The following is a 48,569-nucleotide window of genomic DNA, read 5'->3' on the forward strand; positions in this document are numbered from 1 at the left end:
TCCCGCCTGGCCTCGACTACCAGACGCGTCGCCCGCTCCCGCAACTCGTCGGGGTACTTCCGTGGTGCCGCCATAACCGTGAATCCTCCGGGTGTTCGATGTCTCCATCAAACCCGGGGCGGGACAGCTGCTGGCTTTCGCCCTCACCTGGCTGGCCGTCGCGGTCGGGCTGGCGGCGAAGAACGCCGAAGGCGCGAACCTGTTCATCCTGTTCGTGCAGGTACTGCCGTTCCTCAGCAGCGCGTTCGTGCCCACGGACATGATGTCCGGGGCCGTGCGCTGGTTCGCTCGCAACGAGCCGTTCACGCCGATCATCGACACGCTCCGCGGGCTGATGCTCGGCGCCTCCGTCAGCGGGAGCGCGTGGATCGCCGTGGCCTGGTGCACCGGTTTCGCCCTGGCCGGCTACGTCTGGGCGCGGGCGTTGTTCAGGCGCGATCCCGCGGCCTGAGCGCGAGTGCCGCGATGGCCGCGGCTCGAAGCTCGTCGCGGCCGAGGCCGGCGTACTCCGACTGCGCGTCGGTGTACGCCGGCTCATCAGCCTGTTCGGCCACACCGCGGATGCGGGCCGAGGACATCGTCGGGTGGAAGCCCCGCACGTACCGGAAACGCTCGGCGAGGGCGATCATGCGCACCGCCGCGGAGCGCTCGCCGGGCGTCTCCGCACGATCGAGGTCGGTCAGGGCGAGCGCCAGCAGCAGGGCTCCGCAGACCGGGACCGACGTCCCCGGGTCTTCGAGCAGACTGGGTAGCGCGCGAGGGAGGTCGTCGGTGATCTCGGTGACGAGGTCGAGGCGCTCGTGGTGGGCGTGGGCGACCACGGTGACGGCTTGGGTCTCCCGCGCCCAGCCGTCCGCGCCGGGACCTGTGTCCTTTGTGGACCGAAGCCGTTCGGCGGCCTGCCGCCACAGGCGCAGGCCCGTGTCGGTGTCGCCACGGGCAAGGAGTATCTCCGCACGAGCGCCGACGTCCACCATGGACGCTCCGGCGACCTCACTGCCACCGGTCAGCATGGCTTGTTCGAGCCAGTGTTCCGCTTCGTCGATCGCGCCGGTCTGCAGGTTGGCCAGGACCAGTGCACCTCGGATGCGGGCGGCGCCGGGCCAGGTGTCGGTCTCGTCGAGCACCGTGAGCACGGTGCTGATCGCTCGCCGTGCATCTTCACCGCGCTCGAGTTCCAGGCACAGTTCGCCGACCCGGGCGTGGGCGACGGCGCGCAGCCACGGCGACTCCCGGTCGTCGAACACGGCGACCATGCGCTCGGCCGCGGCCAGAGCACGCTCAGGATCGTCGAGCGCCGACCACGCGTAGCTGGCGACACCCTCGGCCAGCCCGGCGACGAGCGGATCGTCGTCGCCGCACAACGCGAACAACGGGGCGAAGTCCGCCGCAGCCACGGCGCGGATCACCGTTTCGGCGGCGTGCACCAGGGTGCCGGGTGCGGCGGGTGGGAGGCGGCGGAGGGCGACCAGCGAGCGGGTGGGCCGGGGGCCCTGCAACAGGAAGCTGTTCACCGCGCTCAGCACCAGAGCCGCGCGGGTCCCGGCCACGAGACGGGGCTCGGGCCGGAAGTGCGAGAGGAGCCAGGTGGTGTCCTGGACGAGCGCGGCCATCCGGCCGAAGTTCGACTCGAAGGTCCACAGGCCGGCCAGGACCGCGGCGGTCGCCGCCACGACCGCTCCGTCTTGGTGGTCGATGCCGAGCCGCAGGGCGTGCACCAGGTTGTCCTGCTCGGCACCGACCCGGCGCATGGCCGGGACGAGGTCGGCCCCGAAGAGGGATTCGTGGTGGGCCAGGGCGAAGTCCACGGCCCAGGTCAGGAAGCCGGTCGTGGACTTCTCGGTCTCACCGGCTTCCTCGCGGCGAGCGGCGCTGAACTCGCGGACCGTCTCCAGCATCCGGAACCGCGTGCCCGCCGGCGCGTCCTGGACCTTGAGCAGCGAGTGGCCGGCGAGCTGGTCGAGCAGGTCGACCGCGTCGTCGCCGAGCAGGTGCCGGGCGGCGTCGGCGGTGAAGCCGCCGGGAAAGACCGACAGGGCGCGCATGGCGGCCTGTCCCCGCTCGTCGAGGAGGTTCCAGCTCCAGTCGATGACGGCGTGGAGCGTGCGGTGGCGGGCCGGTGCGTCGCGGGCGCCGCCGCGCAACAGGGCGAACCGGTCGTCGAGGTGACGAGCGATCTCGGGGGCCGACATGACCCGGGTGCGTGCCGCCGCCAGCTCGATCGCGAGCGGTAGGCCTTCGAGGTGCGTGCACAGCTCACCGACGGCCTCGTCGGGGAGGTCGACGTCCGGGCGGACGGCGCGGGCTCGCTGCCGGAACAGCTCGGCGGCGGTCACCGGGCTCAGCTCCGGCAGCGCATGGACCGCTTCCGAGGAAAGCGCGAGCGGAGTGCGGCTGGTGGTGAGCACCCGGAGGTCGGCGCTGAGCGCGACGAGCGCACGGACCAGGTCGGCCACACCGCGCACGACGTGTTCGCAGTTGTCGAGCACCAGCAGCGCCGGGCCGGGGGCGAGCGCGTCGAGGATGCTGGTCACGGCGTCGCGTGAGGCGGGTGGGCGGCTGCCCGGCGGCCCTCCCGTGTCGGTACCACCGACCGCCGAGGCGACTTCGGCGGCGACCTCTTCGTCACGGGTGATCCCGGCGAGTGGCACGAAGTGCGCGATCCGCTGCTCGGCCCGGCGGCTGACGGCGTGGGCGAGCCGGGTCTTGCCCAGGCCGCCCGCGCCGACGATCGAGGTGACCCGGGACGTCCGCAGCAGCCCGGCGACGGCGGCGAGGTCGGTGTCCCTGCCGAGCAGCGGGTTCGGCTCGTGGGCGACGCCGTGGCGGACCGCGGGTGCTTCGCCCTGCAGAAGCTGCTGGTGCAGCTCGCGCAACGCGGGGCCCGGGTCGCTGCCGAGCTCGTCGCGCACCTTGCGCCGGTAGTCCTCGTACCGGGCCAGTGCGGCGGCAGGCCCGGCCGTCGCCGCTTCGCTGCGCAGCAGTTCTCCTAGGAGTTCCTCGTCGCGCGGTCGTTCGGATATCAGCTCGGCGAGCTCGTCGACCGCCTCGGCGGCTCGGCCCAGCCGCGATCGGGACAGTGCGCGGGCTCGGACCAGCCACCGGCTGGTCGACGCGCGGGCCGTCCGCAGCGCGCTGAGCGGATCGGCGCTGCCCGGGTCGTCGTGCGCCGTCCAGAGCGCCAGGCCCGTCTCGGCTTGGGCGAGCGCGGCTTCGTGGTCGCCGTCGCGGGACAATCGGGCGCAGGCAGTCGCACTGAGCACGAGTGCGCCGGTGTCCACCTGGTTCTCGGCCAGGGTGAGCCGGTAGCCGGACGGCGTGGCTTCGATGACGTCGTGGCCGAGCTGGGCTCGGGTGCGGGACACGAGCACCTGCAGCGCCTTGGCGGGGTGTTCCGGTCGCTCGTCCGGCCAGAGCCCTTCGATCAGGCGGGCGGTGCTCGCGCCGGTGCGGAGGTCCTCGGCGAGCAGGGCGAGCAGGCCGCCGAGGCGGGGGCTGGTGATTTCCCGGCCGCGGTAGGCCACCCGCGGCAGCAGGACCAGCTCGATCGTCACCGCCTCAGGCTAGTGGGGGTTCGTCGGAGTGGACGCGCATCGGCGGGCACGGTCGTGTGCGCGCGTCGCGTAGGCTGATCCCGGCGCGCCGGGAAGTCTGGTCGGCATCCGGATCTCGGATCGGAAGGACCGGCTGATGCGCGGGGTGGAAACCGTACTGTTCCTCGTGGTCGTGGCGACCGTGGTGGCCACGTTCGCCCGGCGGTGGCGTGTTCCGGCGCCCTCGCTGCTGGTCGTCGTCGGCGTCGTCGTGGGGCTGCTGCCCGGCGTCCCGGCCGTGCAGGTGACGCCCGAGGTGATCAGCCTCGTCGTGCTCCCGCCCCTGCTGTTCGCCGCGGGGGAGGAGCTGCCCTGGCGCGACCTGCGCGCCGTCGCGCGGCCGGTCGCGGTCCTGTCGGTCGGGCTGGTGCTGCTGTCGGCCGCGGCGGTGATCGGGATCGCGGTCGCGGTGACGCCCTTGCCGGTAGGGATGGCGTTCGTGCTGGGCGCGATCCTGGCGAGCACCGACCCGGTCGCGGTGACGGCGCTGGCGCGGCGGCTGGCGCTGCCGCCGCGGGTGCAGGCGCTGATCCAGGCCGAGAGCCTGTTCAACGACGCGACCAGCCTGCTGCTGTTCCGGGTGGCGTTGTTCCTGGCCGTCGCCGGCGGGGCCGCGTCGTGGGGCCGCACGCTGACCGAGTTCGGGGTACTCGCCGGGGGCGGCGTGGCGGTCGGCGTGCTGACCGCGCTCGGGGCGTTCCTCATCCGGCGGCGCACCGAGGACCCGGTCCTGGAGACGGTGATCTCGCTGGTCACGCCGTACGCGGGATACGTCGTTGCGGAGTCGGTCGGCGGGTCGGGAGTGACCGCGGTCGTGGTGGCGAGCGTGATCCTCGGGACCCAGGCCGAGCGGCTGACGACGGCACGGATCCGGCTGCAGGTCGGCGCGGTGTACCAAACCGTGGTGTTCCTGCTGGAAAGCGTCGTGTTCGGCCTGATCGGCCTGCAGCTGCCCGCACTGGTGCGCCGCGTGGCCGGCGACGGCGCATGGTGGCTGCTGCAGGCCCTGGCCATCGCCGCGGCGCTGATGCTGGCGCGGCTGCTGCTGGTGTTCGTACTCTCGGCACTGCGGCAACGGCGGGTGGACGGCCGAATCTCGTGGCAGGTACCCGCGGTCGTTTCCTGGGCAGGCGCGCGCGGGGTGGTGCCGCTGGCCGCGGCGCTGTCGCTGCCGGTGGCCACTTTGGACGGTTCCGAACTGCCCGCGCGTGATCTCGTCCTGGTGCTGACGACGGCGGTGATCGTGCTGACGCTCGTGGTCCAGGGCTTCACACTGGCACCGCTGGTCCGCCGAGCGGGGATGCCCTCGACCCCGCCGACCTGCGCACCGAATACGGCACTGCACGCCGGAAGCTCGCCGAAGCCGGCTTGTCCCACCTGGACCACCTGGCCGAGACCGAGTCCGCGCCGGCGTTCGTGGTCGACCAGCTGCGGGCGGGCTGGCAGGCGCGGCTCGAGCACATCCGCGGCGACACCGGCGAGGAGGCGGCGGACTGGGTGCGCGGAATCGACTACCGCGCCCTACGGCGCGAGCTGATCGACGTCGAAGCGGCCGAGCTGACGCGGCTGTTCGAGGCGGGCGAGATCACCGACGGCACCCGGCGGCGCATCCAGCGGCTGCTGGACCTGGAATACGCGGGGCTCGAGGACTGAGCGGAGTCACCGGGGATCGTCGTCGTGGGTTTCGAGGCACGTGCCGGTGAGCCGCAGGAGGATGGCCACCAGCACGAAGCTGCCGATCAGCGTCAACGCCCACCACAGATCACCCATGGAACAAAGGATGGATCTAGCCTGTCGGCCGGGCGAGCCCGCCGACGTAACCTTGACGCCGTCTTGACCACGGATCTCGCCCGGGTGGACTCTGGTGCCGGGAAGGTGGTGGTCATGGCCGATACCGACGACGACGGCAAGCGGCCGGTCGAGCCGCCCCAGGGCCGCGCGGCCGGGTTGCCCTATGACTGGCGCTCGCCCACCGCCGAGCGGATCCGGGCCCGGGTGTGGAACTCCGGCGATCCGCGGTTGTGGACGCCGAAGACTTTCGGCTGGGGATACACCTTGAACTTCTACTGGGTCGTTCATCCGATCCGGTACGTTCGGGCCCGTCGGCGCTAAAGTTTCGTTAATACGCGTAAAGCTCCCCTCGATCCCGCCGCGATGGGCGGCGTTCGGCCACAGTGGACCGGTAGGGTCGCGCCTCGATGCGCCAGGCGTTTCGGTTGCCTGGCAGGAGGAGGGGCACGTGAGCCAGGAAACGACGACGGCGGCGAGCACGCCATCGCCCGCGCGCGACGTGGTGCGGCTGGGGCTCGTGATCGGCGCGCTCGGCGTGGTCTTCGGCGACATCGGCACCAGCCCCATCTACACCCTGCAGACGGTGTTCAACCCAGCCGACCCGCACCCGGTGCCGGTGAGCACAGCCAACGTCTTCGGCGTGGTGTCGCTGATCTTCTGGTCAGTGATGATCATCGTGACCGTCACCTACGTGCTGCTGGCGATGCGCGCCGACAACGACGGCGAAGGCGGCATCATGGCCCTGATCACCCTGCTGCGCCGCTGGGGCGCGCAACGAGGCCGGCGCGCCGCCGTCGTCCTGGCCGGCCTGGGCATCTTCGGAGCCGCGCTGTTCTTCGGCGACAGCATGATCACCCCGGCGATCTCCGTGCTGTCCGCGGTCGAAGGGCTCAAGGTCGTCTCCGACGGCCTCGACGACTGGATCGTCCCGATCACCGCAGTGATCATCATCGGGCTCTTCCTCGTGCAGCGGCGGGGAACCGCCGCTGTCGGCCGGGTGTTCGGGCCGGTGATGATCGCCTGGTTCGTGACGGTCGGCGGGTTCGGCGTGGCCGGGATCGCCGGGCACCCGGACATCCTCAAGGCGCTCTCGCCGACGTACGCGATCGGTTTCATGGCCGGTCACTTCGACATCGCGTTCTTCGCGCTCGCGGCGGTGGTGCTGTCGGTGACGGGTGCCGAAGCGCTGTACGCCGACATGGGCCACTTCGGCCGGCGGGCGATCACCCGCGGCTGGCTGTTCCTCGTCCTGCCTGCCTGCGTGCTCAGCTACCTCGGGCAGGGCGCGCTGATCCTCGAGAACCCGGCGAACATCAGCAGCCCGTTCTTCCTGCTCGTGCCGTCGTGGGCGCGGCTGCCGCTGGTGGTGCTGGCGACGGCGGCGACGGTGATCGCGTCCCAGGCGGTGATCACGGGCGCGTATTCGGTCGCGGCTCAGGCCGCCCAGCTCGGGTACCTGCCGCGGCTGCGGATCGCGCACACGTCGGAGACCGAGCGGGGCCAGATTTACGTCCCGTGGATCAACTGGCTGCTCATGGTTTCGGTGCTGACACTGGTGTTCGCCTTCCGCAGCTCCGCGGCGCTGGCGTTCGCGTTCGGCATGGCGGTCACCGGCACGATCACGATCACGACGCTGCTGTTCTTCTACATCGCCCGGTCGAGGTGGGGGACACCGGCCTGGCTGATCGGCCTCGGCGCGAGTGTGCTGCTGGTCGTGGACCTGCTGTTCGTCGCGGCCAACCTGACCAAACTGGTGCACGGGGCCTGGTTGCCGCTGCTGATCGGCCTCACGGCGTTCACGATCATGACGACGTGGCAGCGCGGCCGCCGGATCGTCACCGCCGAGCGCGAACGCCGCGAAGGCTCGCTCCCGGAGTTCATCGCGGGACTCCGCGAAACACCGGTGCAGCAAGTCCCCGGCACGGCCGTCTTCCTGAACCGTGGCGGGAAGACCGCGCCGCTGGCGCTGCGGGCCAACGCCGAGCACAACCACGTCCGCCACGAACAGGTCGTCATCCTGTCGCTGGAGACCGAGCCGGTGCCGCGGGTGCCGGTCGAGCAACGGGTGACCGTCGAAGACCTGGGGTCCACCGACGACGGGATCGTCTTCGTCACCGCCCGCCACGGCTACATGGAAACCCCGGACGTCCCGGCTGCGCTCGCGCGGCTCGACCCGGCGCAGACCGAAGGACGGCTGCAGCTGGGCGAAGCGTCCTACTTCCTGTCGAAGATCGAGCTGCAGCGTGGCCCGGAGCCGACGATGGCGGGCTGGCGCAAGCGGCTGTTCATCGCCACCTCCTACATCACCGCGGACGCCGCGGAGTACTTCGGCCTGCCCCGCGACCGCACGGTCATCATGGGCTCCCACATCGACGTCTGACGGCCGGCGCATCTGCTCCTGTCGATCGCCATGAGCAGCACCGCTTGATCGGCGAGACCGAGCTTCTGTGCATTTATCCGCATTCCGCGGAACGGAATGCCGAACTCATTACGTTTTCCTTGCGGTGTCACCACTTGTCGAAGTGCCCGATCGTCGATGAGAGTGGACGCGTCGAAGACAACGATCCTGATAGAGGTGACGATCCACATGGCGGTGAGCCCGTCGATGCTGCCTTCCCACGAAGAGGTTCCTGCTCGGTTCCCCGTGGACGACGCAGTGGCACATGCGAGCGATTCTGTGTTGCAGACCGACTCGAACCGCTTCGCGCGTATCCGCGGGACCGATCTGCTGAACCGTGACGCGCCCATGCTGCGGTGGCAGCAGGAGCGCGCCGGGCACGGCGTGTGGCCGTATTTCCGCAGCTTTTGTACCCCATTGACGACACGCGCCGTCGCGGTCGGCGAAGACGGCCGGAGGACCGAGGGTCTCAACTTCGGCTGCCAGGACTACCTGTCGTTGAGCACGCATCCGCGCGTCCACGATGCGGCCGCAAAGGCCCTGCGTGACTACGGTCCCATCGCGGCGGGGGCGCTGGGCCTCAACGGCGGCAACCCGCTGAGCACCGAGCTGAGCGATGGCCTGGCGGACATGCTCGGCTTCGAGCACGGTCTGCTGTTCCCGACCGGCTGGGCTGCCGGATACGGCACCATCCAATCCCTGATCGGCAAGTATGACCACGTGGTGCTGGACAAGCTCGCCCACAATTCGCTGCGGCACGGCGCCGACGCGGGCACTCGGAATGTCACCTATTTCGAGCATCTCGACAACTCTTCGCTCCGAACGCACCTCCAGGCTATCCGGAGCATCGATACGAAGAATGCGATTCTCGTGGTGACCGAGGGCATTTTCTCGATGGACTCCGACGCCGCGGACTTGCGGGAGCTGATCAGGACCTGCCGCGAGTTCGACGCGGTGGTCATGGTCGACGTCGCGCACGACTTCGGCGCGACCGGGCCGGACGGTCTCGGGCAGCTGGGCGCGCAGGGGGTGCTTGACGAGGTCGACCTGGTGGTCGGTGCCTTTTCGAAGTCCTTCGCCACGACCGGCGGGTTCCTGGTGACCCGATCCGCGACGGTCCGTGAGCACGTCCGGCTCTACGGCGGCCCGCAGACCTTCTCGAGCGCGCTGACCCCGGTCCAGCTTGGGGTCGCGCTCGAGGCGTTGCGCATCATCCGTTCCGCCGAAGGCGCACAGCGGAGGGCTTCGGTGCGTCAGGTGGCCGAACGCATCCGTCTGGGGCTCGCCGATCGGGGGCTGCATTGCATGGGCAATGTCGTGTGCCCGGTGATCCCGGTGCTGATCGGCTCGACCCGCACGGCGCGGCTGGCCTGGCGGTTGGTCGGCGAGCACGGCCTGATCACCAACCTCGCCGAGCCGCCCGCGGTCGCGTCCAACCTCGCGCGGTTCCGGCTGCAGGCCATGGCCGATCACACGGCCGAAGACGCCGACAGTGTGGTCGACATCCTCGATACGGCGATCCGGTCCGCCGAAGACGCCTTCAGTCGCGTTCAGTGACCCGAGAGACTCGGTAGTCAGCCCCTTGTCCACCGCGTCGTGCTGGAACAGCAGCCACACCTGACGTGGCTTCTGAGGATGGAGCGTTTCTCCTGAAGGGCGCATCGTGGGGGCGTTGCTGATCATGGGGTCCGACATCGAGGTCTAGCTACTCGGGGTGTTCAGTACCTTGTCGGCGAATGTCTCGATGATGCCGGCGAGGAGTTTCGGCGCTTTCAGATCCGCGCCGTGGTCGCGGTTGTGCATCACGACCCTTTCGGCCTGAGGCATCACGTGCTCGATGGCGTCGAGCCGTTCGGTGAGATGCGCTGGGCTGCGATCGCCGCCGAGCAGCAGGGTGGGAACGGCGACCTGAGCGTAGGTGTCGAGGCGAACACCGAGCCGGTCCAGGGCTTCGAGGTCGTCGATCTGGGCGGGTACGAGTTCGCGGTAGTGCGGAACGAGTGCGCTGAGCGCGCCGGCCAACCGAGCCTGCCACGCTGGCAGGCCGACGGTGTCCCGCATGAAAATCGTGAGGGCGGTGCCGGGTTTGCCGGCGGCGATCGCGGCGCGCGCTCGGGCGGTGACCTCGCCGTTCTCACCGCCCAGCGGCCGGCTGGTCACCGCGGCGGGCTCGAAGATCACCGCGCCGGCGAACGAGCGCGCGGATGCCGCGAGGGCTTCGAGTGCGACTACGCCGCCGGAGGAGTGGCCGTAGACGATCAGCGGCTCGCCGACCGCTGCGGCGACCGCGAGAACGTCGTCGACCTCGTCGGCGATCGAGCACGATCCCCTGGCCTTGAGGTCCATCCGGTACTGCCGGCGATGCAGGCGTACGACCCGGAACCGGGTGGCGAGGAGGCCGGCGAGGTTCTTGGTTCTGGTCCCGTCGTCCAGCCCGGGACCGATGAACAGCACGGCCGGGCCTCGCCCTTCGTCGTACACGTGGACATCGGTGCCGTCGGCCGAGGTGATGGTGTCCATGTCGTCTCCCGTCCACGCTGCCTTAGCTGTGCTAAGGATGACTTTAGCGCTGCTAAGGTGTCAACCGATGTGCGCGACCAAGCGGCCCGGCGTGACCCGGCACACGATGATCGAGACAGCGTTGCGGCTGCTGGACGATGTCGGGCTGGACGGATTGACGGTGCGCCGGCTCGCCGCCGAACTCGGTGTCCAGTCTCCCGCGCTGTACTGGCACATCCGCAGCAAGCAGCAGCTGCTCGACGGCATGGCCGAGGCGATCATCGTGGCCGCCGGGATGGGCCCACCCCGCGACGGCGAACCGTGGCAGGACTGGCTCGCCCGCCGGGCCCGCGCCTACCGCCGGTCCCTGCTCGCCCACCGCGACGGCGCCCGCATCGTCGCCGGCGCCGCCTGGCTCAGCCCGGCGACCATCCAGATGTTCAACGACGAGCTGTCCGCCCTGGTCGACCGCGGCTTCACTCCGGTCCTCGCGTTGCGCACCATCGCCACCATCTCGCAGTACGTCAACGGATTCGTCCTGCTGGAACAGGCCAAGCCCCGCGAACCCGCCGAGAACCCGGCGGACCCGTTTGCCACGCTGGCCGGCCTGCTCGACGGGGACGCGTCGGCCCCGCTGCTGGTAGCGATCCGCGAAGGTGGCACCACCACCGGCGATGACGCCTTCGAACACGGCCTCCGCACGCTCATCGAGGGCACAACTGCGACGCTCAACCCGCAACGGATGCCGGAGTAGCCAAGACGAAGGCTTTGACCTTGTCACGGGGGTGGTGCGCCGTGCCAGGCGCAAATCGGGCATTGTTGGCGACTGCGAGTGCAGCATGCCGTCGATCGGGGAGTCGTAGCTTGAGCACCACACCACCTGAGTTCGCGGTTCCGGACGTCGTCGACAGCCCCGTGACGTCGAAGCCACCGTCCGGGCGGGCGGTGCGGTGGCTGTTGGAACACCGGGTGTCCCCGCCGGGGCCGGAAGCGGCCGAGGACCACGCCAAGCCGCAGGCCTGGTGGAAGGTCATGTGCCTGACCGGCGTCGACTACTTCTCGACACTGTCCTACCTGCCGGGGATCGCCGCGCTCGCCGCAGGCGCCCTGTCACCCTTGGCGACGCTGCTGATCGTCGCGCTGACCCTGCTGGGGATGCTGCCGATGTACCGGCGGGTCGCCCGGGAAAGCCCCCACGGCCAGGGCTCGGTGGCGATGCTGGAAGACCTGCTGCCGTTCTGGCGCGGCAAGCTCTTCGTCCTCGTGCTGCTGGGGTTCGTGGCGACGTCGTGGATCATCACCATCACCTTGTCCTCGGCGGACGCGTCCGTGCACCTGCTGGAGAACCCGCTCATGCCCGGGTTCCTGCACGGGCAGGCGGTGCTGATCACGGTGGTGCTGCTGCTGATCCTCGGCGGCGTCTTCCTCCTGGGCTTCAGCGAGGCGGTCGGTGTGGCCATCCCGCTCGTGGCCGTCTTCCTGCTGCTCAACGCCGCGGTCGTCGTCGTGGCCGGCGCCGACCTGTTCTCCGACACCGCGGCGTTGTCCCGCTGGACGGACGCGCTCACCTCGGGCGGCGGCGGGTTCACCGGCATCGTCGGGCCGGCCGTGATCGCGTTCCCGCTGCTCGTGCTCGGGATGTCCGGGTTCGAAACCGGGGTCAGCATGATGCCGCTGGTCGCGGCCGAGGGGAAGACCGACGAGCAGCGGCTCGAGTCGCGGATCCGCAACACCCGCAAGCTGCTGACCCTCGCGGCGCTGATCATGTCGGTGTACCTGATCGCCACCAGCTTCATCACCACCGTCCTGATCCCCGCCGAGAAGTTCCGGGAAGGCGGCGAGGCGAACGGACGCGCCATGGCCTACCTCGCGCACCAGGAACTCGGCGAAGTCTTCGGGACGGTCTACGACATCAGCAGCGTGCTGATCCTCTGGTTCGCCGGGGCGTCGGCGATGGCCGGTCTGATCAACATCGTGCCGCGGTACCTGCCTTCCTACGGGATGGCGCCGGAATGGGGCCGCGCGGTCCGGCCTGTCGTGCTGGTCTACACCGTGATCAGTGTCCTGATCACGGTCGCGTTCGGCGCCGACGTCAACGCCCAAGCCGGCGCCTACGCGACCGGAATCCTCGCCATGATGGTCTCCGGCGCGGTCGCGGTCACCATCTCGGCGGTGCGCCACAAGCAGCACGCCGCCACGGCCGGCTTCACGGTGCTGTCGCTCGTGCTGCTCTACGCCCTGGTCGAGAACGTCATCGAGAAGCCCGACGGCATCGCGATCTCGGCGTTGTTCATCCTCGGGATCATTGTGGTGTCGCTGGTTTCGCGGGTGTCCCGGACGACGGAGCTGCGCGCGGAGCGGATCGAGTTCGACGAGCCGGCCCGCCGGTTCGTGACCGACTCGCTCGCCAACGACGGGGCGCTGCACATCATCGCCAACCGGCGGCAAGGCGGGGATCTCGCGGAGTACTCGGCGAAGGAGGCCGAGCAGCGCGGCATGAACCCGCTGCCCGGCACGGCGGATGTGCTCTTCCTGGAGATCGACGTGGTCGATCCGTCGGAGTTCAGCAACGTGCTGAAGGTGCGCGGGGTGGAGGTCGACGGGTACCGGATCCTGCGGACGGACAGCCCGGCGGCGCCGAACGCGATCGCCGCCGTGCTCCTGGCGCTGCGCGACGCGACGGGAGTGCTGCCGCAGTGTCACTTCGAGTGGTCGGAAGGCAACCCGCTCGGGCACTTGTTCCGCTACCTCATCCTCGGCCGCGGCGACACCGCCCCGGTCGTCCGCGAGATCCTGCGGACCAGCGAGGACAACCCCGCCCGCCGTCCCGGCATCCACGTCGGCGGCTAGTGCCGCATCTCGGAACGTTGACCCGGTAATCGGCTCGGTCTGCTGACGGTCCAGGCTGGTCCTCCCATGTCGAGCGGGGCGAGTGCGGTGCTGACGATCGCTCCAATGCGCGTCGTACATCTTCTGCGCGTCGACGAACTCGCAGCTCTTGGGCCCTGATTGCACGCCATGGGGCTGTAACCTGCACAAATGATCAATCCGTCCGGGGTGAGTCTCGGCGCCAAGGCCGCACGCCTGCTGGCCCGGCTCGGACGCGCCGAGATCCGCCCAGGGTTGACGGAGCAGGAGTTGACCGGTATCGAAGCGCGGTTCGGGTTCGCGTTCGCCGACGACCACCGCGCTTTTCTCGCGGCGGGGCTGCCCACGGGAGGGGCATGGCCCGACTGGCGCCACGGCAACGCCGCACAGCTTCGTTCCTGGCTCGACAGACCGGTCGAGGACGTGGTATTCGCGGTGGCGGAGGCGGACTTCTGGCATCCGAGCTGGGGCACGCGCCCTGCCCGGCAGACCGACGCCGTAGCCGGCGCGAGGGCGCACTTGGCGTCAGTGCCGCAGCTGGTTCCGGTCTACTCCCATCGCTACCTGCCCGCGGGCCAGGCGACATTCGCTCACCCGGTGTTGTCGATCCGCGGCGCCGACATCATCCCCTACGGGTACGACCTCATCGACTACGTGCACCAGGAGTTCGGCGGCCCGCAGGGCAGAGCCGACGAGGAGCGGCACGTCGTTGCCGCCACAGCAGCGTTCTGGTCGGATTTCCTGTCCTGGTCGAACCGGGAAGGGTAGGGGGACCACGCACCGCTCGGCACGGATGAGCCATGAGCACCGCGCCGACCGGGTCCGCCCCACGGTTGGGCTCTGCGGGATGGGAAGCCCTCGCAGAAACCTCCGTCAACGCGCCTCAGCCTGAGCTGAAAGACCCAGCTAGTGCTGCGTCACGCAACCTTGATCAGAAGCCGCTCGAGGAAGCCGACGGCTTCGAGCCGGTCGCAGAGCCGGCTCGTCAGCGGCGGGGTGGATCCGAGCACCGCCGCGACATGTTCTTGCCGACGGGCATGGACACGGCTCAGGTGCGCGCGGCCGCGGTCACTCAGTCGCAGGGACACCTCGGAGCGGCTGTGCTGGCTGGCGGTGCGTTCGAGGAAGCCGACGGCCTGTAGGCGGTTGCAGAGGCGGCTGGCCAGCGGCGGGGGTCGTCCCGAGCAGCTCGGCGAGGGCGCTGAGATCGATGCCTTCGTGGCGATCCAGCACCGTCAGGACCCGAACCTGCGACGCCGACAACGGGTCGTGTGGCACCCGGCGGGCGTAGATCCCCAGAACCTCGAACAACTCGGTCAGCTCGCCAGGCTCGACCGCAGCAGCGTCAGCCTGCTGTCGTCAAAGAACCTACCTTCGGTTCACGGGTGGCCGCGCGGCAGTGGCGGCCGGCCAGGCCGGTTGATCGGCAGTCCCGGCGACCAGAATTCGCGGATTTCGTGTCGTCGCTCGGTGATGCCGGAGGGCCGGTGACCTCTGGACCGCGGTGTGCCGGTGGACGGTGGGGGGTGAATCGATCGTTGTCAGGGGCAGGGTGCTCGGGCGCGGTTGCCGCAGGAGAGCCGTGCCCAGATCGTCTTTCCGTCGGAGCCTGGGTTGTCGTGCACGCTCCAGGTGTCGGCGAGCTCGTGGATGAGGGACATGCCGTACCCGGAGGCGTCGTAGTGGCTCGGCCGAGAGGCGGGAGGGAGTGGGTGGGTGGATGAGAGGTCGTCGACTTCGACGACTACCCAGCACGGCGTGGTCAAGGCGGTGATGCGGGCTCGGACCGGTCCGCCGCCGTGGAGGTAGGCGTTGGCGGCCAGTTCGTTGATCACGAGCAGTACGTCGTGGAGGTGCTCGGTGCCGAGGTGGGGCAGGGCCCGGGCGGTCCATCGGCGTATCCGGGCCAGGGCGGAGCGATCAGTGCCGCGCAGGTCGATGACCCAGGGCGCGGCAGCACCGTCGACGTGGTCACCACGCACCGGGCTGGCTCTCCGTGACCTTGCTCATCGATTCTGCGTACCCCACGAGCCACCGCGCAAACGTCTCACCCGCCGAGGCCACCCCCTTCCCCGGTCAGAGCCGGAAGTGGACGCGGATGGTGGTGTCATCGGTGCCGGTGTGCAGGCGGACCAGGTCGGACAGGTGGTTGACCAGCAGCAGGCCGCGGTTGCGGTGGGCCTCCGGTGGGACCGGGTGCCGCCCGGCCAGCGGGTCGGTCAGGGTGCCCCGGTCGTGGACCTGGCACACGAGATGCCCGTCGGCCGTCCAGATCCGCAACCGGCCGGCGCCGCCGCCGTGGTCGATGCTGTTGGTCACCAGTTCGGTGACCACCAGTTCCACGTCGGCGGCCCGGTCCTCGGACAAGCCCGCCCGCTGGGTGTGGGTGCGGACGAGGCTTCGGGCCTGGGCGAGATTGGTGGTGTCGACGGTGAGTTCGGCGGCACCGGCGGGTTCGGGGAGCGGCCGGTTGTAGCCGGCGATGATCGCCTCGGGGTCGTAGCCGGTGCTGGCTCGCTCACCGTCGCTGTCGATCAGCAGCGGATGGGTCGCCTCGGCGTCGGCCAGCACCACCGCGGGCAGGTTCTGGGTGTCGTACGGACAGAGGATCGTGACGTCCCGGCCGGTGAACGCCAGGTTGATCAGGGCTTCGTGCTGGACGCAGGCGGGGTACTCGTGGTCGCTCCGGTTCGGCCAGATCGGTTCGCCGATGATGCGGACGTGCCGGCCGGGGTGGGTGTCGGCGAAGGCGCGCAGCACACCGGGGATGATCCGGCCGGGGTTGCGTCCGGCGACGCTCATGTCCATCAGCAGGACCTGGTCGGCGTCAGCGCCCAGTCCGGCGCGCAGCAGGGCGAGGTTGGCCTCGGGGACCGAGACGGCGACCGGCTCCCCCGCGGCGAGCCCGGACCGGATGAACGGGACGGTCCCGGCCAGGTACTCGTCGGCGTCCCGGTAGAACAGGGCCGGATGCACGAACGGCTCGCGACCGCGTGTCTCGACGGGCGTGCTCATGAGACTTCCAGTTCTTCGATCACGATCTGCGCCGGCGCGGCGGGGTACAGCAGTGTCAACATCCTACGGAGGATTGCCGGCGGGTGGGCGAGCGTGAGCGGCGCCGCGGCGACCAGCATGGCGGCGCCGCGGGCGTCGATGAACGACAACTGGGACAGGTCCAGCCGGGTCGCCGCATCGGTCGCGGTCGCCACCTCCAGCGCGCGCTGCCAGATGTCGCGGGTGCTCAGGTCGACATCGCCGATCACCCGCACCCCACCACCATCCGGCAGCCGGACCACCTGCAACTGGCTGCGATGCGAATCAGTCACCCCGGCAGCCTACGACGGGGCAGCCGGCATCGGCAGTCCAGCAGAATCGCGACATGCCGGCCGTCAAGTGCCATCGGCCCGTCCGGTCTGGCGGCCCGAAGCGGTCACCATTCCCGGTTGGCAGGCTGGCATGGCCTCCGCGGGGGCGGCGAGCTCGTCGCTGTCGGCGGTGTACTCACTCACTCGGCCGGACTGCCAGGTCATCGTGACCGGGGTTATGGCCGGAGCCAGGAATCGTCCTCCATCTCACGCATCGTGCTCGCCTCTCCGACCCGGCCAACATCAGGGTGAGCCTGCCCGGTGCCGGCCGCCGTGGCCGACCCCGATCGCGGCCGTGGTGTCCTGCGGGACCTGGCCGGCGGCGTGGTGGGCGCAAAGGCGGATGCGCAGGCCCCGCACGTCGGGCAGAGACACCGCGAAGCAGGTGACTGGCCGGTATCCGAGGTGGGCGATGGCGGGATCCCAGGTGTCGACCGGGCCGGTGAGGCAGGCGAACCCGGCGACCTCGGTCACCGGTGACCAGTCCTCGGCGCTGCCGCGGCGGCCGGGGCGTGGTGGCGGCGGGCAACCCAGTACCGCGGCGTGGCCATGACCTCGGCGATCCGGTCAATCACGACCGACACGTCCCGCGGAGCCAGCGCGAGGGCCCGGCCAGACCCGCGGGCAGACCGCGGCGGCGACGGCGGGACTGCCGCCGGTGACGGTGAACACCGCGGCCGTGGCGGTCGTCGCCACCTCCACATCCGTGTGCCCGAGTCCCGTGCTGTGCTGTTCACGGCGCCTTTGTTGCCCGCCATCATCCCAATCGCGCAGACCCGTGCCGCCCCGCGCGGCGACCGTCGATGATTCGATCTACCCACGTGAGCACCGCGGTGCCCGGGCCACCCGGTCGCGTGAGTCAGTTTCGGCCGTTCGGGTGCATTGCGTGTGCACCGGTAACCCAGATGGGGGCTGCCGCGACCGTCATAGCAGCACTGGGACGACGCAGCGTCACCCTCGACGTCGCTGCGGCCGGTGTGGAAGGAGAGCGCACGCTGATGAGTGCCGATTCTGCGCGCCGGCTCGGCCTGGCCCCGTGGGCCTACACCGCCGGGCACGCCCGTCCTGCGGACCGGGCCGGGGCGCGGCGGTTGACAGTGCTGCTGCTCGCCGCGACCGCGGTCGTGCCCGTCGACACGATCGTCGGGTCGCTGGCCCCGCCACTCGCCGCGGTGGCCACGGTGGCCGCCGGGCTGGTGCTGGTCGCGATCTGGCGGTGGCGCCACCGTGCCCGCCAACTCGAGCAGATCCTCGCCGATGAACTCGACCACCGCAACGAACCCTGACCACCCGCACCCGCACCCGCGGCGGGGCGCAGCGTCGGCGTGATCGGGCGAGGGCGTGGTCGGCGCACTGTCGAGCGGCGCGTCACCGTACCGGGTCCGGTGTTGTCGGCGATGCGATCAGGTGTAGCCGCACGGACCTCTCGTCCTCGTGGGCGGCCTGGTGGACCGTGGTCAGGCCATGGCCGAGGTCGGTGTCCAGAACGAGTGCGCAACGGTCGGCGGTGAAGCCGTACACCACCGCAGTCCGATACGAGCCGGTCTTGGTGTTGCGGTAGACCGCCACGACACCCTCGATTGCCAGGTCATCCCAGGTCTCGGCTGGCTCGTGGACCTCGACGTGGACGTGGTCGGTGCCCTCCTCGGTCAATGCCGGCTCCTTGTCGCTCGGCAGGGACAGCCACGGTCCCGCCCCCAGCACGATCGCCGCCGGTTCCCAGCGGCCCCCATTCCATCCCGACCATACCGACGAATGGGGCCCGTCACTGCGGATCTCGTCCCTCGTCCCCCGTCGCACCATTAATCCGGGCGATCAATGGCACCTCAGTCGTCGATGAACTGCTCAACCCGCGCCACGCAGCAGGTTCCGACAAACTAGCGGCGCCAGTAAAACATCCCCGATGTCGCTGAGGCCACGGAACGCCCGTGTTGCCGGAGCGTCACTTATTCTCCGACTGGTTTGTCGGGCTGGATCACAAAGGGGGAGGATATTTCCCGAAAGGGGTCCATTCGAGGGAGTTCTCGGGCGGCCACACGGGGCGGGGTCGTTCATCGCGCCGCTAGTGGACGTGCCCGTCCTTCCCTGGGCACCAGCCAAGCCGGCAGAGCGGCGTCCTGCAGTGGGCGGAACCCTTCTGGTTGAGCGACACTGGTGCCGTGCCGCACCATGATCGCCCTGAATCCGCCGCCGGGCCGCCGCCTGACTCGCTGACTGTGGACCGCCGCCGGCTCGACGGCGTCGAGGTGCTGACCGTGGCCGGAGAAGTCGATCTGCTGACCGTCGACGACCTCGCCGCCGCACTCACTCCCCAAGCCGAACATGCCGAGCACCATGGCGCGACAGTGCTCGATTTGACCGCCGTGACCTTCCTGGACTCCGGCGGGATCAACACCATTCTCCGCGCCTCGCGTGACGCGGACAGCGCCGGAACCCGGCTGCTCGTCGTCGCCGACCTGGAGACCGACACCGACACTGTCGGCAGACCACTGCGGCTATCCGGCGCCGACAGCCTGCTCAGCATTGTCCCCACCGTCGCCGCCGCCGCCCTGTCCCGGATCCATCGCCGCTGACCCTGCCGAGCCCAACCGGCCTGGCCAACACGTCGACCTCGGCACCGTCGACACCGGGTTCACCGTGGCTACGCGGCGACGTGCTGTAGCCGCCGGCCCGTACCATGGTCTCGGCCGGCTGTGACCAGCTACCACCGAACGACGTTGATCAATACGCCGTCGCTGCGCTGCGCGCCGCGCGCTCGCCCATTCCGCCGACTCCCGCAGCGTCATCCGCAGGACCAGCACGACGACCGACGCGGCCAGTAGGTGGGCGAACATGATCCCGTCGCCCAGCACGCCCCACGAGCCCACCGCGGAGCTGAGCGCGACGACGGCCACGATCCCGGCGAGCCACAGCATGTTGGAGAAGATGACCAGCTTGCCCTTACGAACAGACCAAGAAAGCGTTCCAGGTCTCGTTGGACAACCTCGGCTTGGACTACCTCGATCTGTACCTGATCCATCCGCCCTTCGGCGCCTATTACGCCGCCTGATGGGCCATGGAAGACCTGCTCGACGAGGGCCGTATCCGCGCGATCGGGGTGTCGAACTTCTTCGAGGACCGCTATTTCGACCTCGTCACCCACCACCGGGGTCACCCCGGCGGTGAACCAGCGGGAGACGCACCCCGTTCAACCAGGAGATCCGCACGCAGGAACTCCTTTCCGAGCACGGCACCGCTGCAGGCCTGGCGCCTCTGGGCCAGGGCAACGCCGACATCCTCAGCGATCCGTTGCTGGCCGAGATCGCTGCCGCCCATGGCAAGAGCGTGCCGCAGGTGATCCTGCGCTGGCTGGTCCAGCGACGATCAAATGACCCGGATCGCGGCCTTGGACCGGAATCAGGCAGGCGGCGACCTGTCGGGCCAGGGCTTCAGCCGCTCCTTCGCCCGTTCAGCCTGAGCCCGCACCCGTTGTCGATTCGGTGGCCGCCCAGCTGGCCAGCAGCTGCAGCCGCTCCGCCGACGGCGTGTCCGGCGGAGCGGCGTAGGCGGTGAGGGTCAGTCCGGCGTCGGCGGACAGCTCCATCGCTTCGAAGTCCAGCGTGAGCTCGCCGACGACCGGGTGGCGGAACTCCTTGGTCCCGGTCCGGTGTAGCCGGACGTCGTGCGCGGCCAAGCGGGTGCGGAAGTCCTCACTGCGGGTGGACAGCTCGCCGACGAGGTCGGTCAGGTCCCGGTTGTGCGGGTCCCGGCCTGCCTCGGTGCGCAGGATGGCCACCGAGGTGTGGCAGGTCTTGTCGTAGTCGGGGAAGTAGTCGCGGGCGGCGGGGTCGAGGAAGCCGAAGCGGGCCAGGTTCGGCAGCGCGGCCTCGCTGGTGCGGGTCGGGCTGTCGAACACCGGCGAATACAGCGCCCGCCCGAGCGGGTTGGTGGCCAGGATGTCCAACCGTCCATTGCGGACGAACGCGGCCGTCGTGGCCATGCTGTCGAGGATCCGCTGCACCACCGGCCGGACCCGCTGCGGAGACCGCCGGCGTTGCCCGGCAGCCGTGCGCGGCCGCCCGGCGGCGTTGGCGGCCCGGGCGAGGTCGAACAGGTACACCCGCTCGGCCTCGTCCAGCTGCAGCGCCCCGGCAATCGCGTCGAGGACGCTATCGGAGACGCCGGCGAGATTGCCCTTCTCGACGCGCGTGTAGTAGTCGGCGGACACTCCGGCGAGCATCGCGACCTCTTCGCGGCGCAAGCCCGGCACCCGCCGGTTGCCACCGTAGTGCTGCAGCCCGGCCTGCTCGGGCGTGATCTTGGCCCGGCGGGTGACGAGGAAGTCGCGGACCTCGGTGCTCTTGGCGTTCACGCCCTCCACGATACGACGGGCCCGGCACGCGAAGGGGGTTCTGCCGGAACCCGGAACGACGCGACCTCCCGCACCCGCGTGAGCCGGTGTTCCCTCGGGGGTGACGGCACAGGAACGAGATCAGGGAGAGGACATCATGACCGACACCCGTCCGGAACCGTCCGGCGCGGAGAAGGTGTTCGGCGACTTCGCGCCCGCGCTGGTGCACTTCACCGACGACGTGCTCTTCGGCGAGGTCTGGAAGCGCACCGAGCTGACGCCGAAGGAACGCAGCCTCGTCACGGTCGCCGCGCTGGCGGCCAACGGCAACACCGAACAGCTGGTCTTCCACCTCGGCCTGGCCAAGGAGAACGGCAACACCGAGGCCGAGCTGATCGAGGCGATCACCCACCTGGCCTTCTACGCCGGCTGGCCCCAGGCCATGGCCGCCATGGCCGTCGCCAAGCAAGTCTTCCGCAACTGACCCCAGGGAGAACACCGTGGACTTCATCCCCCTCGGCGAAACCGTCAAGACCCCGGCCGAGCGCTTCACCGGCGACGTCTACCTCACCATGATCAAGACACCCGAGCCGCCGTCGCGCCTGGTCGCCTCCGTCGTCCGGTTCACCCCTGGTGCCCGCACGAACTGGCACTCCCACGCCGTCGGGCAGACCCTGCACGTCACCGAGGGCGCCGGTCTGGTCGTCAACCGCGACGGCCAGGTCATCCGCATGCGCGCCGGCGACACCGTCTGGACCCCGCCCGGCGAAGAACACTGGCACGGCAGCACCAACACCACCTGCATGAGCCACCTCGCCATGCTCGAAGGCCCCGAAGAAGGCGGCGACGGCACCACCTGGCTCGAACCCGTCACCGACGAGCAATACCACGCCGCCCACCACGACTGACGAGCCACGGCCTGCTTCGGAAAGACCCCTCGGTTGCCCACGTCACGGATCGCATCGAGCGTCGCGAGCGCGCCCGCAGGCGTGCCGCGCGGCCAAGTAGCCGAAACCACCCCGGCCCCGATCCGGCATCCGGCGCCGGGGTACTCGGAGGCGGTCATCGAGGCCGTGTCGTTGCCACAGGCGTAGCGCCCCCGGACCGGCTCGTCGCGGACGTCCAGGACTTCCGGCGGAGCCTCTCACGCAGCAACGCACCCTGGGCCGGCAAGGCCTGACCGCCTCCGAGATCAGCTACGCACCCGCCCCAGTGTCCGCTACCCGTACAGCGAGTGTCGACCAGCAAGCTGTCGCGCCCGGGGGCTCACGAACTGAAGGTTCTATCAAATGATACAAACAACTGATAGAGTCTGCCCTGTGCCCTCCCAGGTTGCCCACGCAGCGGGCTCGGGAAGTCCTGCGACCGACACTGAGAAGCGGCTCATCGCTGCTGCGGAGCGCTTGTTCGCCGAACAGGGTGTCGGGGCGGTCTCGCTGCGCACCGTGATGCAGGCGGCCGGAACGAACGTGGCGTCGGTCCACTACCACTTCGGGTCGAAGGAGGGCCTGCTCGAGGCCGTACTGCGTAGTCGGCTTGACCAGGTGGCCGTTGAGCGCGACGCGGTGTTGCTGGAGCTTCCCGAGGGGGAGTTCGTCGCGCACGAGCTGGCTCGCGCGTTCGTGCAGCCGGTCGTCGCCGTGCTCGCCTCCGGTGGCGGGCATTGGATCCGCTTGGTCGGGCACCTGCTGGCCACCGGTGACGCGGGACTGGACACGATCTCCGCATCGTTCTTCCAGCGCAACGCCGCCTTCGTCGAGCACTTGGGGCGGCTGTGCCCGGGCGTCGCGACCAGAACACTCAACTTCCGCTTGACCCAGGCGATGAACCTGACCCTGAACGTCCTGGGCGACATCGAGCGGGCTCGGCGCCTGTTGGGTGAGGACTCGGCCACCTGGGGCGACGAGGAGGTCGTCGCCGACCTCATCGACGTCGTGGCCTCCGTTCTCGCCGGGCCGTCCACCCGGGCCAGTTAGCAGAGGAGACTCTTCGTGACACGCTTTTCCTTGCCCGACGAGGCACCCAACGGGTTGGACTCGCCGGTCACCGCCAAAGTCATCAAGTACGCGGCCAAGGCGCAGGTGGCGATCTTCCGGCTGACCAACGGCCGGGTCGGCAGCACGTGGCGGATCGGGGCCGCGTTTCGCAAACCGGTCCCGACGTTGCTGCTGGAACACCGTGGCCGCAAGTCCGGTCGGCTGTTCACCACTCCGCTGCTGTATCTGCGCTCCGGCAAGGACCTGGTCATCGTCGCCTCCCAGGGCGGCCTGCCGAAGCACCCGCAGTGGTACTTCAACCTGGTCGCGCATCCCGAGACGCGGGTCCATCTCAAGGGGCGTCGTGGCGTTCCCGTTCTCGCGCGGGTCGCCTCGGCGGAGGAGCGCGAAGATCTCTGGCCGCGTCTGGTTGACCTGTACGCCGACTTCGCGAAGTACCAGGCCTGGACCGAGCGCGAAATCCCGGTCGTGGTGCTCACTCCGCGCTGACCGGAAGCGTTGATACCGGTGGGGTACCACCGTGATACCGGAGCTGTCATTGCTCCTGCCCGGCGAGCGGTGGTGAACTCGAGCTCACACGGCAGCGGTCGTGCTTGCGCACCAACACTTTCCGAGGAGCAGCATGAAGATCGGTATCGGCCTTCCCAACCTGGTGCGCGATGTCCGGCCCGAAGTACTCCCGGAGTGGGCGCGCCGCGCCGAGGCGGCCGGATTCTCCTCGCTGGGCGCGGGCAGCCGGATCGCCTTCCCTGGCGTCATGGACACCGTGACGCTCGCCGCGGCCGCCGGTGCGACCAGCACTATCGGTCTGGTCAGCAACGTCCTGGTGACGCCGGTCTGGCCACCGGTGCTGCTGGCCAAGGAAATCGCCGGCATCCAGGGCGTCTCGGGCGGGCGGCTCACCCTCGGGCTCGGCGTCGGCGGACGGCCGGAAGACTTCGTGGTCGAGGGCGCGGGGCCACGCGGGCTGGGCAAGCGAATGGACCACGCCCTCGAGGTCTTCCGCGATTTCTGGGCGGGCACGCCCGTCCCGGGCAGCGAGTCCGCCGGTGTGCCCGGTGGCCGGGTCGAAATCCCGATGCTGTTCGGCGGGACGGCGCCGGCCGCGCTGAACCGGATGGCCAAGTGGGGCAAGGGATACATCGCCGGCACGGTGCCACCGCCGTTGGCCGCCTCCTGGTTCGACGGCGCCCGCCAGGCATGGAAGGACGCCGGGAGGGAGGGCGATCCGTACCTCGTCGGTACCGCCTACTTCGCGTTGGGTGACTTCGAGAAGGGGCGGGGCAACGTCTACGACTACTACAGCAGCCTGGGGCCCGAGGTTGCCGGACTCACCTCGGGTGCCGTGGCCGGCGATACCAGCGCTGTGCGCGATGTCGTCAAGCAGTACGAAGACCTGGGCATCGACGAGCTGTTCTTCAACGCGGCCACTGACGACCCCGACGAGGTGGAACGGCTGGCCGAAGCCGTCCGGTAGCAGACTTCCGGCCAGTGCCGAGACGACCGGCCCGGCTAGTTGCTCGGCCCAGGCCGCGGTGTTGTCTGTCACCGTGGTCAGGGCAGTCGGTGGAGGTGGAGATCGCCGTCCCGCGCCGGCAGCGACCGGCTGCGAGCCGGACGGTCCTACACCACAATGCGGCTCGACACTGCGCTCGAGGTGAGTGGTCCCTGACCCAGGCCTGCGGGAGCGGCCCTGACGGAAGCGCTGGAGCGCTGGTCATCAGGCCGCTCACCTGCTGATCAGGTCAGGTTCTTGCTGAAGAATTCGTCCAATTTGTCGAACGGGATGAGGTCGGTCTTGTCGTAGAGGTCGACGTGACCGGCACCGGGGACGACGTGGAGTTCCTTTGGTTCGGCCGCGGCCTCGTAAGCGTCTTCGCCGAAGTAGCGGGAGTGGGCGTGCTCGCCCACGACGATGAGGATCGGCCGCGGCGAGATCCATTCCAGGTTGGCCAGCAGCGGGAAGTTCATGAACGACAAGTTGCTCGTCATCGTGAACTGGGTGGTGGAGTTGTGGTGGTAGCCGCGTGGAGTGGAGTAGAACTCGCCGAACTCGCGGCCGACGGGGTCGGTGTTCTCGTCGAACCCGATCGGCGCCGGGCGCGGTGTCACCAACGTGGGTACGCCGCTTTCGAAGTCCGCGTACCGTTGTTCGGCGAGGCTGTCGAGGATGCCGTTGCGCTCTTCGTCGGTGAGCGCGTCGCGGAAGCCCTTGCTGAACAGGCGGTGGTGGTCGTACATGACGACCGTGGCGACCGCCTTGATGCGGTGGTCGACCTTGGCGGCGCTGAGGCTGAACGCCCCGCTGCCGCACAGGCCGAGCGCGCCGATGCGGTCCCGGTCCACGAAGGACCGAGTGCCCAGGTAGTCCACGCCGGCGTGGAAGTCCTCGACGAAGATGTCGGGAGACGACACGTGGCGCGGGTCGCCGCCGCTGTAGCCGTTGTACGACGGGTCGAAGGTGAGCGCGGTGAAGCCGCGCTTGGCCAGGTTCTGGGCGTAGATTCCCGGGCCCTGCTCCTTCACGCCGCCGTACGGAGCGCCGATGACGATCGCGGGATGCCGCTGGGATTCGTCGAATTCCTTCGGGCGGTACAGGTCCGCGGAGATGGTCATTCCGTACCTGTTCGGGTACGAAACCGGTGTGCGCGTGACGTTCTCGTCCAGCTCGAAGATGTAATTGTCCATTGTGGCTCTTTCCCGTTGTTTCCTGGGTGCGTTCTGGGTGTTCTCCGAAATGTCGCCGGTGCCCGCGCGGCCCGCGGGACCTGTCGGCACCGACGTCTCGCGGCCGATTCAACCGGCTGCACGCGTTCACTGGGAGGGGCCGACAGCACCCCCCGGTTCGCGTGATCACTCAAGTCGGCTATGCCGGGCTGTCCAGGTACGGAAAAGAAGGTGCGGGCCGCCGGGGGTGCAGGGAGCCGGTGCGGGCGTGCCATCCGGCGGGGGTGCGTCCGCCGAAGAGACCGACGAACCCGGTGTCGTCGACGGTGTCCAGTCGAATCGGGACCTACCGCTCCCGTTCAGGGCGTGCGGGCCATGGCGCGGTAGAGGTCCGCGGAGTCCGGTGCGTCGGGTAACGGCGGGAGGGGAGCGTCGGGCGTGGCGAAGGCGCGGAGCATTTGCCCGACGAGCCGGCGCCAGGTGCCGGGAGCGGCGTCGGCGGTGGCGGCGATGACGCCGGCGTTGGCCATGAGCAGGACGACGAGGTCTTCGGAGGCGAAGTCGGCCCGGAGGTGACCGGTGTCCTTGGCGCGGCTGATGAGTTTGAGGAAGCCCCGGTAGGACTCGGCCCGCCGGGCTTCGATGGCGGTCGCGCCGGGGAAGCTCGCGGTGAGCACGCCGGCGAAGCCGCGGTCGGCGGCTTGCATCGAGCAGATGGTCTCGACGTAGTGGGTGAAGCCGTGCCAGGGGTCGGGGTCGGCGAGTGCCGCGGCCGTGGCCGCGGCGTAGGCCTCCATGCGGTCGGTGAAGACGGCGTTGACGAGCTCGTCGCGGGTGGCGAAGCGGCGGGAGAGGGTGGCCTTGCCGACGCCGGCTTCGCGGGCGACCGACGCCATCGACACGTCGAGTCCCTCGGTGGCGTAGAGGCGGCGGGCGGCCTCCATGATGCGCTCGCGGTTGCGTTCGGCGTCCGCGCGCAGGGCGGGTTCGGACTGCTGACCTGGTGCTTCGGCGGATGTCATGTCCGCCACCCTATCAAGTGGACCACCCTTCCCACTTTTCTGCTACGGTGATGACAGGAAACGGGAAGGCCGTTCCACTTACTTCGAAGGTGATCACCATGCGTGCTGCAACACTGGATTCCGTCCCCGCCGGCCCGTCCGTGAGCGAGGTGGCGAAGCCGCGCCCGGAAGCGGGGGAGCTGCTGGTTCGGGTGGCCGCGTCCTCGGTCAACGGCTTCGACACCGCCACCGCCGCGGGCTACCTGCAGGGTGTGCTGGAGCACCGGTTCCCGCTGGTGCCGGGCAAGGACTTCGCCGGGACGGTCGAAGCCCTGGGCGAAGGCGTCGAGGGCTTCGCGGTGGGGGACGCGGTCTTCGGCGTGGTGATGAAGCCCTTCCTGGGGACGGGGTCGCTGGCCGACTACGTCACCGTGTCCGCGGCCTACGGCGTGGCCCCCATCCCGCCCGCGCTGAGCTTGCGCGAAGCCGGCGCGCTGGGCCTGGCGGGCACCGCGGCGCTGGACGCCCTGAACGCGGTGGGCCTGGGCAAGGGGGAGACGGTCCTGATCTCCGGCGCCACCGGCGGCGTCGGCACGTTGGCGGTGCAGCTCGCGGTCGCGCGCGGCGCCCGGGTCATCGCCACCGCCCGCTCCGGCGCGGAGACCGACTTCGTCACCGGCCTCACTCCGGTCGCCGGGATCCAGGTCGTCGATTTCACCGGCGATCTCCCCACCCAGGTGCAGGCGTTCGCGCCGGACGGCCTGGACGCGGTGCTGCACCTGGCCGGCGACGGCGACCAGCTGGCGCGCCTGCTGCGTCCGGGCGGCCGCTTCGCCTCCACTCTCGGTGTCACGCCCGAGGGCGTCACCGCCGTATCGGTGATGGCCGATCCGAACCCCCGGACCCTGGCTCGGCTCGCCGCCGAGGCCGCGTCGGGCGCGCTGCGTATCCCGGTCACCGCCACCTACCCCTTGGACCGGGTCGGTGAGGCGTTCGCCGCGTTCGGCGCGGGGACGCTCGGCAAGGTCGCCATCACCCACGCCTGAACCGATTTCCCTCTCCTCCGGAAAGGAACACACCATGCTCCCGACGACGCTTCCTTCATGGGCTCACATCGCCCCGGGCATGATCAATCCCCGGGCGGTGCGGCTGGTGGAGGCGTTCAAAGACGCCCTGGCCCGCATGCGTGACGAGCACGGCCTCACCTTCGACGACGTGCACACGGTCACCACGCTGCTGACGGAGCTGCACGACGCCACCGGCGTGCCGCTGTCGCTGTGCGCCATGCCGCTGTTCAGCGAGGTATTCCAGGGCGGTGGCAACGGCTACACGATCTCCGAAGACGTGGACAGCCCGACCTACGTCCCCGATGCGCCGCTGATCGACAACCCGGGCCGGCTCCCGATGCGCGCCGACGAACCCGGCGTCCCGCTGATCGCCTCCGGCCGCGTCCTCGACGGCCACGGCAACCCGCTGGCCGGCGCGGAAATGGTGATCTACCACGCGTCCAACGACGGCGTCTACTCCGGCATCTGGGACGACGGCCAGCCCCAGTACAACCTGCGCGGCCGCCAGCTCACCGACGCCGAAGGCCGCTACGCCTTCACCACCATCACCCCGGTGCCGTATTCCAACACGCCGAGCCAGGCCGCCAAGGCCGTGACGGCGGCGGCCACGGCACTGGGCCGCAGCATCTACCGGCCGGCCCACATCCACTACGAAATCCACCACCCCGACCTGATCAAGCCCTACCGAGGAGAGGTCTACTTCGCCGGCGACCCCATCATCCCCATCGACTTCGTCGGCCCCAAGATCGCCGCACCATCCCTGCAGGCCGAGACGACCCTGCACGAAGACCCCGAGGACATCACCGCCCACGGCTTCGCCGGTCCCTACAACACGGCGGTCTACGACTTCGTCCTCAAAACCCACACCAGCCCCGAAGCCGCCGTCGTCGGTCCGCGGCGGACGGAATGACCGACGAGGACGCGATCGCCTGGCGCCTGGCCCGGCTGAACACCGCGTTCGTCCACCACTACGACCGGCGCGAACACGACGAGGTCCTGGCGCGGTTCACCCCGGACGCGGTCTACGAGGTCCACGGTCAGGTTCTGCACGGTCACGCGGAGATCAAGGCGGTGCTCGACGCCCGCCCCGGACCCGAGCTGACCGTGCGCCATCTCGTCACCAACCTGCATTTCCACACCATCAGTGACAACGACGCCCACGGCGCCTCGTGCCTGACCGCGTTCGTCGGCCCGGCTCCCGCCGGTGCGGGCCCGGCCCGCTATCCGGCGGCGAACGCGGGCCACCTCACCCAGCTGACCGATCGCTACGCCCTGCACGAAGGCCGCTGGAAGATCGCGGGCCGTATCGCGGAGAAACTCCTCGTCCCGGCCACGACCGTCGCCTGAATTCCATTTCCCCCTCATGAAGTAATGATCGAAAGGATTGCTGTGTCCAGCATCGCCATTGTCGGAGCCGGCCCCGGTATGGGCCTGGCCATCGCTCGCACGTTCGGCTCGCAGGGCTTCGACGTCGCGCTGATTTCCCGCAACCGCGCCAAGCTCGACGAATTGACCGGCAAGCTCAAGGCCGAGGACATCACCGCAGCCGCGTTCCCGGCCGACGTGCTCGACCGCGACGCGCTCACCCAGGCGATCGAGGACGCCGCCACGCACTTCGGCGGCATCGACGTCCTGGAGTACTCACCGGTCGGCGGGTTCGGCTCCACCACGTTGACCGTCCCGACCGAAACCGAGCCGTCCCACGTGCAGCACGAAATCGAATTCCAGCTCTACGGCGCCATCGCCGCCACCCGGGCCGTGCTGCCCGCGATGCGGGAGGCCGGGCGGGGACCTTGCTGTACACCACCGGCGCCGGGTCGATCGACCCCGTGCCACAGGTCGGCAACGTCAACGCCGCCGCCGCGGCACTGCGCAACTGGGTGCTCAACCTCCACAAGGAACTCGACGGCACCGGCGTCCAGGCCGCCCACGTCGGCATCGACGTGGCGATCGGCAGTTCCGACGCGGTCATCCCCGGCTTCCCCACCGCCCCGCCCGAGCAGATCTCGCCGGTCTACTGGGAGCTGCACACCACCGATCGGGACAAAGCCGAACGCGTCTTCAGCGTCTGAGCCTCCTGGGGCGCGCCGCGGCTTCCCGGCCGCGGCGCGTCCTTTGTGGTCTGTCGGCGAGCGGACACCGATCGATACCGGAAGGGCCCACCGGCGATGCGGAAGCAGTCATTGTTCCGGCCGGGGAGCGGTGGTGGACTCGAAGGCATGGGTCAACTCGAAAACAAGGTCGCGGTCATCACCGGCGGCAGCTCAGGAATCGGACTCGCCACGGCGCAGCGATTCGTCGAAGAGGGCGCGGTCGTCTACGTGACCGGCCGCAAGGAACAGGAACTGACCGCCGCCGCGGCGAAGGTGGGCGCGATCCCCGTGCAAGGTGACGCATCGAATCCCGCGGACCTGGACCGGCTGTACGACACCGTGCGCACCGACGGCCGCCGGATCGACGTGCTCGTGGCGAACGCCGGGACCGCCGAGGTCGCGGCGCTCGAAGACGTCACCGACGAGCACTTCGACCTGCACTTCGACACCAACGTCCGAAGCACGCTGAAGACCGTCAAGAAGGCTCTTCCCCTGCTCACCGACGGCGCGTCGATCGTGCTGGTCAGCTCGGTGTCGGGGAGCACCGGGACGCCGGGCATGAGTGTCTACAACGCGTCGAAGGCCGCGGTCCGCTCGTTCGCCCGGACGTGGGCGAACGAGCTCAAGGGACGCACGATCCGGGTCAACGCGCTGGCGCCGGGAACGACGGACACGCCTTCGGTCGGGTTCTGGCTCGACGAGGAAAGCAGGCGCGAATGGATGGTGGAGCACTCGTCGAACAATCCGCTGCGCCGGTGGGGAAAGCCGGAGGAACAGGCCAACGCGATCCTGTTCCTCGCCTCGGACCAGAGCACCTACATCACCGGCTTCGAGCTCGTGGTCGACGGTGGCATCACCCAGCTAGGCCCCTGGGGCTGAAAGCACCATGCGCCCGGCCGCCACGCTCTTGGCGGTGTGCACGAACTCGTCCCGTGTCGCCGCCGGGATGTCCGGTCGCCAGGTCAGCATCAGCCAGGTCGGCGGCGCGTCGGCAACGGGAACGGCCACGACGGCGGAGCCGATCCGGTCGGTCGCGCTCGCCGCGGCGATCACGATCAGTTCGCCCATGGCGACCTGGTCGATGATCTCGTCGAGCGTGGCGTCCGGCCACTGCGGCCGGAAAAGGGGTTCCTGGGCGACATCGCCGGCCGAAACCGCGGGCTTCGCCGCGAGCGGATGATCCCGGGGGAGCAACGCGACAGTTTCTTCTTCGACGAGTTCGGTGAATTCCAGTCCGCCCAGCTCGTCGTAGCCGCACGTGACCGCGACGTCCGCGGAGCCGGCGCGGACGACGTCGAGGTGGTCCCGGGTGAACACCACCTCGACGTCGGCCGCGCCGGGCCGGCGCCGGTAGGCCCGCACCACGTCGGCCAGCAGCCCGGCGCCGTGCCCGGCGGAGTGGCCACCACCAGGCGGTGGGGGCGCCCGCTGCGCTGGGCGCGCACCACCGCGGCGTCCACCGCGGCCAGCGCTTTCCGGCTCTCGATCAGGAAAACCGCTCCGGCCGCCGTGAGGGCGACCCGGCGGCTCGTGCGCTCGAACAGCTGGACACCGAGCCGGCGTTCCAGTCTGCCGATCGCCCTGGACAGCGGCGGCTGGGCGATTCCGAGCCGTTCCGCGGCCCGGCCGAAATGCAGTTCCTCGGCGACCGCGACGAAGTATTCGAGCTCACGCGTCTCCACCCGTTCCATATCCACAGAGTAACAGTCCGTTATCGGAAAAGAGGAGTAACAGCTGTGACGTACCCAGGAAAGGTTTCTTTCGGTTTCTGCGTGAACAACGCGATCGGGAATGTGCCGGATCTGCTGCGTGCGGTCCGGCAGGCCGACCGTGACGGGCTCGACCTGGTCTCGGTGATGGACCACCCCTACACCGGTGACCAGTTGGACGCCTACGCGTTTCTCGGGTTCGTCCTGGGCGCGACCGAGCGGCTCACCGGCTTCGCCAACGTCACCAACCTGCCGACCCGGCCCGCCCCCATGCTGGCCCGCACGGTGACGTCGTTGTCGGCACTGTCCGGTGGCCGTGTGGTGCTCGGCCTCGGGGTGGGCCTGCAGTGGGACCGGATCGCCGACATGGGCGTTCCCCGGCTGTCGCCCGGGGAGGCCGTCGCCGCCTTCGAGGAAGCGATCGTCCTGGTCAAGCAGCTGGCCGGGGGCGGCCCGCCGGTCACCTACGAAGGCACGCACTACCGGGTGAACCGGATCGACCCCGCACCCGTGGCCGCGCCGGAAGTCTGGACCGGTTCGAGCGGCCCGAAGTCGCTGGCCGCGACCGGCCGGGTCGCGGACGGCTGGCTGCCGCCCTATTTCGCGGACTGGCTCAGCGAGCGGTACCGCACGTCCCGGCCGGTCATCGACGAGGCCGCGACGGCCGCCGGCCGCGATCCCGGCGAGGTCCGCACGATCTACAACTTCGCCGGGCGGATCGCCGAGCGGCCCCTGAACGCAACCCGCGACGAGGACGGCCGCTGGGTCGGCGGGTCGGCGGCGCAGTGGGTCGAGGAGCTGACCGGGGCCGTGCTGGAGCACGGCGCGGCCGGCTTCAACTTCGCCGAGCCCCACGGATTCGCCGAGGACCTGACCGTGCTCGGCCGGTGGGCCAACGAGATCGTCCCCGCCGTGCGCGAGGCCGTCGCCAAGGAGCAGGCAGGCGACTGACCGGCGGGTTTCCTCTGAGGGTGCTACCCTCGGGAGAAAATGGGAAGGGCGTTCCATTTAGGTGGAACGTCCATCCGTCCGGCGTCACCGCTTCGGGTGGGGGGTGCTGACGGCCCCTCCCAACGCGCACATGCGCCGGGTTTGATGAATCGAGGAAGACCCGAGACCCAAGGAGGAGAATTCGTGCGTGGAGTGGTGATGCACAGCACCGGCGACGTCCGCGTGGAGGAGCGCGAGGATCCGAAGATCATCGAGCCGACGGACGCGATCATCCGGTTGACGGCGACCTGCATCTGCGGGTCGGACCTGTGGCCCTACCGGGGCATCGAACCGGCCGACCACCTGCTGATGGGGCACGAGTACGTCGGCGTCGTCGAAGAGGTCGGTACCGAGGTCAAGACCGTCCAGCCGGGTGACTTCGTCGTCGGGTCGTTTGTCATCTCCGACAACACGTGCGAGATCTGCCGGGCCGGCTACCAGTCCAAGTGCGTACACGCCGAGTTCGTGCACGGCGGCATCGGCACCCAGGCCGAGCTGGCCCGCATCCCCCAAGCGGACGGCACCCTCGTCGTCACCCCCGGACAGCCGGATCCCGAGCTGATCCCGTCACTGCTGGCCGCCTCCGACGTGCTGGGCACCGGCTGGTTCGGCGCGGTCGCCGCCGAGGCGGGCCCCGGCAAGACCGTCGCGGTCGTGGGCGACGGGGCGGTCGGCCTGATGGCGGTGCTGGCCGCCAAGCAGCTCGGTGCCGAGCGGATCATCGCGATGTCCCGCCACGCCGACCGGCAGAAGCTCGCGCTGGAGTACGGGGCCACCGACATCGTCACCGAACGTGGTGACGAGGGCGTGGCGAAGATCAAGGAACTCACGAACGGGCTCGGTGCCCACAGCGTGGTCGAAGCCGTGGGTACCCAGGAGTCCACCATGCAGGCGATCGGAGCCACCCGCGGGGGCGGTCACCTGGGCTTCGTCGGCGTGAACTACGACGTCAAGATCCCCGGCATCGACCTGTTCTTCGCCGGCATCCACCTGCACGGCGGACCCGCTCCGGTGCGCCGGTTCCTGCCTGAGCTGATCCAGCTCATCTGGGACCGCAAGATCGACCCCGGCAAGGTCTTCGACCTCACCCTGCCGCTGGACCAGGCCGCCAAAGGCTACAAGGCGATGGACGAGCGCCGCGCCGTCAAGGTCATGCTGACCTTCTGACACCACTCACAGCGGACACGGACGGCGGAGGGCATGAGCAAGAAGGACAAGGTGCGGGAGTTCCTGATTTCCCGCCGCGCGCACGTCACCCCAGAACAGGCGGGGTTGCCCGCGGGCGGTGGCGAACGGCGGGTACCCGGCCTGCGCCGCGAAGAGGTCGCCACCCTCGCCGGTGTCAGCGTCGACTACTACACGCAACTCGAGCGCGGCGACCTCGGCGGTGCCTCGGAAAGCGTGCTCAACGCCATCGCGCGAGCGCTGCACCTCAACGACGTGGAACGCGAATACCTGTTCGACCTGGCCCGCACCACGGCATCGAAAGCGTCGCAGGGCCGGAGACCGGTCAAGACGTCGGTGCGGGCCTCGGTGCAGCGAGTCCTCGACAACATCGCCCTGCCCGCCATCGTGATCAACGCGCGGCACGACCTCATTGCCGCCAACCTCATGGGCCGGGCCATGTTCGCCCCGCACTTCGAAGCCGAGAAGCCGAACCTGGCCCGGTTCATCTTCCTGGACCCCCGCGCCCCGGACTTCTACGTCGACTGGCCGCTGGCCCGCAGCATGACCGCCGCGATGCTCCGGCTCGCGGCCGGCCGTGACCCGCTCGACCACGACCTCACCGCACTCATCGGCGAGCTCTCCACACTCAGCCCGCAGTTCCGCACGGACTGGGCCGAGCAGGACGTGCACGAGCACCGCACCGGGCAGAAGGTCTACCGCCACCCCGAAGTCGGCGAGCTCGACGTCACCTTCGACGTGTTCGAACTCCCCGGCGAGCCCGGCCTGTCCGTCGTCACCTACAGCGCCGAGAAGGACTCCGCCTCCGCCGACAGGTTCGCGATCCTCGCCACGTGGGCGGCCACCCGAAGCTCCGAAAGCCCGGATCGTCCCCGTGCAGCCCGAGGTGGGGACCGGCGGGGTCAGACCGCTGCAGACGACAGCTGACTCGCTTACGGGCAGCGCTCTCGTTCAGCCGAGGGATATCCCGGTGCGTGCTTCGAGACCGGCGATGAGCTCGGCCTGAAACGTCGCGTCTTGAGCAGCGGGGTGGGGGCGCTGAGTGTGCCGGTGGTACCAGTAACCGCCGGTGCGGGGCTCGATGTCCTGGCCGGTGGCGAGCCACACCTGGGTTTCGTGCCCGGCGCGAAGGTCGTCGGTCGCGCCGGGGCCGCCCATCCGGGTCGGTACCCAGCCCGGGTCGACGGCGTGCGAGGCGGTTTCCGGGCACCGGCTCGCGATGGCGGCGGCGAGAGCCGTGACGTACAGCTTGCTGTCCTCATAGGAGACGCGACCCGTGGTGAGGCCTTGAAGATTCGCCGATCCCGACCGGCGCATGGAACTGCTGAGGTAGACGAGCCGGTGCGGTGTGCGCAGGCGAGCGGTCAGGATGTACGGCGCCAGCGTGTTAACGGCGAGGACGTCCGGGCCGGTGAGGACACCGGCGTTGTGGATGACCGCGTCGAACCGGCCGTACTCGTCGGCCTGCCCGGCGAGGGCGACGACCTCCTGGTGTTCGGCGAGGTTCCCGTAAATCGCGCCGCGGACCTGATCGAGCAGGCCCGCTCCGGCGAGTCGGGACGGGTTCCGGGCGTGCGCGACCACGTCGTGCCCATCCGCGGCCAGCGCCTGTGCGGTCGCCAGGCCGAGCCCGGTCGCCGCGCCGGTGACGAGAACCAACGCCACGCTGGTGTCCTCCATTCCGTTCGTCGGACCTGACAGTAACCTGTCAGAGCAGGGATTCCGCGGTGATCGGCAGGCTCCTGATCCGCTTTCCGGTGGCGTGGAAGACGGCGTTGGCGATGGCCGGCGCGACGCCGACGTGCACGACCTCCCCGATGCCCTTGACGCCGAGGGGGTCGGCCTGGGGATCGGAGCCGTCGAGGTAGATCGCGCGCAGCTCGGGGACGTCCGCGTTGACGGGAACGAGGTAGTCGGCGAGGTTGGCGTTGACGATCCGGCCGTCTCGCGGGTCGGTGACCGTGTGCTCCAGCAGCGCCGAGCCGATCCCGCCGACCATTCCGCCGAGGGCTTGGCTGTCGGCGAGCTTGGGGCTGACGATCCGCCCGGCGTCGTAGACGCCGAGCATGCGCCGCAAGCGGACCAGGCCGAGCTGGGCGTCGACCGCGACCTCGGCGAACACGGCGCCGTAGGCGTAGAACGACGAGCGATCCTGCCCGGGCGGGGCGAACCCGCCGATGGCCTCCAGGTGCGGTCGTCCATTGCGTGACAGCAGCTGCCGGAAGCTCTCGCCGCGAGCCGGGTCGTTCTTGAGCGCCATGCGCCCGTTGCGGACGATGACGTCGGCGGGGTCGGCTCCGTGCAGTGGGGACCGGAGGTCGTTGACGGCGAGGGTGACGGCTTGGTGCCGGACCTTGTCGCAGGCGTTCAGGACGGCGGATCCGACGCTGGCCATCGTTTGCGAGCCGCCGTGGGGTGGCGTGGGTGGCATGAGGGAGTCGCCGAGCTCGAACCGGACGGTGTCCATGGCCAGGCCGAGGGCGTCGGCGGCGACCTGGGTCATCGAGGTGTAGGTGCCGGGGCCCATGTCGCTGGTCGCGGACTGGACCAGGGCCGCGCCGTTCGCCTCGAGCCGGGCGTAGGCCTGGGCCGCGCCGCGTGCGGTGTCATAGACGGAGGTGGCCATCCCGGTGCCGATCAGCCAGTCGCCGTCGCGGGTCGAGCGTGGTGCCGGATTGCGGTGCTGCCAGCCGAATTCCCGGGCGCCGACGGTGTAGCACTCACGCAGCCGCCGCGTGGAGAACGGCAAGCCGGTGGACTCGTCTTTCGCCGGCTCGTTGCGTTGACGCAGTTCGATGGGGTCCATCTTCAGCGCGTGCGCGAGCTCGTCGACCGCCGATTCGATCGCGAACGACGCGCTCGCGTACCCGGGGCCACGCATCCAGATCGGCGTGTTGACGTCGAGCGGCACCGAGCTGTAGGCCTGCCGGACGTGCGGCATGCTGTAGAGCATCTGCCCGGGAGCCATCGCGGCCTCGACGAATTTCTCGTACGACGACGTCTCGGCCGTGATGTCGTGGATCATCGCGCTCAACCGGCCGCGCCGATCCGCGCCGATCCTCAGGCGGTAGCCGTAGCAGGGCCGGAAGCCGGTGCCGAAGTACAGCTGGCGCCGGGCCAGCACGAGCTTGACCGGCCGTCCGGTGTGGCGTGCCGCGACCGCGGCGATGGTGACGTGCGGCCAGGCCCGCAGGCCGCTGCCGAAGGCGCCCCCGACGAAGGGGGAAATGACGCGCACGTGGTTGTCCGGAATGCCGAACACCGCGGCGAGTTCCCGCTGGGTGCCGCCGACCCACTGGGTCTTGTCCCAGACGGTGAGGCGGTCGCCGTCCCAGCGTGCGATGGTCGCGTGCGGTTCCATCGGGTTGTGGTGGTTGCGCGCGGCGTCGTAGGTGACGTCCAGTTTGACCGCGGCACCGGCGAACGCGGTGTCGGCGTCGCCGCGCGCGTAGGTGGTGGGTTCGCCGGCCGGGGCCGAGCGCAGGTCGGTGGCCGGCTGGCGGGCGTTGTAGTGCACTTCGACCAGCCGGGCGGCGTGCTGCGCCGCCTCGAGGGTGTCGGCGACCACGACCGCGACGGCCTGGCCGAAGAACCGGATGCGGTCGTCCTGGAAGACGCGCAGCCGGGTGCCCTCGGGATTGTTCGCGTTCGGGCTCTCGCGGTAGGCGAGCTTGGGGGCGTTGAGGTGGCTGATCACCGCCCGGACGCCGGGGTGGGCGAGCGCGGCGCGGTCGTCGATCGCGGTGATGCGTCCCGCGCCGACGCTGCCGTCGACCACGACGGCGTGCAGCGCGCCGTCGATTTCGTGTTCGGCGGCGTAGGTGGCGTGCCCGGTCACCTTGAGCCGGCCGTCCACCCTGGACACCGGAGTGCCGACGGCTCGCTGGGGCTGCGCGGTCACTGGCCTCCTCCTACGACGCGAAGCTGACGTTCGACGGTCCGTTTGAGCAATTCGACCTTGAACGCGTTGTGGTCCAGCGGGCGTGCGCCGTCCGCGGCGCGGGCGGCGGCGTCCGTCCACAGCTGCGCGGACGGCGCCTTCCCGGTGAGGTGCTGCTCGACGGCGGCCAGTTTCCACGGCACAGTGCCCACGCCGCCGGCCGCGACCTTGGCGGCCCGGACCACCCCGCCCTGGATGTGCAGGGCGACCGCGGCCGAGGTCAGGGCGAATTCGTAGGACTGCCGGTCGCGGACCTTGAGGTAGCCCGAACGCACCGGACGCGGAAGCGCGGGAACCTCGATGGCGGTGATCAGTTCTCCGGGCCGGATGGCGTGCTCCCGCTCGGGCGTCGTGCCCGGGGTGAGCAGGAAGTCACGGAACGCCACAGTGCGCTCGCCGTCCGGGCCGAGGAGCCGGACGGTGGCTTCGAGGGCTGCGAACGCCACGGCGACGTCGGAGGGGTGGGTGGCCATGCAGTGGCTGGACGTGCCGAGGATCGCATGGCTGCGGTTGATGCCGTGCAGCGCCGCGCATCCGGAGCCGGGTGCGCGCTTGTTGCACGCGGCGGTGACATCCCGGAAGTAGGTGCACCGGGTGCGCTGCATGATGTTGCCGCCGATGGTGGCCATGTTGCGCAGCTGCGCCGAGGCGCTGAGCTCCAGTGCCTCGGAGATCACCGGGTACGTGCCGCGGACCCGGGGGTCGGCGGCGGCCTCGGCCATGGTGACCAGCGCGCCGATGCGCAGGCCGCCGCCCGGCGTGACCCTGATGCCGCGCAAGGGGAGCGCGGCGATGTCGACCAGCCCGGCCGGGCGTTCCACGGTTTCGCGCATGAGGTCGACCAGCGTGGTCCCGCCGGCGATGTACCGGCCGCCGCGCTGCCCCGCGGCCACGGCCGCACGGGTGTCGGCGACCTTGGTGTAGGTGAAGGGCTGCACGTCAGGTCCTCACTTCCGCGGCGCGGCCTGCTGGACCGCGTCGACGATCTTCACGTAGCAGCCGCACCGGCAGATGTTGCCGCTCATCCATTCGCGGATCTCCGCGCGGGACCCGGTGTGGCCTTCCTTGATGCAGGCGGCGCCGGACATGATCTGTCCCGGCGTGCAGTAGCCGCACTGGAAGGCGTCATGGTCGATGAACGCCTGCTGCAGGGGGTGCAGCCGGTCGCCTTCGGCGAGGCCTTCGATGGTGGTGACTTCGGCGCCCTCGAGCCGCACGGCGAGGGTCAGGCAGCCGTTCACGCGGCGGCCGTCGACCAGGACGGTGCAGGCTCCGCAGGCGCCCGCGTCACAGCCCTTCTTCGAGCCGGTGAGGCCGAGGTGCTCGCGCAGCAGATCCAGCAGTGACGTGCGGTTGTCGAACGTGACGGTGTGGCGGGTTCCGTTGACCGTCAACGACACCCGGCTGCTGGTGCCGGACTCGGCGGCCGCGGCGGGCTCCGCGTCGAGGACGGGCGCCCCGGCGACGGCGACCGCGCCGGTGATGGCCGTGGCCGCGACGAACGTGCGCCGCGACAGGGTGGCGGGCGTGTCCTCGTCGGTGGCCGGGATTTCTTCGATCGACATGGAAGGACTTCCTCGGTCGCGAGATTGCGGCAGGCGGGCACAGCTCGTTTTTCGTTCCGGGTGGACGAAATCACACCTCGCCGGGGGATTGGGAGGGGCTGTCAGCACCCCCCGGCTTTCGGGCCGGCCGGGAGCTCGCTGTCGAAAGCCGGAAGTATGCCGTGACAACAACCACCCGCTGTCGGTTACCGCAGGTCAGGGCAAGGATGCGGCCAACGCGAGGGGTGACGGCAAGCCCTCCCGGAATTCCGGTGAGACGGCGCCGGTTCAGCGGAGGCCGGCAGCGAACTCTTTGAGCTCCCGAGCCAGTACCGGCGAAGCGTAGGTCTTCACCACGTCCTGCCGGGCGGGGCAGACGTCCAAGTCCGGGCATACCAGCGGAATCATGATCCGCAGCGTCTTGTACAGCTGAGCATGCGGCAACGTGCCGAGGATCTGCTTGATGCCGAACGCGGATGCCGCGCTGAGGACTTCGGCGAGGAACTTCGGGCAGCCGACCAAGATCAGGCCCGCTCGCAACGGCATCTGAGCGTATTTGGCGTAAGTGCCGGGATCGAGCCCTTTCGCCACGTTGTTGAGGCAGACGCAGAGTCCGTGCTTGCGGTAGCGGACCGAGGAAGTCCACGGGACCTTGTCGATGGCACGGTTGGCCAGCCGTGTGTAGAAGCCGTTCTCGTCGAAGACATAAGCTACGACGTCGCCGGCGATGTTCGACGGATCCCTGTTCAATGATTCCTTGGCGTGCTGACGGCGGGTGGTCCTGCGGTCGAGCTGCGGCGCGACGGAGCGAGTCGGTGTCGCCATTGGTGCGGGCGCCGCCGATGATCGCGGTCGCGTGCTTCGCGGCACCGCCGGCGACGGGCTCCACGCTGGCCGGTGGACTGGTGTTCGGGCGGTAGATCGGCGGGTGCGTGTCCGCTGGGCTCGGCGTGCGCATTCCCGTCCGGCTTCCGAATCCTTGAAGTGTCGCCGGTTGCAGTACTGGCATTCGTACTGACTTGCGGGGAGCTTTCGGTGCCTCGCCATCCCATCCACGCTAGGTACCGGGACCTCGGCGGTCACTCGGCTATTCCGGTCCCTGACAAGGTGCCTGCGTCACACCCCGCGTTGTGATTCATCCTTGTGAGTCAATGCAGGTCATCCTCGTGAGTGGCATCCGGCCTCATCGGTTCCGCGCGGCACGCGCAGCCCGGCTGCGCCGCCGCAGGTAGCTCGCGCTGAACCCCACGTCCGGCCCGGGCACCCAACGATCGGCGAGCCGACCGGCGTCGGCGGCTGCCAGCTCGGCGGTGGGTGGTTCGGGCAGATCCGCCGACACGAGGTACTCGACGAAGTCCCGGAGGCGCACCTACTGGCCGTCGCTCTCCCGAAGTTCGGGTGTTCAGTACAGCTCGCGCACGGCGACGGGGGACTGGTCGGTGGTGACCGTCGCTCCGAGCGCCTGCAGTTGTCCGGCGAGCCGCGCGGCCGCCAGGGTCCCGACTTGGCGGCCGGTGAAAGGATCCTCTGCCAACGTGGTGGTGACGGTGGTCCACAGGTGACTGCTGGACCTCGGTCGCTGCGCACTCCAGGTGCAGGCGACCGTGAACCGGTTTGGCGTCCAGCTGCGGTGCAGCGCTATGACGTCATCGTCTTCGGCACCGAGAGCACGAGCTCGCGGCGCACTCGGGTGTACAGCTGGTGTGCGCGACCGGCTTGCACGACCCCGCAGTCGACGCGGCATTCACCGGACACGGCTCGGTAGTCGTGAAACTGCGCAACGACGGTGACCTTCGCCGCAACCTCGCCTACCTGCAACTACGTGCGACGGTCGTGGACGGAGTGGACGTGATCGACTCGATCACCGGGGGCCGGGACCGAGCCTCGGCTCGAAACTGGGTCGATGCGACGCGCTACGAGGTGGATCTGTGACTGTCCGTCCGTCCGAGGTCGCCACGCTGCGGGGAGCGATCCTGGACACGAGATCAGTGAAGATCGAGTTCGACACGCTGTGGCAACTCTGGAACCGCTCTGCACCCAGGTTCGTCGGCGATCCCGATCAGGCGGCTGCCTTGCACGAGGCTTTGCTGCAGCTGTCGAACTCCTCCGTGATCGAACTGCCGAAGCAGGCATGGGACGCATCCATCGTCCCCGCGCTGCCCCGCCATGTGTTGGTGCCGGCAGCCCGGCGTGTCGACAGTGGACGGCCGTGGGTGACATTTCCGTGGCGCCGCGAACTGGGCTGGGTGTCGTCCTTGCCGACATTGTCCGCTGCCCTATTCGACGATCTGACGGCCGTGAACGATTGGCTGGGCCGGGTCGAGCCAGCGAGACTTCCGACTGTGCCTATCCGCTATCGATCCGCGGAGATTTTTGGTCGGGAGAAGCGGCTCGAGCAGCTGGAACGGTCGAAGATGTTCGGTCCGGGCCGGCTAAGGCTGCCGATGCTCGCGTGCGTGCGGCTGGCGCCACCCGCCCCGGCAGCGGTCGTGGGGGCGGGACCGGACGTCCTCGTCGTCGAGAACAGTGACACATATTGGGTGGCTGTCCAGACATTGCGAGCCAGCGGGGGCCACCGCATCGGTGCGGTCGTTTGGGGCTCCGGCAAGACGTTTCCGGCACAGGTTCCTTCGCCCGCGGTCGACGTAGCCGGTCAGGGACCGGTACGAGGGGTTGCTTGGTACTGGGGCGACTTCGATCCGGCCGGTACGTCGACCGCGGTGGCAGCGGCACGAATGACGCCGGACGTCGACGTCCGCCCTGCGACGGGCTTATGGGCGGCGATGGTGGGGCTTGCAGTGCAGGAGGCTGGAACGGTCGACTGGTCGGGCGCGGTAGGGCAGGAATGGCTTGGCGCTGAGTTGTGGGATGCGCTCGCACACGTGCGCGCTGCGGGTGGACGCATCGCCCAGGAGCTCGTGCCGGTGGATGTGGTAGCTGCCTGGGCAGGTCAGCCCGATCACCGGTTTGCTCTGTGAAAGCTCACGGGGAGACGGATCGGGCTACTCTGCGCTACAATACTCGCATGATCTCCCCAAACACGGGAGATATCCCACGTATGGGGGTTCAAGTCTCGGACACAGTATTACCCCACGGATCGCGAAACGCGATCTTGAAGCCGGGGTTGATCGTAGCTCAGCTCGAATCGATCTCCTCCAGTCGCCATCCGGCGCCGTCGTAGACGATGATCTTTCCTGAGTTGCGCAGCGCTGCTGCCACGCGTCTGTGCCGTGGTCGGTCAAGCTCCGGTGTGGCGTGGCCGTCGTTGCCTTCATCTCCAAGTTGGATGTTGAGCTCGTCGATGAGATGGTCTTCGCGGATGTAGAGCGTCTTCGACCGCGGCTGTCCCGCGCGTTGTGTGCTGGTGTGGCCGTGGCGGCAGCGGTAGGTGGGTCTCCCGTGGTTCCAGTGCGAATCCAGTCGCCGGTCGCAGACACCGCAGTGGATCAGCCCGGCGAGGGCGAACCGGTGAACCCGGCCGTCTCTGGCCGGTCGCGTCGCTCGGATCTGTTGAGCGGTGACGAAGTCCTGCTCCGTGACGAGCGGCGAATGCGCCATTTTCGCTGACAATGCTGGCATTGACGCTGGGCCTTCGGTGCCGGTGGTGCGGCGGTTCCAGGTCTGGCGGCCGGTGTAGCGCGGGTTCGCCAGGATCACCGCGACCGTGCGCAGCGTCCAAGCGCCGCGCGTTCGGTGCCGGTTGCGGTCCGGGTCGGCACTGGACGGGCAAGGAACGCCGCGTTCGTTTAGGTGTCGGGCGATGCTGGCGACGCTGTGCCCGGCCAGGCGCTGTCGGAACATCCACAGTACGTGTGGCGCGGTTCGTGGGTCGGGTGCGAGCCGTTGCAGCCGCCGGCCCCAGCGGGCATCTGCTGGGTTGGGGTGCGGGCCGGCGTCGACGAGACGGTAGCCGTAGGGTGGTCGGCCGCCGAGGTAGCGGCCCTGTTGGGTGGCCTGGTTGTGCATCGCGGCCAGGACGCGGTGCCGGGCACGTAGGACCTCGCGCTGTGACTGGGTGGCCAGCAGCGCCATCAGTGCCCGGTGGTCGCGGTTGCCGAGGTCGACCGGGCCACCGGTTTCTGGCAGCCAGAGCTGGATGCCGTGCCGGGTGCACCAGGTGTAGAGGGTGCTGAACTGGGTGCCGGTGAAGGCACGTTCGTACTCGCCAACGACGATCGCATCGATTGCGGACTCCGGACTCGAGGCCGCGGCCATGAGCCGGGCAGCCTGGGGTCGTTGCCGCCACGGGATGCGGCGTGAGGTGCCGGGGTCAAAGTAGGCGGCGACGACCTGGCCGTGGCCCGCGACCAGCTCATCGGCCATGTCGCGTTGCCAGCCCTGTGACGACACGCGATCTTGATGGCGGGTGGTCGACGTACGGCCGTAGAACGCGAACCGTATGCCGTCGCCCACGACGTCTGTGGATGCAGCCCCGATCTGGTTCTTTCTGCTCATCCACTGCGCAAGTAAGTTCGCGGCGTCGTCCGCTGGAGGGAACTGAGCCGGGCGTGGTTGATGCGGATGCACGCTGGGTCGATGACGAGGCTGGTGCCTTATGACGGCGTGGTCGAGTTCGTTCGCCCGTTCGGCGCAGCGGATCGCGCGCACGTCGGCCGTATAACGACCTATGCGACGAGGCTGAAACGATCAACACATGGGTGAGGGCGCTGACGCGCCCGCGAACCGTGACGATGCGGTGGATGTGGGTGATGCCGTGGCGGGTGAAGAACGCCCGGGCTCGGTGGACGACCCCGATCACCGTCCGGGCCTTCTCGACAGGTAGTGCTTCGGTGTAGGCCAGGCGTGAGTAGCCGTCGACGGCGGAGTGGAGGTAGGTGTAGCGGGGCCGCTGGCCGCGGGTTTTGCCGCGGCCGACCTGCCTGTCGTTGCGTCCGGCGCGTGACGAGTCATTCCTGCTGGGACGGCGCTCCGGCTTAGACCGCATCTCATTTGGTTGTGTTGCTGGGTGGGCGATATCGTTGATCAGCGATGACCGATGTGGAGAAGTGGTGTCCAGAGCCGTTGTGGCTGCTGGCGTACCCACTGCTGCCCGATGCGCCGCAACGCCACCAGGGCGGAGGCCGGCGCCGGCTCGACGACCGTGCGGTGCTGGCCGCGATCCTGTACGTGCTGCAGACCGGTTGTGCCTGGTCAGCGCTGCCAGCCTCGTTCGGGGTCAGTGCCGCGACCGCGCATCGCCGGTTCACCGAGTGGGTCGAGGCGGAGGTGTTCGCCCGGCTGCACCAGCAGGTGCTGGACTTGCTCGGTTCCGCCGGAGCGATCGACTGGTCACGAGCGTCGGTGGACGCCATGCAGGTCAGGGCGGTAAAAGGGGGGATCTGACCGGCCCCAGCCCGGTTGACCGGGGCAAGCCGGGCTCAAAGATCCACGCGATAAGCGATCGTGTTGGCCTCCCGTTGGCGGTGGTCATCTCCGCGGCCAACCGCAACGACCACCTGACGTTCGAGGCGGTCGTCGATGCGGTCGCGCCGGTCGCACGGCCGCGGCGCCGGCCGCACAAGCTGCACGCGGACAAGGGCTACGACTACCCGGCCTGCTGGAAGGTGCTGCGTGCGCGGGGCATCGTTGCCCGGATCGCCCGCCGGGGTATCGAGTCGGCCAAACGGCTAGGACGTTATCGGTACGTCATCGAGCGGACCTTGGAGTGGGTTTCCCGGTTCCGTCGGCTGGCACGTCGCTACGAGCGCAAGGCCGCCCACTTCCTGGGCTTCACCCAGCTGGCCTGCGCAATCATCTGCTACCGCCGGGCTATCAAGCTGGATCTTCTGACCCATAACAACCCCAAATGAGATGCGGTCTAAGCTCGCACAACGGGTCGACCAGCAACAGTGCCCACTCGGCGGCTTCTTGTTCCAGAGGAGACGCCGTTGGATCCTGCCCTGCGACGGCGCGGGTCTTTCGCCGGCTCGGGATGGATTGCCCACCCGCAGCGAGGGACGCTCCGTGGTCGTCGCCCCAGTAGGCTGGAACCAGATCGACGTCGGGCAGCCTCTGTGCGAGATTGCGGGACACCAGCTCGAAGGTCGCGTCAAACGCTTGTCGCCGGACGCCGGTGCCATGGACGAAAAGAACCCGCACATACCCTCCCGTTGTTACCCCCGGAAGGTCGTTGCTTCAAGCCGAAGCGTTACTCCGATCGCACCGCTGCCGAGCTGCACAGCCCGACGCTGGTGCCCCTGGCGTTGGACGAAAGCCGGTGCTGGCCCCGCTAGCCCTCGATGCCCCCGTCCCGCGGCCTACGCAGTGGCACCATCGCGGCGATGACCGCGTCGATGGGCCTGACGATGACGCTGCTGGCCGACGCGCTTGAGCGGGCTCTTGGGTAGCGGTGACCGGCATTCCGAACCCCGGCTTGGCCGCGCAGATCCACAGCAGCGATAGGTAGAGCTGCAGCTGCAGCTGCCCGCCTCGGCCGCCACCGCCGGCCGAGCGGTGTGCCATGGCCGGCTTGAGACATCGCCGAACGCGACGTCCGCGAGCTCACCGCACAGCTGCTCGCCGTGCCCGGGCGCCACGACACCTACGCCGACCTCATCGTCGCCCAGCACCGGGCCCTCGCCGACGCCGAAGTCCGCTACCTGGCCGACCGCGATACCGCCCGCCACTTCGACCAGTCGCCGGTCGACCTCGCCGAGCGCTGCCTCACCGGTGCTCATCGGTCCGGCGACCGGCACCAGCCCAACCTCGCCGCGCTGCGCGAGGAGCACAGCCACCGCGGTGGCCCAGCCCGGCGACATCCCCGGCCGCGAGGACCTCCTGCGCCGCGGCCACACACCTGGACGCCGCCGACGACCGGACCGAACGCAGCGAGCCTGCAGCAGCTGTTCGAACACCTGTGGTCCGCAGCGCTGGAGGTCATAGGTCACACCCGCCAGCGTCGCAGAGTCGGCATGCGAAGCTCCCATGGCGGGTAAAGCCGGGTCGGACGGGCGGCGGTGGCGCAGCCGCGCGTCGTGACGCTCAGGCGATCATCACAGGCTAGGGTGTAAGCGAGCGGATCGGCGCCTACCGGAGGGCCAGGTCGGATGTACATATCGCGAGTCCACCTCGCGAACGTGAAGGGTTTTTACGGCGACCGCGTCGTCGATCTGGAGTTTCGTCGCCCTTCCGGCGAATACGCCGGGTGGACTGTGCTGGCGGGACGCAACGGGTCGGGCAAGACGTCGCTGCTGCGTGGGATCGCCCTGGCGATCGGTGGGCCGGCTGTGGCGCGGAACCTGGTCCTGGGGTTCGAGAACTGGGTGTCGGCCGGCGAGCGCGAGGCGGTCGCCGAGGTCGTGCTTTCCTTCGAGGCGGGGGCGGACCGCTTCACCTCGGGCCGACCCCCGGCAGGGACGTTCCGGGCGGGATTGTCGTGGGAAGCCCATGAGGACGTCCACGCCGGGCGCCGCCCGGCACAGCCTGCCATGCAGGAGTATACTTCCGGGCGCGCGTCGCGAGGCCCGGCCCGGCGGGGCCCCTGGCAGGACAATCCGGTCGGGTGGTTCTGCGCTGCCTATGGTCCGTTCCGGCGGCTGGTCGGCGGCACCGGCGACAGCCAGCGCCTCATGCTGACCGGCGGCCCGGTGGGCCGGATGGCCAGCCTGTTCCACGAAGACGCGTCGCTGGCCGAGGGCGTCAGCTGGCTGATCGAGCAGCACCTGCGTTCGCTGGAGGATCGCCCGGGCGCCGCGCAGCTCAAGCAGGCCGCGTTGGACATCCTGCAGGACGGGATGCTGCCCGATGGGTACCGCATCACCGCATTGGATTCCGAAGGTTTGTGGATCGACCACGAGGGCCGGCGGTTTCCGCTGCGGGAGATGAGCGACGGCTACCGCACCGTGGTCGCGTTGGTCGTCGACCTGCTCAAGCAGCTGTTCGAAGCGTTCGGTGAGTTGCACGTCACCGACGATGACGGGCAACCGGCCATCACGACCCCCGGCGTGGTGATCATCGACGAGGTCGACGCGCACCTGCACGTGTCCTGGCAGAAGCGCATCGGTACCTGGCTCAAGCGCCATTTCCCGCAGATCCAGTTCATCGTTACCACGCACAGCCCGTATGTCTGTCAGGCCGCCGATCGGGGCGGCCTGATCACCATGCCCGGCCCCAACGAGCAGCAGCCGCCACGCCGAGTCGATGACGACCTGTGGGAGCGGGTCGTGTTCGGCACCGGCGACGACGCTGTGCTATCGGATCTGTTCGGGCTCGATACCGCCTATTCCGACCAGGCGATCGCGCTGCGTGAGGAGCTGGTGCAGCTGGAGGTGGCAGTGCTCAGCGGCAAGGCCGATCGGCAGCAGCGCAGCCGCTACCGCTACCTCAAAGATCTGCTGACCAGCTCGCCGGTGACTCGAGTCGGCGAGGTCACCGCCAGTCTCAGCCGCGCGGAGCGTGGATGATCCCACTGGTTCGCTCCGAACTGGATCCGCGTGTCATGCGCAACATGGCCACCATGACCGCCGAGATTCGCAGGAAACGCAGCCACAAAACCCGTGTGGCCCACGCGCGGCACTTGTGGCAGACCCGCCGCGGCACACGCAAAACCCTCAAGCGCGCGCTGATCCAGTTCGCTCCCGGTCGGGCCCGGTGTATGTACTGCGGCGACAACGAGGGCTCAGACGTCGATCACCACGACCCCTTGGCCCGCATGCCCCTCAGCACCTTCAGCTGGGACAACCATCTGCTGGCCTGCAGCGTCTGCAACAGCCAGCACAAACGCGACGTCTTCCCCGTTGATGCCGACGGGCAGCCGCTGCTGCTCGATCCGACCGTCGACGACCCCTTCGAGCACCTCGTCCTGGCGCTGAGTGTGGGGAGTTACCTGGCCACCACGCCGCGCGGAGAAGCCACGCTGAAGATCTGCGGGCTCAACCGTGACCTGCTGACCCGTGGCCGGCAAGCCGCTTACGAGTCGCTGAGCTCTCTACTGCTCATCTGGCACGACCATGACCGGCGTGGCAACCACACCGCACGCACGGCAATCGAACACGCCATCCGGGAGCAGCCTTTTGCCGATGTTCTGCACGCCATGATCCGCTACGCCGACGCACCTGGCGCGGAAGAGCTCTTCGCCGACCGCCTTCACGTCCTGGAGCCGCTGCACAGCAGCACATGGACCACAGTGCTGAGAGCCTGACGCTTTCCCGCAGCCGGAAGCCTCCGCTCACACAGCCCTCGACGATGACAGCTTCCCATGGCTACCCATTGGCAATGCAGCGCGCGCCGAGCCCGAGACGCGGGTCGCGGCTGGCGGGCGCACCGGTTGCCGCCCCACTGCGCGACGCCGGAGTGCTGTTCCGCAGCGTTGCGAGCGAAGCCAAAACCAAGGCGCTCAGCGGCATGAGGGCGATGTGCTGCCCTGGCGACTCTGCACTATCATTAGCACATGATCTCCCCGAACACGGGTCTGCCCAGACTTCGGTTGACACCGGAGCTGACTGTTTCTCAGGCCGCCACTGCGGGGGTGTAGATGGTCTCAAACTCGACTGGGGTGAGCTTGCCCAGCCCCCGTTGGCGGCGTTTGCGGTGG

At 69.4% G+C, this 48,569-nt stretch carries 49 protein-coding genes and 3 pseudogenes; 32 read left to right on the forward strand and 20 right to left on the reverse strand.

Going from position 1 to position 48,569, the window contains the following annotated elements; translation table 11 throughout:
- Nucleotides 1-91 precede the first annotated feature (91 nt).
- Nucleotides 92-451 carry an ABC transporter permease gene (locus I4Q55_RS47240; protein ID WP_307793492.1) on the forward strand — a complete coding sequence of 120 codons (360 nt, stop codon included), beginning with the start codon at nt 92-94 and terminating at the stop codon, nt 449-451.
- Here the strand turns inward: I4Q55_RS47240 and I4Q55_RS47245 are convergent.
- On the reverse strand, nt 429-3,554 hold the full coding sequence (locus tag I4Q55_RS47245; protein ID WP_206797465.1) for a BTAD domain-containing putative transcriptional regulator: 3,126 nt from the start codon (nt 3,552-3,554) through the stop codon (nt 429-431). The genes I4Q55_RS47240 and I4Q55_RS47245 overlap by 23 nt on opposite strands.
- Nucleotides 3,555-3,690: 136 nt before the next feature.
- On the opposite strand from I4Q55_RS47245, the gene I4Q55_RS47250 reads away from it, so the two are divergent.
- The 5 genes from I4Q55_RS47250 to I4Q55_RS47265 all read left to right on the forward strand — a co-directional run bounded on the left by I4Q55_RS47250 (nt 3,691) and on the right by I4Q55_RS47265 (nt 9,339).
- Nucleotides 3,691-5,130: a sodium:proton antiporter gene (locus I4Q55_RS47250; RefSeq protein WP_242548004.1), complete on the forward strand. Its 1,440-nt coding sequence runs from the start codon at nt 3,691-3,693 to the stop codon at nt 5,128-5,130.
- Complete coding sequence (locus I4Q55_RS49945) at nt 5,091-5,246, forward strand: hypothetical protein (RefSeq protein WP_242548005.1); 156 nt, start codon at nt 5,091-5,093, stop codon at nt 5,244-5,246. The genes I4Q55_RS47250 and I4Q55_RS49945 overlap by 40 nt, the downstream gene beginning before the upstream one ends.
- A gap of 231 nt (nt 5,247-5,477) precedes the next feature.
- Nucleotides 5,478-5,705 (forward strand): DUF5808 domain-containing protein, encoded by a 228-nt coding sequence (locus I4Q55_RS47255; protein ID WP_206797468.1) that lies wholly within the window; start codon nt 5,478-5,480, stop codon nt 5,703-5,705.
- Between the two features lie 127 nt (nt 5,706-5,832).
- A complete protein-coding gene (locus tag I4Q55_RS47260; protein WP_307793493.1) occupies nt 5,833-7,764 on the forward strand; it encodes a potassium transporter Kup in 1,932 nt (643 codons plus the stop codon).
- 162 nt (nt 7,765-7,926) lie between these two features.
- A complete protein-coding gene (locus I4Q55_RS47265; RefSeq protein WP_206797469.1) occupies nt 7,927-9,339 on the forward strand; it encodes an aminotransferase class I/II-fold pyridoxal phosphate-dependent enzyme in 1,413 nt (470 codons plus the stop codon).
- 144 nt (nt 9,340-9,483) lie between these two features.
- On the opposite strand, the gene I4Q55_RS47270 is transcribed toward I4Q55_RS47265, so the two are convergent.
- Nucleotides 9,484-10,302: an alpha/beta fold hydrolase gene (locus tag I4Q55_RS47270; protein WP_206797471.1), complete on the reverse strand. Its 819-nt coding sequence runs from the start codon at nt 10,300-10,302 to the stop codon at nt 9,484-9,486.
- A gap of 67 nt (nt 10,303-10,369) precedes the next feature.
- Here I4Q55_RS47270 and I4Q55_RS47275 point away from each other — a divergent pair, with 67 nt between their 5' ends.
- The 4 genes from I4Q55_RS47275 to I4Q55_RS47290 all read left to right on the forward strand — a co-directional run bounded on the left by I4Q55_RS47275 (nt 10,370) and on the right by I4Q55_RS47290 (nt 14,291).
- A complete protein-coding gene (locus I4Q55_RS47275; protein WP_206797473.1) occupies nt 10,370-11,035 on the forward strand; it encodes a TetR/AcrR family transcriptional regulator C-terminal domain-containing protein in 666 nt (221 codons plus the stop codon).
- Nucleotides 11,036-11,313: 278 nt separating this feature from the next.
- On the forward strand, nt 11,314-13,131 hold the full coding sequence (locus I4Q55_RS47280; RefSeq protein WP_374194550.1) for an amino acid transporter: 1,818 nt from the start codon (nt 11,314-11,316) through the stop codon (nt 13,129-13,131).
- Between the two features lie 189 nt (nt 13,132-13,320).
- Complete coding sequence (locus I4Q55_RS47285; RefSeq protein ID WP_206797476.1) at nt 13,321-13,917, forward strand: hypothetical protein; 597 nt, start codon at nt 13,321-13,323, stop codon at nt 13,915-13,917.
- 32 nt (nt 13,918-13,949) lie between these two features.
- Complete coding sequence (locus I4Q55_RS47290) at nt 13,950-14,291, forward strand: hypothetical protein (RefSeq protein WP_206797478.1); 342 nt, start codon at nt 13,950-13,952, stop codon at nt 14,289-14,291.
- A gap of 399 nt (nt 14,292-14,690) precedes the next feature.
- On the opposite strand, the gene I4Q55_RS47295 is transcribed toward I4Q55_RS47290, so the two are convergent.
- From I4Q55_RS47295 to I4Q55_RS47310, 4 genes are all read right to left on the reverse strand, one after another.
- Complete coding sequence (locus I4Q55_RS47295) at nt 14,691-15,131, reverse strand: ATP-binding protein (protein ID WP_206797479.1); 441 nt, start codon at nt 15,129-15,131, stop codon at nt 14,691-14,693.
- A gap of 94 nt (nt 15,132-15,225) precedes the next feature.
- Nucleotides 15,226-16,164: a sensor histidine kinase gene (locus tag I4Q55_RS47300; RefSeq protein ID WP_206797480.1), complete on the reverse strand. Its 939-nt coding sequence runs from the start codon at nt 16,162-16,164 to the stop codon at nt 15,226-15,228.
- Entirely contained in the window at nt 16,161-16,475 is a 315-nt protein-coding gene (locus I4Q55_RS47305; protein ID WP_307793494.1) for an STAS domain-containing protein, read from the reverse strand. The genes I4Q55_RS47300 and I4Q55_RS47305 overlap by 4 nt, the downstream gene beginning before the upstream one ends.
- A 282-nt stretch (nt 16,476-16,757) precedes the next feature.
- Entirely contained in the window at nt 16,758-16,988 is a 231-nt protein-coding gene (locus I4Q55_RS47310) for a hypothetical protein (protein ID WP_206797481.1), read from the reverse strand.
- Nucleotides 16,989-17,512: 524 nt separating this feature from the next.
- Between I4Q55_RS47310 and I4Q55_RS47315 the strand changes: the two genes are divergently transcribed.
- A complete protein-coding gene (locus I4Q55_RS47315; RefSeq protein ID WP_206797482.1) occupies nt 17,513-17,800 on the forward strand; it encodes a hypothetical protein in 288 nt (95 codons plus the stop codon).
- Nucleotides 17,801-17,882: 82 nt separating this feature from the next.
- Here the strand turns inward: I4Q55_RS47315 and I4Q55_RS47320 are convergent, their stop codons facing one another.
- Entirely contained in the window at nt 17,883-18,167 is a 285-nt protein-coding gene (locus I4Q55_RS47320) for a hypothetical protein (RefSeq protein ID WP_206797483.1), read from the reverse strand.
- A gap of 506 nt (nt 18,168-18,673) precedes the next feature.
- Here I4Q55_RS47320 and I4Q55_RS47325 point away from each other — a divergent pair.
- The gene (locus I4Q55_RS47325; protein WP_206797484.1) at nt 18,674-19,087 is read left to right on the forward strand and encodes an STAS domain-containing protein; all 414 of its coding nucleotides are present in this window, start codon (nt 18,674-18,676) and stop codon (nt 19,085-19,087) included.
- A gap of 875 nt (nt 19,088-19,962) precedes the next feature.
- Here the strand turns inward: I4Q55_RS47325 and I4Q55_RS47330 are convergent.
- Nucleotides 19,963-20,865: a helix-turn-helix domain-containing protein gene (locus I4Q55_RS47330; protein WP_206797485.1), complete on the reverse strand. Its 903-nt coding sequence runs from the start codon at nt 20,863-20,865 to the stop codon at nt 19,963-19,965.
- Between the two features lie 133 nt (nt 20,866-20,998).
- On the opposite strand from I4Q55_RS47330, the gene I4Q55_RS47335 reads away from it, so the two are divergent.
- From I4Q55_RS47335 to I4Q55_RS47355, 5 genes are all read left to right on the forward strand, one after another.
- On the forward strand, nt 20,999-21,328 hold the full coding sequence (locus I4Q55_RS47335; protein ID WP_206797533.1) for a carboxymuconolactone decarboxylase family protein: 330 nt from the start codon (nt 20,999-21,001) through the stop codon (nt 21,326-21,328).
- A 16-nt stretch (nt 21,329-21,344) separates the two neighbouring features.
- Complete coding sequence (locus I4Q55_RS47340; RefSeq protein ID WP_206797487.1) at nt 21,345-21,752, forward strand: cupin domain-containing protein; 408 nt, start codon at nt 21,345-21,347, stop codon at nt 21,750-21,752.
- Between the two features lie 411 nt (nt 21,753-22,163).
- On the forward strand, nt 22,164-22,820 hold the full coding sequence (locus I4Q55_RS47345) for a TetR/AcrR family transcriptional regulator (protein ID WP_307793495.1): 657 nt from the start codon (nt 22,164-22,166) through the stop codon (nt 22,818-22,820).
- Nucleotides 22,821-22,835: 15 nt separating this feature from the next.
- Complete coding sequence (locus I4Q55_RS47350) at nt 22,836-23,330, forward strand: nitroreductase family deazaflavin-dependent oxidoreductase (protein WP_206797491.1); 495 nt, start codon at nt 22,836-22,838, stop codon at nt 23,328-23,330.
- A gap of 133 nt (nt 23,331-23,463) precedes the next feature.
- Nucleotides 23,464-24,318: an LLM class flavin-dependent oxidoreductase gene (locus I4Q55_RS47355; protein WP_206797493.1), complete on the forward strand. Its 855-nt coding sequence runs from the start codon at nt 23,464-23,466 to the stop codon at nt 24,316-24,318.
- 263 nt (nt 24,319-24,581) lie between these two features.
- Here I4Q55_RS47355 and I4Q55_RS47360 read toward each other — a convergent pair whose 3' ends face one another.
- Both I4Q55_RS47360 and I4Q55_RS47365 read right to left on the reverse strand, forming a co-directional pair.
- Nucleotides 24,582-25,529, reverse strand: coding sequence for an alpha/beta hydrolase (locus tag I4Q55_RS47360; RefSeq protein ID WP_206797495.1), 948 nt, complete (start codon nt 25,527-25,529; stop codon nt 24,582-24,584).
- A 338-nt stretch (nt 25,530-25,867) separates the two neighbouring features.
- Complete coding sequence (locus I4Q55_RS47365; protein WP_206797496.1) at nt 25,868-26,530, reverse strand: TetR/AcrR family transcriptional regulator; 663 nt, start codon at nt 26,528-26,530, stop codon at nt 25,868-25,870.
- Between the two features lie 98 nt (nt 26,531-26,628).
- Between I4Q55_RS47365 and I4Q55_RS47370 the strand changes: the two genes are divergently transcribed.
- From I4Q55_RS47370 to I4Q55_RS47390, 6 genes and pseudogenes are all read left to right on the forward strand, one after another.
- A complete protein-coding gene (locus tag I4Q55_RS47370) occupies nt 26,629-27,555 on the forward strand; it encodes an NADP-dependent oxidoreductase (RefSeq protein ID WP_242548010.1) in 927 nt (308 codons plus the stop codon).
- Between the two features lie 79 nt (nt 27,556-27,634).
- A complete protein-coding gene (locus I4Q55_RS47375) occupies nt 27,635-28,486 on the forward strand; it encodes a hypothetical protein (RefSeq protein WP_206797498.1) in 852 nt (283 codons plus the stop codon).
- On the forward strand, nt 28,483-28,923 hold the full coding sequence (locus I4Q55_RS47380; protein WP_206797499.1) for a nuclear transport factor 2 family protein: 441 nt from the start codon (nt 28,483-28,485) through the stop codon (nt 28,921-28,923). Before I4Q55_RS47375 ends, I4Q55_RS47380 begins: the two co-directional genes overlap by 4 nt.
- 24 nt (nt 28,924-28,947) lie before the next feature.
- A pseudogene (locus I4Q55_RS51185) lies at nt 28,948-29,355 on the forward strand (SDR family NAD(P)-dependent oxidoreductase); the annotation flags it as partial.
- Between the two features lie 14 nt (nt 29,356-29,369).
- A complete protein-coding gene (locus I4Q55_RS49950; protein WP_242548011.1) occupies nt 29,370-29,648 on the forward strand; it encodes a hypothetical protein in 279 nt (92 codons plus the stop codon).
- Between the two features lie 147 nt (nt 29,649-29,795).
- Complete coding sequence (locus tag I4Q55_RS47390) at nt 29,796-30,548, forward strand: SDR family NAD(P)-dependent oxidoreductase (RefSeq protein ID WP_206797501.1); 753 nt, start codon at nt 29,796-29,798, stop codon at nt 30,546-30,548.
- Here the strand turns inward: I4Q55_RS47390 and I4Q55_RS49955 are convergent.
- Together I4Q55_RS49955 and I4Q55_RS49960 are read right to left on the reverse strand one after the other, a co-directional pair.
- Nucleotides 30,531-31,034, reverse strand: a complete 504-nt coding sequence (locus I4Q55_RS49955) for a LysR family transcriptional regulator substrate-binding protein (RefSeq protein ID WP_307793496.1) — start codon at nt 31,032-31,034, stop codon at nt 30,531-30,533. The genes I4Q55_RS47390 and I4Q55_RS49955 overlap by 18 nt on opposite strands.
- 194 nt (nt 31,035-31,228) lie before the next feature.
- Nucleotides 31,229-31,360, reverse strand: a pseudogene (locus I4Q55_RS49960) (LysR family transcriptional regulator); the annotation flags it as partial.
- An 81-nt stretch (nt 31,361-31,441) separates the two neighbouring features.
- Here I4Q55_RS49960 and I4Q55_RS47405 point away from each other — a divergent pair.
- From I4Q55_RS47405 to I4Q55_RS47415, 3 genes are all read left to right on the forward strand, one after another.
- Nucleotides 31,442-32,329 (forward strand): LLM class flavin-dependent oxidoreductase, encoded by an 888-nt coding sequence (locus I4Q55_RS47405; protein WP_307793497.1) that lies wholly within the window; start codon nt 31,442-31,444, stop codon nt 32,327-32,329.
- Between the two features lie 183 nt (nt 32,330-32,512).
- Entirely contained in the window at nt 32,513-33,535 is a 1,023-nt protein-coding gene (locus I4Q55_RS47410) for a zinc-dependent alcohol dehydrogenase family protein (RefSeq protein ID WP_206797506.1), read from the forward strand.
- Nucleotides 33,536-33,568: 33 nt separating this feature from the next.
- Nucleotides 33,569-34,480 (forward strand): helix-turn-helix domain-containing protein, encoded by a 912-nt coding sequence (locus I4Q55_RS47415; RefSeq protein WP_206797508.1) that lies wholly within the window; start codon nt 33,569-33,571, stop codon nt 34,478-34,480.
- Between the two features lie 24 nt (nt 34,481-34,504).
- Here the strand turns inward: I4Q55_RS47415 and I4Q55_RS47420 are convergent, their stop codons facing one another.
- From I4Q55_RS47420 to I4Q55_RS50460, 6 genes are all read right to left on the reverse strand, one after another.
- Nucleotides 34,505-35,218 carry an SDR family NAD(P)-dependent oxidoreductase gene (locus I4Q55_RS47420; protein ID WP_206797510.1) on the reverse strand — a complete coding sequence of 238 codons (714 nt, stop codon included), beginning with the start codon at nt 35,216-35,218 and terminating at the stop codon, nt 34,505-34,507.
- A gap of 43 nt (nt 35,219-35,261) precedes the next feature.
- Entirely contained in the window at nt 35,262-37,454 is a 2,193-nt protein-coding gene (locus I4Q55_RS47425; protein WP_206797512.1) for a xanthine dehydrogenase family protein molybdopterin-binding subunit, read from the reverse strand.
- Complete coding sequence (locus I4Q55_RS47430) at nt 37,451-38,431, reverse strand: xanthine dehydrogenase family protein subunit M (protein ID WP_206797514.1); 981 nt, start codon at nt 38,429-38,431, stop codon at nt 37,451-37,453. The genes I4Q55_RS47425 and I4Q55_RS47430 overlap by 4 nt, the downstream gene beginning before the upstream one ends.
- A gap of 9 nt (nt 38,432-38,440) precedes the next feature.
- Nucleotides 38,441-39,058: a (2Fe-2S)-binding protein gene (locus I4Q55_RS47435; protein WP_206797516.1), complete on the reverse strand. Its 618-nt coding sequence runs from the start codon at nt 39,056-39,058 to the stop codon at nt 38,441-38,443.
- A 267-nt stretch (nt 39,059-39,325) separates the two neighbouring features.
- Nucleotides 39,326-39,862 (reverse strand): hypothetical protein, encoded by a 537-nt coding sequence (locus I4Q55_RS47440; protein ID WP_242548012.1) that lies wholly within the window; start codon nt 39,860-39,862, stop codon nt 39,326-39,328.
- Between the two features lie 577 nt (nt 39,863-40,439).
- Complete coding sequence (locus I4Q55_RS50460) at nt 40,440-40,571, reverse strand: hypothetical protein (RefSeq protein ID WP_277992125.1); 132 nt, start codon at nt 40,569-40,571, stop codon at nt 40,440-40,442.
- A 167-nt stretch (nt 40,572-40,738) separates the two neighbouring features.
- Here I4Q55_RS50460 and I4Q55_RS47445 point away from each other — a divergent pair, with 167 nt between their 5' ends.
- Together I4Q55_RS47445 and I4Q55_RS47450 are read left to right on the forward strand one after the other, a co-directional pair.
- Nucleotides 40,739-40,969: a hypothetical protein gene (locus I4Q55_RS47445; RefSeq protein ID WP_206797518.1), complete on the forward strand. Its 231-nt coding sequence runs from the start codon at nt 40,739-40,741 to the stop codon at nt 40,967-40,969.
- Nucleotides 40,966-42,015: a hypothetical protein gene (locus tag I4Q55_RS47450; RefSeq protein ID WP_206797520.1), complete on the forward strand. Its 1,050-nt coding sequence runs from the start codon at nt 40,966-40,968 to the stop codon at nt 42,013-42,015. The genes I4Q55_RS47445 and I4Q55_RS47450 overlap by 4 nt, the downstream gene beginning before the upstream one ends.
- 157 nt (nt 42,016-42,172) lie before the next feature.
- Here the strand turns inward: I4Q55_RS47450 and I4Q55_RS47455 are convergent, their stop codons facing one another.
- Both I4Q55_RS47455 and I4Q55_RS47460 read right to left on the reverse strand, forming a co-directional pair.
- Nucleotides 42,173-43,645: a recombinase family protein gene (locus tag I4Q55_RS47455; protein ID WP_307793498.1), complete on the reverse strand. Its 1,473-nt coding sequence runs from the start codon at nt 43,643-43,645 to the stop codon at nt 42,173-42,175.
- A 75-nt stretch (nt 43,646-43,720) separates the two neighbouring features.
- A pseudogene (locus I4Q55_RS47460) lies at nt 43,721-43,877 on the reverse strand (IS481 family transposase); the annotation flags it as partial.
- A 149-nt stretch (nt 43,878-44,026) separates the two neighbouring features.
- On the opposite strand from I4Q55_RS47460, the gene I4Q55_RS47465 reads away from it, so the two are divergent.
- From I4Q55_RS47465 to I4Q55_RS47480, 4 genes are all read left to right on the forward strand, one after another.
- Nucleotides 44,027-44,847, forward strand: a protein-coding gene (locus I4Q55_RS47465) for an IS5 family transposase (protein ID WP_374194549.1) whose coding sequence is annotated in 2 segments (ribosomal slippage) — nt 44,027-44,363 and nt 44,363-44,847 — 822 coding nt in all. Because the reading frame shifts where the segments join, the coding sequence is not laid out codon by codon here.
- A 711-nt stretch (nt 44,848-45,558) separates the two neighbouring features.
- Entirely contained in the window at nt 45,559-45,972 is a 414-nt protein-coding gene (locus tag I4Q55_RS47470; RefSeq protein WP_206797525.1) for a hypothetical protein, read from the forward strand.
- A gap of 111 nt (nt 45,973-46,083) precedes the next feature.
- On the forward strand, nt 46,084-47,439 hold the full coding sequence (locus tag I4Q55_RS47475; protein WP_206797527.1) for an AAA family ATPase: 1,356 nt from the start codon (nt 46,084-46,086) through the stop codon (nt 47,437-47,439).
- Nucleotides 47,436-48,176 carry an HNH endonuclease gene (locus I4Q55_RS47480; RefSeq protein ID WP_206797529.1) on the forward strand — a complete coding sequence of 247 codons (741 nt, stop codon included), beginning with the start codon at nt 47,436-47,438 and terminating at the stop codon, nt 48,174-48,176. The genes I4Q55_RS47475 and I4Q55_RS47480 overlap by 4 nt, the downstream gene beginning before the upstream one ends.
- The last annotated feature ends 393 nt before the right edge of the window (nt 48,177-48,569 follow it).

The organism is Amycolatopsis sp. MtRt-6 (genome assembly GCF_017308975.1).
Lineage (GTDB): Bacteria > Actinomycetota > Actinomycetes > Mycobacteriales > Pseudonocardiaceae > Amycolatopsis.

Coding starts and splice junctions, on each gene's coding strand:
- I4Q55_RS47250 (WP_242548004.1), top strand. CDS start 3,691: ATGCGCGGGGTGGAAACCGTACTGTTCCTCGTGGTCGTGGCGACCGTG.
- I4Q55_RS47255 (WP_206797468.1), top strand. CDS start 5,478: ATGGCCGATACCGACGACGACGGCAAGCGGCCGGTCGAGCCGCCCCAG.
- I4Q55_RS47270 (WP_206797471.1), bottom strand. CDS start 10,302: ATGGACACCATCACCTCGGCCGACGGCACCGATGTCCACGTGTACGAC.
- I4Q55_RS47275 (WP_206797473.1), top strand. CDS start 10,370: ATGTGCGCGACCAAGCGGCCCGGCGTGACCCGGCACACGATGATCGAG.
- I4Q55_RS47280 (WP_374194550.1), top strand. CDS start 11,314: ATGTGCCTGACCGGCGTCGACTACTTCTCGACACTGTCCTACCTGCCG.
- I4Q55_RS47285 (WP_206797476.1), top strand. CDS start 13,321: ATGATCAATCCGTCCGGGGTGAGTCTCGGCGCCAAGGCCGCACGCCTG.
- I4Q55_RS47290 (WP_206797478.1), top strand. CDS start 13,950: ATGAGCACCGCGCCGACCGGGTCCGCCCCACGGTTGGGCTCTGCGGGA.
- I4Q55_RS47300 (WP_206797480.1), bottom strand. CDS start 16,164: ATGAGCACGCCCGTCGAGACACGCGGTCGCGAGCCGTTCGTGCATCCG.
- I4Q55_RS47315 (WP_206797482.1), top strand. CDS start 17,513: ATGAGTGCCGATTCTGCGCGCCGGCTCGGCCTGGCCCCGTGGGCCTAC.
- I4Q55_RS47355 (WP_206797493.1), top strand. CDS start 23,464: ATGAAGATCGGTATCGGCCTTCCCAACCTGGTGCGCGATGTCCGGCCC.
- I4Q55_RS47360 (WP_206797495.1), bottom strand. CDS start 25,529: ATGGACAATTACATCTTCGAGCTGGACGAGAACGTCACGCGCACACCG.
- I4Q55_RS47365 (WP_206797496.1), bottom strand. CDS start 26,530: ATGACATCCGCCGAAGCACCAGGTCAGCAGTCCGAACCCGCCCTGCGC.
- I4Q55_RS47370 (WP_242548010.1), top strand. CDS start 26,629: ATGCGTGCTGCAACACTGGATTCCGTCCCCGCCGGCCCGTCCGTGAGC.
- I4Q55_RS47375 (WP_206797498.1), top strand. CDS start 27,635: ATGATCAATCCCCGGGCGGTGCGGCTGGTGGAGGCGTTCAAAGACGCC.
- I4Q55_RS47380 (WP_206797499.1), top strand. CDS start 28,483: ATGACCGACGAGGACGCGATCGCCTGGCGCCTGGCCCGGCTGAACACC.
- I4Q55_RS47390 (WP_206797501.1), top strand. CDS start 29,796: ATGGGTCAACTCGAAAACAAGGTCGCGGTCATCACCGGCGGCAGCTCA.
- I4Q55_RS47415 (WP_206797508.1), top strand. CDS start 33,569: ATGAGCAAGAAGGACAAGGTGCGGGAGTTCCTGATTTCCCGCCGCGCG.
- I4Q55_RS47435 (WP_206797516.1), bottom strand. CDS start 39,058: ATGTCGATCGAAGAAATCCCGGCCACCGACGAGGACACGCCCGCCACC.
- I4Q55_RS47440 (WP_242548012.1), bottom strand. CDS start 39,862: ATGGCGACACCGACTCGCTCCGTCGCGCCGCAGCTCGACCGCAGGACC.
- I4Q55_RS47475 (WP_206797527.1), top strand. CDS start 46,084: ATGTACATATCGCGAGTCCACCTCGCGAACGTGAAGGGTTTTTACGGC.
- I4Q55_RS47480 (WP_206797529.1), top strand. CDS start 47,436: ATGATCCCACTGGTTCGCTCCGAACTGGATCCGCGTGTCATGCGCAAC.